Raw genomic sequence first — 57,671 nt, 5'->3', positions numbered from 1 at the left:
AAGGTTCCTGCGCTGCATCACGGCCAGCAGTTCCCGCATGACGGCGTACATGTCCACGTCTCCTTCCAGGTGGTTGGCTTCATAGAAGTTGCCTTCCTCATCGCGCTGGGTGCTGCGCAGGTGCACAAAATTAATGCGGTCGCCAAACATCCTGACCATCTCCGGCAGGTTGTTGTCTTCCCGCACCCCAAAAGAGCCGGTGCAGAAACAAAGGCCGTTGCTTAAAGACGGCACCGCCTGTACCAGCGCCTCTATGTCCTGGGCGGTGCTGACTACCCGGGGCAAACCCAGGATACCGTACGGCGGGTCGTCGGGGTGAATCACCATCTTCATGCCTTCGGCCTCGGCCACCGGAACGATCTCCCGCAGGAAATAAATGAGGTTCTCCCGCAGTTTCTCTGGGGTGATGTCTTGGTAAGCGTCAAGAGCCTGCTGGAACTGGGCCAGCGTAAAACTCTCTTCGCTCCCTGGTAACCCGGCAATGATGTTTTGCTGCAACTGCAGTTTTTCAGCGTCTGACATGGCGGCAAAGCGGGCCTGGGCTTTGGCCAACTGAACGGGGGTGTAGTCCTTTTCTGCCCCCCGGCGTTGAAGCAGGAACACGTCAAAGGCAATGAAGGCGGCCATCTCAAAGCGCAAGGCCTTAGAACCGTCTTCCACTTCATAGGCCAGGTCGGTGCGGGTCCAGTCCAGCACCGGCATGAAGTTGTAGGTGACCAGGTGAATGCCACACTGGGCCAGGTTCCGGAGCGAGGTCTTGTAGTTCTCAATGTATTCCTGGAAACCGGCGGCCTGGGTTTTGATGGATTCATGCACCGGCACGCTTTCCACCACGCTCCAGACCAACCCGGCCTGCTCTATCTCGGCTTTGCGTTGCTGTATCTCGGCCACGGGCCACACCTGCCCGTTGGGGATGTGGTGCAGGGCCGTGACGATTCCTCTGGCCCCGGCTTGTTTTATGTCTTGCAGCGTGACCGGGTCATTGGGCCCGTACCAGCGCCAGCTTTGCAGTAATGGCATCTTGTTTTGAAATAAAGGTTAAACCCCTGAAAACGCATTGAACCCACCGTCTACCACCACGGTCTCGCCGGTGACAAACCGGGAGGCGTCACTGAGCAGGTAGATGAGGGTTCCGGTCAGTTCCTCGGGTTCCCCGAACCGCCCGTACGGGGTGTTGGAGATGAACTTGCCCGCCCTTTCTGACAGGCTTCCGTCTGACTGGAGCATCAAAGGCCGGTTCTGCTAGGTGAGGAAAACGCCAGGTGCCAGCGCATTCACCCGGAGGGCTCCGCCGTAGCGCTGGCCCAGTTCCACCGCCATCCACTGGGTGAAAGACTCTACCGCGGTTTTGGCCATGGCGTACCCCAATACCCGGGTCAGGGGCCGTTGCGCCGCCAGGGAGGAGATGTTCACAATCACGCCCCGGCCTTTCTGGGCCATCACTTTCCCAAACACCTTGGTAGGAATCACGGTCCCGAACAGGTTGAGGTCCACGGCCCGGCGCGTATCTTCCACGCTGAAGTCAAAGACGTCCTGATCCGGGGAAACCGTGGCCCCGGGCATGTTGCCGCCCGCGCCGTTCACCAACCCGTCTACCGTGCCCCAGGCTTTTAGGACTTCCTCTTTGGCTCTTTCCATTTCGGCTTCGTCCAGCACATCGGCTAGAACGGCCAGGGCTTGGCCGCCCTGTTCCTGGATGGCTTTCACGCGCTCCTGGGCCCGCTCCTGGTTTCGGCCCAGAATGGCCACCTTAGCCCCAGCCTGGGCTACTGCCAGACTGAAAGCCTCGCCCAATACCCCGGTAGCGCCTGTAATCACGATTACCCTGTCTTTCAGGGAAAACTGTTCCAATCCTGCCATGCTGCTTTGTCTTTTAGAGAATATTCCATCGGGCCTGAGCCCGGCAATTTCTACAGGCTGCCTTTTATCACCTGTTTTCAAGAAAACAGTGCTTTTCAGTTCCCGCACCCAGGCGAATAAATATAAGTGTAATTCTAACCATATACGTATTCCACCGGACGGAAGGCCGGCCCCAAAATCCTATAAAGTCCACGCAGGCCTGCCAGAACCAGACAGGGGTGAAAACAAATCAGGTCTGCTTATTCCTAAGCAGACCTGATCTTGTACAGAATAACAGAGGAGATTTTCCCTCTGAGGTTTACCGGCTGTTTCTTTGAAATGGCTTGGAAACCAAACGCAAGAAAATCCGGGGGGTTTACTTCTTGGCAAAGCGGAGGCCTTTTAGCGTTGTTCTTCAGAAAACTGGTCTGAAACACGATGCAAGGATTTGCTTTTGGCGGCCTCTTCCAGCAACTGCCAGCAGTACCACTCCTGGCGGGGTAAATGGAAAGGGCCTTTGAACAGGTTTCCTTTGATGGAAGAAGACCGGCTGCCGTCGCGGTGCAGGTACCCAAACCACTCCCCGTGCTCTTTGTCATGGAAATGGGAATAGCCGTAGTCATGCACCTGTTGGTGCCAGGTGGCGTATTTTTCGTTGCCAGTCATGACGTAAGCCAGCAGGGTGGCAATGATAGTCTCATTCTGAGGCCACCAGAACTTCATGTCGTGCCAGTATTCCTGCACAGGTTTGCCGTACACATCGCGGAAATAGATGATGCCGCCGTGCTCTTTGTCCCAGCCTCGCTCCCACATGTAGTCCAGCATGCGGCAGCCCAGGTTGATCAGGTGCGGGTCGTTGTTACGATGCTTGGCCTCCTGCAGGATAAACCAGGCGCCTTCAATGGCGTGGCCCGGGTTAAGGGTACGGCCGTCAATATGGTCAATGATGCTGCCGTCTGGGCTCACCTGCTCCATCACGCACTGGATGTCGTCTTTCACGAAGTCCTGCTCAATTTCCTTGATCCACTTGGAGATCCACTCATCGCACCGGTCATCACCTATGGTGTCACGCAGCTGCTGGGCGGTGTTGATCATGATCATGGGCACGCCAATGCCTTTGGCCGGACGGGTGCCGGTAAATTTGGGCGGCAGCAAACCAGGGGTGGTGGCGTACTCAATGCATTTCCCGAACAGCCGGCGGGCCTCGGCGGCCACTTCCTGGTCACCACTGGCTTTGGCGTAAGCGGCAAAGGCAATCACGGCAAAGGTCTCTGAAAAGAAATAGCGGCGCTTCCGGATAGGCTGGCCGTCACGGGTCACGTGGAAAAACATGCGGCCGTCTGTGTCAAAGCAATGTTGGCGCAGGAAGTCGATTCCTTTCTTGGCACCCGCCAGCCACTCAGGCTTCTGTTCTACGGTGTTATAAAGCGTGGACAAGAGCCAGGCACCCCGGCCCTGAATCCAGACGGCTTTGTCGTCGTCTATCAGGGAGCCATCAGCGTCGCGCATGAACAGATACCCGCCGAATTCCTCGTCAATGGAGCGCGGGAACCAGAAGGGCACGGTGTCTTCTAAGAGCTGTTTTTTGTAAAACGCCCGGTAATGGTCTATGGTAGATGGATCAATGGTGGTCATAGGAAAAAGAGTTTATCCTTTGGGGATGGTATAACTGTTAAAAGTGGAGGCCGGAAAACCTGCTTTGTTCACCAGATTGGCCGTGGTGAAAGGCTGCCAGGCGTAGCGCACATATTTGGGTTCTGGCACCTGGTCTGACGACACCTGTACCTTGCTGCCTTTGATCACAGCAGTAGCTTCCCGAAATACCAGGTCTGGGCCCGCTACTTCAAACCCGCGCACCGGCTGACCGTCAGCGGAACGCAGGCCCTCACTGAACTGGAACGAGCAAAAAGCTTTGCCTCCGGACACCGTTACCTCTTTGAACAAGGGGCCGCTGTAGGGCACGCGCTTTTGGTAGGTTTGGGCCAATGCCCAAGCCGCCAGCCGCTCGCCTATCTGTCTTTTCTGGGTGGGGTGCACATTGGTAGGATGGCCCAGGTCACTGCTCACGGCCATGCCGGTGTTGGCAATCTGAGTCAGCAGGCGGCGCTGGCTGTCCCGGAACTGGGGCCAGCTGGGGCGGTTGATGCCCGAGAGCTGTACGTAGTAAAACGGAAATTCATAGCCCCACTTCTGGCGCCAGCTGCTGACCAAGGTTTGGAACAGCGTTTCGTGGAGCTCTATGTTGTGGGCGTTGCTTTCGCCCTGGTACCAGAGCACGCCCTTGATGGGAAACGAAACCAGGGGCGCAATACCCGCCTCATAATTATAGGCAGGCTGGTACGGATGCCGCCGCTTGCCCACGGCTGCGGTGCCCAGGTTTTTAGCCGCCCGCTCCCGTACCCAGGGCATCAGGAAATCTGAACTGTGCCAGTTGGCCAGCAGGCTCACCAACTGCGGATGGTGCTCCAGGGTGTACCGGTCAATCCAGGACTCAGTACCGGAGCCACCCACGGCCACTTCAATGAGCCCAACGGGCACGCCTAGCTGCTCCTGCAACCGCTTCCCGAAATAGTAGGCCACGGCGGAGAAATCTTTGGCTCCCGCTGAGTCGCCGCGGCGCCAGGTGCCGGAAAAGTATTCCAGTTGGTTTACTTTTTTCTGGGTTAAAGAATCCCAGGTATAGTCACCGGTCTCGGCCAAAGGTTTCATTTTCAATAGGCGAATAGTAGACGCCTGCTGCGCGTCCCGCATCTCTGCGCTGGTGTGCACAACTTCTTTCACCCGCATCGCCATGTTGGATTGGCCCGAGCATAACCACACTTCCCCCACCAGGATATCCCGGATGAGGAGGCTGGTATCTGGCGTGGAAACCTGCAGCTGATAAGGGCCGCCCGCTTTCTGCGGCCCCAGCACCACGCGCCACTTACCATTGGCATCGGCGGTAGCCGTCGCCTTTTCCGGCCCAAACTGCACGGTTACTTTCGCTCCTGCATTGGCCGTACCCTGCACCGGCAAAGGCATTTTCTGCTGCAACACCATGTGGTCAGCAAAAACCGGATCTACTTTCAAACCGCCATACTGACCAGTAATGGCCGCGTGAATGGTGTTGGCCAGAATAGTAGCGCCTTCTTTGATGGGGTGCAGCTCATCTGGGAACAGGTCCGGGCGCGGGTAAAGCGGGCTATGCAAGTCAATCAAGCCGGTCTTCCTGTTCTGGGCAATCACCGGAATCAAGGACTGAATCTGCCAATACCACTCTCTGGTACCGGAAATAAACCTTGGGTGGCCGGAGAAAATGGGCGTCAGGCGGCAGATGTAAATCTTGACCTCCGGGTTACCGGCGCGCAACGCATCTATGATGTTGTAATAATTACCGGCGAACTCATCCTGGTAATTAGGCCAATTGCGGGGGTCGGTGTCGTTGAGACCCAGGTGGATGATAGCGATATCAGCTTTGAAGGCCAGCGCGTCCTGGTACTGCTGGGTCTTGTTGTAAGGCCGGTGCCCTTTCTCCAGCAAGGTGGCGCCGCTCAAGCCAAAATTACCCACCTGGTACCCTGCGCCCAACAATTTCTGCAACTGCGCCGGGTAGGAACTCTGCTCGCGGTCCTGGATGCCATACCCGTAGGTTACGGAATTACCGATACAGGCCACTTTCAGCACCTTTGCCTGCGGCAGCGCTACCCCGGGGAAAGCCACCAGAACGCTCAGAAAAGCAAGGAGAAAAAGAGCTTTTCCCCAAAGCAGGCAAAGTGAAGGAGAAGAAGGATTGGTGATTGACTGGTTCAAGTGGATTTTAGTAAAAAGGGACATTAAACCCAGGCCGTTCTCCTAATAACTCCCTTTAGGCCCAATGCCCCCCTTTTCAGGAGGGCATTGGGCAGAAGCATCAGAATACGGCAGTCTACATTTACTTTCTGCGGCTACTTTTATTTGATGATATCACGCACCGGGATGCGCACAAAGTAGAGGTCTTTCACTCCTTCATACAGAATCCCGATGGTTTCATCATCCACTTTGGTGAGGGCAGAATAGCCAAACCCAGAGCGCTCATCCAGCAAGAGTTGGTTGGCGGGCTGCCAGGTCTCTCCCAGGTCAAGGCTCGCTTTCAGGGTGATGTTGGTGCGGCTGTTGAGGGTGTTAGGATTGCTGAAGAAAAGGACGTCTTTCTTCCCATTCTTCGTTTTCACGTTGGCTTTGATCAGACTGGCCATACACACCGGGTCTTGCAACGCACTGTAGGAAGTGTGGTGCTCTACCCAGGTTTTGCCCATGTCTGTGGTAGTGGCCACAGAGCGGTACTGGCCGCGGTTATCGCGCATGTTCAGCATGAGCGTGCCGGGCGTGGTTTCCACTACTTGGCTCTCAGTCGTGTTTGACTTAGCGCCAATGCCGCTCTTCCAGGTAGTACCGTGGTCATCGCTGTAAATGATGGCGGAGTGCGGCATGCCTTTCTCGTCCCAGTACTGTGACGGGAACACCAGTTTGCCGTTCTGCATGGCAATGCCGTTGCCGGGACCGTTGAAATAGAGGTTCCAGGCGGGGTTCTTCACTTGATCTGTGATGCTCTGCGGGGCTGACCAGGTAAGGCCATCATCATTGCTGCTCACCAACACAAACTGGCCGGTTTCATCAGGAGACAAACCTGGTTTTGAGCCGGCAATTGATTTGTTCCCTTTGCTCCAAAGGGCTGCTACCCAGATCTTGTCGGTTTTGGGGTCATACAGAATGGCGGGGTCCCCAATGCCATTGTTCTTGTGCGGCTCCCCCATGTCCATGATGATCTTCATGGGCTCCCAGGTCTTGCCGCCGTCGGTGCTGCGGTTCAGGCCCACGTCAATGTTCGCCGGCAGGTCACGGGAGTGGTCATACCGGATGTCATACACGGCCAGCAGGGTTCCTTTTTTGGTGGTGACAATACCGGGAATACGGTAGGTATCCACGCCCTGGTCACCGGCCTTGCGCAGGGCCACGCCAATGCGTTTGGCATAGACAGAATTGTCTTCCAGCACCGGCTGCTTCTGGCCCCCGGCTTTGGTAAGGTGGGTGGCGTGGAGCTCTACCAAATGGTCAGGATTGGCTGATTCTTTCAACTTGGCACTGAACCAGAGGTAATTCTTCCCGGGCTTCAGGCGGAGTTGCACCGGCACCTGAAAGGTGGCAGTGGAGGGAGAAAGGGAAGCCACCGGATTTTTAGAAGAAAACAAGGGCTCATTGCCCGTGAAAAACACCTCCAGCTTTTCCAGGTCCTTCAGGGCCGTGGCATTCAGCCGGGCGGTGATTTGCTCATAGGCCACCTCTGGCCCGGCCGGCACATAGACCGTTACGCGCAGCAGCGGGTTGGTCTCCATTCCTTTAAGCACCGGAACGGCGGGCGCTGTACTGGTAATGCCCCCGGTAGAGGCTTGAGGTACTTTCTGGGCGCAACTAACGCTGCCCATCAGAAACAAGAACAAACAGACTAAAAGGTGTTTACTGTGAGGCACTGTGAATTTGGTTTTCATTATACTCCTAAGTTGGTACTCTTTACTTGGTTAGAAATCCGCTTCCCGGCGCTGCACATGGCCGGAAAGCGTTTTTTGAAAAGAGGGTCATTTGCCAGAAACGGCCGTTAAACCCCCACTGCCTTTTCTACCACTTCCCCCTCCTGCACGGTTGGGTTGTTTCTTTCATAGACCGTTAGCCCGGTGATCTCCTTGTCTTGCCCACCAAACAGCAGACTGAACAGGTAGCCAAAGAAGACACAGGTAACTAAGCCCGTGAAAGCGAAAAGCAAAAAGTTGATGTTGGTGTATTGGCTGATATAATACTGCACCAGGCCGCTGAGGAAAAGACCGGTGATGGCTCCTCTGGCGTTTGCTCTCTTGGTGAAAATGCCCAGGACGAACAAACCACCCAAGCCGCCGGTAAACAACCCCAGAATGGTATTGAACTGATCCCAAAGGGAAGAAACGCCCCATTGCGCCATCACCAGCGCCAGGGAGGTACCCACCACGCCAATGGCCAAGGTCATGTATTTGGCCGTGCGCAGGTAGCTTTCCTCGGATTTTGAGGTGAAGGCTTTCCGGTAAAAATCCGTCACTAACGCTGTGGTCACCGAGTTGATGCTGCTGCTGAGGGTAGACATGGCGGCGGCAAAAACGGCGGCAATGAGCAAACCAGTGATCCCAGACGGTAACTCAGACACGATGTACCACGGGAAGATGGCATCCTGGCTCTGGAGTTGGAGGTTTATTTTCTGCGGGTTTTCCTTAAAGAACAGGTAAAGCAGCGTACCAATGGAGAAGAAGATCAAGGCCGAGGGCAAGGCCATCCAAGCCCCCAGGCGCAGGCTTTTTCTAGAACCGGCCTCGTCTTTGGTGGTCAGGTACTTCTGCACCACCGATTGGTCTGCCCCATAGGTGATCACGTTGATGGCCAGACCGCCCAACAGGACCACCCAAAGGGTTGGCTCTGTGAAGCTGAACGTGGTATTCAACAGGTCCAGTTTTCCGTTGTCTTGCAAGGTCTGCCACATGGTGCTGGCGTCTGCCTCCAACTGAAAAGGAATCATGACAAGACACACCAAGGCACCTCCCAAGAGAATCACCACCTGGGCCACATCGGTCCAGACTACTGCCTCAATTCCGCCTTTCATGGTATAGAAGACGGTGATGACGCCCATGAGCAGAATGCACAGGTTCACGTTGATGCCCGTTACCAGCGTAAGCGCCAGACTAGGCAGCAGCAACACAATGGCCAGGCGGCCCAGCTGCAACAAGATGTACAGGGCCGAGGCCAGGGCCCGGGCCGCATAATTGAAACGCTTCTCCAGGTACTCGTATGCCGAGGTGATCTGCAGTTTGCGGTAAAACGGAATGAAATACGTGGTAATGACCGGAATAACCATGATGATGGTCATCTGCAGGATAAAGTAATTCCAGTTGGTGGCGTAGGTCTTGGCCGGTATAGACATGAAGGTGATGGCGCTCAGCTGGGTGCCATAGATACTGAGGCCGGCCGCCCAACCGGGTATGCGTTGCCCGCCCCGGAAATAATCATCAGTCGTATCTTGCTTGCTGGAAGACCAGATGCCTATGCCCACCATCAGACCCAGGTATACGAATACCACCAGGTAATCTAACCAGGAAAAGTAATGCTGCGGGGTAAGGCTGCCTTTCAGTACCTGCACCGTACGTACCCCTGGCTTCACCTCCCCAGAAGGGATGAAGAAGTCGCTCCCCCACCGGACGGCAAAGGTAGTGACCGGAGCATAGGGCAACTCCCCGTTCCTGGTCCAGGAATCAGTGACGGTGTTGTAGAGGTAAATGTCTTTGCTGAAGCCCACGTGGGTGGTCTGCAACTTTTGCTTCTCGGCTAGCAGTTGTTGTTTTTGGATCCCATCTGGGGTTTGGGCAATAGCCGCGTTCAGCTGCTCAATCTTGGTAAAGACATCGCCTTTGTCGCCCCCCAGCACCAGGATATAATTGGCCCCAGAAGCCAGGCCGGCTGCGGCGGAGAGCGGAGTCTGGTTTCCTTTGCCATCTGACACGCCGTTCAACTGTTTCCACGCAGTTCGTTTAGGATCAAACCGGAAAGTGGTGCCATGTAATTGGCTCACGCCCGAAGGCGATTGGGTTCTACCCCCAATTACATACAACGCTGGATATTCTCCGTTAGACTGCGCCACCGCTACCGCGTGCGACAACTTAGCAGGCAACGCTGGTAGGGTTTCCCAGCCAGAGGCCGTAGAAGCAAGATTTAGGCGGAAGAGACCATTGGTACTGCCTCCCGTGGTTTCGCCCCCGGCCACGTACACGTGGTTGCCTAGCAAGGCGGCGGCCGCGTTGGTGAGCGGCAAAGGAAGATCAGGCAAGGCCAAGATCTTTACCTTTTTGGCCGCTGGGTCCCACTGCAACAGTTGCACCCGTTTCTGGATGCCTTTCTCGTTTTCGCCCCCAATACTCACCACACCTTTCTCGGTGGTCACGCTGGCACTGTAAGCCACAGGCTCTGGAAGCTGGAAGGTTTTCTCCAGCCAGGTATAGTCTCCTTTTTCACCTTTAGACAGAACAAAGATGTCTTGCCAGTATTTTTTCTTGCCTCCCTCCCAAGGCATACCCTCCGGGAAATTGGCGCCCCCTGCCACCAGCAGGACATTGTTGTGCACACCTCCCGTTGAGCCGGCCAGGCCGGGCTGTACCTTGCTCCCCGGGGAAGCAGGCACCTCGGCAGCCATAGACCAGGAAATGCTGTTCGCTTTGGGCAACTGCGCATAACTGGCAGTCAGCACCCAAAGAGATAAAAGAATTGTTAATGTAATTCTCATAAAACCATTTTGTGCATGCTCAACTCAGAAGAGCGTGAACAGAATTCTTTAAAGCCCAGGGCCGCTACCTCTTCACTGAAGGCTTCAAACTGGGCAGCGCTCATGTTGCGTACCGGCAGGCGGAATTCACCACAGTCTAAGCCTACCAACTTCATGAAGGCCTTACCGGTGGCAATGCCGCCGTATTTGCCCAGCAACCGGATCATGTCAATGGATAATTGCTGCAGGCGGCGGGCCTTCTCCTGGTCTCCCTGGTTGTAGGCTTCAATAAGTTCCTGGTACAGCGGAGCCGCATAGTTGTAGGTACTTCCTACGCCGCCTTTCGCGCCCAGCACCAGGGCTGAGAGCAAGTTCTCATCGCGTCCCCACAGCATATCGTATTTCCCATCCTCAAACTGGAGGCAAGACAGGAAGTCCATGAAATCTTCATGGGTATACTTGATGCCCGCAAAGTTAGGAATCTGGCCAGACACCTCCTTGAGGAGGTCAATCATCTGGAAATTCACGCCGGTGAGCACGGGAATATGGTAATAATAGAACGGCATGTCTGGCACGGCATTGGCCACCACTTCACAGCATTCGGCCAGCTTTTGCACATTGGCCGGCTTAAAGTAAAAAGGGGCGGTAAACGAGATGCCGTGTAAGTTTACCTGCCGGGCGTGCTGGGCCAGGTCAACGGCGTCTTGCAGACAGGTGCCGCCTACCAGGGTGATCACCTTGAAATCAAGGTCCCCTTCGGTGGCCTCGGCCCACGCCTCCGCCACCTGCTTTTTTTCCGCAACCGTCAGCGAAACCCCTTCGCCGGTTGAACCGCAGATAAAGGCGCCAGTGTTTCCGTTACTTTTCAGGAGTTGATAATACGCAGGGATTAGTGAAAGATTCAGGCTTCCATCTACATGCATGGGAGTGAATGGAGCCGCGATCAGCCCTTGTAAATGTTCTAAATTCATAAATTCTCTTTGTCACTAAACTTCTCTTTCTCAAGAAGTATGTTGAAGGAAATAATTGGGCAAGCGCCCGGTAACACTTTAAAAGAAGCTGTTTTGTTTTTGGGCTATTTCTCTAAAACTAGCCCAAAAACAAAAGTACTTATAATGGCTGTCGCAAGCCATTGTTGCCAAGTGGAAATAAAAAAGCTAGAGCTGGTACTAGGTGGACTTACTTTCACTCTATTTACCTTTAGGTCTTGAGCTTTAATCAGGTAGGCAAGCACTGCTACCAACTCTGCCGTCTACACCCTACCTTCTGCCCATTCCGCTAAACCAAGAAGAAGGTGGTGTGATATGAAAGCGCAGGTCTTTTCATAGTCCCTTACTTTCATATCACACCACTTATCTAAAATTTAGGGTAGCCTGGATTTTGCTCAAGAGCCCTGTTGTTGGTCAAAGTGGTGCGGTCTATTGGCCAGAGAAGCTTGTAAGACTGACCTGGCGTAAGTGTGGTGTACTTATAGACAAAATTATCGCCCATCCTTCTTAAGTCATACCAGCGCTTTCCTTCAAAAACAAATTCCAGGAAACGTTCCCTAAGAATAGCCTCTTTGGGGTTTGTGTCTATAGCTTGGTTAGGATACCCGTGTACCAGCGGGAGGAAGTTTGCCCCGAAGGCGCGTTGCCGCACCCTATTAATCTCGGGAGCAGGGTCTTCCCCTAAGATCACTTTAGCCTCTGCCAACATTAAAAGCAGGTCTGCGTGCCGGTATATAGGAAAATCGTTGGTATACTGGCGGCTGCCGGCATTCTGCTCCCCTTGGTATTTCTTTACAAATGCCCCAGCAATGACGTAATTCGCGCCAACTTTGCTATAGGCGGGCTGTATGGTTGCCCATTTTCTGGAGTCGTTATTATCAAATGCTCTGAATGTAGACACCTTGATTGGCGCCCGTAGAAGGCCACCCCAGTTGTCAGTCCCCACGTCAAACTTCCTGTTCTGCAAGGAGTCATAGAAGTTTATGATTAAGCTGGTTTGCGGCGTGAAGCTGCCAGGCACAAACCCCATAGTGGCCTCATTCAGCAAGTAACGAATGGCAAAAATAATTTCATTATTTCCTTTAGTCGCAAACACATTAGCAAAGTTAGGTTGCAGAGCAAGCGAAGGGATGTTGGTCTGGATATCTGTCAGTGCGGTCTTGGCGATGGTGGCATCTCCGCCTCCGCCGCCTCTGTAGCTGGTCCACAGGTACACTTCCGCCTTCAGCATCAACGTGGCGGCTTTAGACCAGAAGCCTTTGTTGTTTCTGAAGGTATAGTTGGTGCCAAAACTGCTGGCTGAGCTTTCAATATCGGCCTTAATGAGCTTCATCACCTCCTCCTCACTGGAGGCAGGCTTTGCCAGATTAGAAACGTCAATTGAAAAAACAGGCTCTGTTTGGATCACCACTTTGCCCCATGAACGCAACAGGTGGAAGTAGTAGTACGCCCGCATGCCGTGGGCAATGCCCAGATAATATTCCTTATTGGCGGCAGTAACGATATCTGAAGTAGTGAGTTTATTGATTAGCAGGTTTAGCTGGTTGATATTAAAATAAAATCCACCAAAGTTACTCACCCCCGGATCATTGTTATCCAAAGTTTGTAACCACATACGTTCCAAACCTTGCGTAGCCTCTCCAGTAAAGGTTGGCCCCAAAGGCGTCTCCGTGCCAAAAATATCTGAGCGCATTTCACCCAACCGCTGAAAATTAGAGTTATGGCTCCTGAAGGACGAATGGACGCCCGTGACGAAGGCATCAAATTGGTCAGGTGACTTCCAGTAACTGGCATCACTTAAACTACTGACAGGCGCTAAGTCCAGTTCATCTGAACAGGCGCTCGTTAGCGTTACTACACTTATGATGGAGAGAATGAACCTTATATATTTTTTCATGCTTAGAATCGTTTATCGCTTTAGAAAGAAACCTGAACACCCAAAATAGCAGTCCTTGGCGTAGGGTAGGTACCCATATAAATACCGGTTGGGTTGCCGTCGATAAGAGGCGGCTCTGGCGATGGCCCACTGAATTTCGTTACATAGAACAGGTTGCTGAAACTGGTATACACCCTAGCCTGAGATAGCACCTTTATTTTCGACAAGAAATCCTGAGAGAGGTTATAAGAAAGCGTGATCTCGCGGCAGGCAAGGTAATCCCCCTTTTCATAGAACCTTGAGTTATTGCCATTCAGGAACGCGTTCCCATTATTAGCCCTGGTGTAATTTTGCTTGGAGCCAGAAACTTGGTCAGCAAAGTATACTTTAGGGATATCTGTCTCCGTATTGGTAGGTGACCAAGCATCTTTTATCAAGTCTATGTAGTTGAAGGAGCCTTGGTAATTACCTAGAGTTCTTGCTACTAAGTCATTGTAGATGGTATGCCCCAAAGCAAAATCAAAGCGGGTAAACAAAGAGAGGCCTTTGTAAGACAGGTTGGTAGAGAAACCACCGGTCCATTTTGGGTTATAATTCCCCAAACGCACCTGATCTCTTGTATCAATTGTATCATTTTTGTCTACATCCAGCCAGTTCACGTCACCAGGAGTGATGCGCCCACCGCTGCCTGCCGGAAGGTTAGGACCAGATATCCTGGCAATGGCATCATATCGCTTCCCTGCCACGGTCGCCACCTCTTCCGCATTTTTGAAGATAGATACCTGCTTGTAGCCGTAGATATCTCCTAAGGTTCCTCCTTCCTGTAGTCCGCCAACCCAAACAACTTTGCCAGCAGCTGGGTCATAAATTTGGATCCCCCCTTGCCTGTTGTTTTCATTACCGTTGAATGGCAGCTGCAAAATCTTATTTTTCACATAGGCAGCATTGGCGCCTACTGTCAGGTTTATTCCAGCCTTAGACCTTAGAACTTCAGATTCTAAAGCAAACTCATAACCCTTATTTTGATAAGTCCCTAGGTTGGTTCTAAAGGATCCAAAACCAACATAGCTAGGAAGGGTAAGGTTTGTCAGCAGGTCGCTGGTTTTCCTATTATAGTAATCAAACAATAAGCTGACCCTGTTGTCCAGAAGGCCCAAGTCCAGACCAACGTCAGTGGTCTTACTTTTCTCCCATCTTAAGTTAGTGTTAATCACACCGGTATTAAGAAATCCTGCTGATCCGCCATAATTGGTTTGCAGACCATAAACACCCTGCACCTCATATCTACCCAAACCGGCCACGTTCCCGTTTACGCCATAGCTAACCCGGGGCTTCAGGGTAGAGATATAGTTGACCAATCCGCTGTTTTGGAAAAAAGCCTCCCTGTGCACATTCCAACCGGCAGACATACCCGGGAAGAAACCCACCCTGTTCTCTTTAGCTAAGCTGGAAACTGCATCTTGCCGAAAAACCATGGTAAGAAGGTAACGTTCGTCATAGTTGTAATTCAGCCTGCCTAAAGCAGAGATGATTTTGTAATCTGATTTAGAGCTGAAATTGTTTCCTGGGCTGAAGGTAGTGGAAGCGTTCACCGTAGGAATGTCATCAGTGGGGGCATTCTGGCCCAATACCTGCATGGAAAAGGAGTTAACCCCAAAATACTCTGTCCCTAGGGTGGCATCCAGATTGTGGTTTCCGCCAAATGACTTGCTATAATTTAGAATAGCGCTATACTGTTGTTGGAAATCCCTTTGTAAACTAGCGGAAGAGTTACGAGAGGTGTTAAATCGCTGAGGATTGGCGAAGATATCAGTATAGGTTTGGGTAGATTTCTGGAAATACTCATTCTTCCTCTCCGCCATATAAGCACTTCCTGATCCCTTCAAGAACAAGCCCGGCAATATATCCCAGGTGACCGCACCGCTGGCCGTGACCCTGTTCAACTCATCATCCTGGACCACTCTTCCCAGCCAATAAAGCGGGTTCCCGTCGCTTGAACCATTACCGGGGTTTGGCAACGTCTTTGCCTCATCCAGCCACGGGTTAAAGGTAGGCCAGATGGCCAGGCTCCGGTAAAGCGTGTTTACTTCTCCGCCCACCGTCCCAATTTGAGAAGAGGTAGAAAGCGTTACACCGGTACTCACCTCCACATTGGGTTTTACTCTGTAAGAGCCGTTTACATCGGCAGTATAGCGTCTGTATTGAGACCCCACAATGACCCCATCCTCATCATAATACCCAAAGCTGGCAAAGTATTTCCCTTTATCATTCCCGCCCACTACGTTCACGAAATGCTCTTTGGTGTAAGTGTCCCGGAACACAAGATCCTCTATCTTACCGCCATGGTCTTTGAAGAGAATTGAATCTGTGGCAGGATTATAAGGGTCTGGCATTGCTTCCCACCCTTGCGTCAGGAGGCCGCGAGTGGTACCATCCAGTTTACGGATATCAAAACTTGCCAAATTGGCGGCATCATTTAGAAAGCCAAGCCCTCTGGAGGAATTTACCTGCGCCAGTGTTCTGCCTGAGTTCAGGTAGCCTAACCTAGTATAATGGATATAGTCTCTTGCCCCTAGGTAATTGTAGCCCTCTCTTCGCTGGTTGTAACCCCCGGTGAACTTGTACGACACTTGGGCCACCCCATTTTTCCCCTTCTTAGTTGTAACCAGGATCACCCCATTATTGGCTCTTGCCCCATAGATAGCAGTGGCGGCCGCATCTTTCAATACTTCAATAGACTCAACATTATCTGTGGGTATGTCATTCAGAGTCCTTATAATTCCATCTACAATAACTAGTGGGGGCCCCGGGTTATTGATTGAAGCTCCCCCTCTTAGTCTTATAGAAGGCGCTGCACCCGGCTGGCCGGTGGCATTAACCACCTGCACACCGGAAACGGTACCTTGCAGGGCACTAGCCACGTTGGCGCGTGGCACACTTTCCAAGACCTGTTTATCTACTTTTGCAATAGAGCTGGTAATGGTCTCCCTAGATTGAGTACCATATCCCACCACCACTACTTCGTCCAGTTTGGTAGCCGTCCGGGCTAGGGCGATTTCCAGCACCGCATTTTTTGCGGCAATCCTCACCTCCTGCGAAACATAACCCATATATGTAAACTGCACCACATCTCCTACTTGGGCCTTTAAGCTGAATTTACCTTCTACGTTAGTCTGCGTCCCTTGCGCTGTGCCTTTCAGGACCACACTTACCCCAATAAGGGGCTGACCGTCCTCTGAAGAGACAACACGCCCGGTGACATCTATTGCCTGCGCGTACAGTTCTTGGCAAAGAAATAGCCCAATGCCTAAGAATAAGAATTTAAGTAGTTGTTTAGTCATAATAGAATTTGTTGAGAAGGATGAACCATTAAGTTGCATTAAGTATGACATAATAAAATTAGATAGCAATTTCATAATTTCCTAACATCAGTTTCAAAGATTTTAAAGAAAGTTTATCTTCAATTCGGTATTTTTGCGAAAAAGAAAGATTTACCCTCTGCTTACATCATACATATAAGAATGGATAACCTATTTGATAAAATAAACACCATAGACACCAGTTCCCTTGTAGACAGAGTGGAGAAGAACCTCATTGACCTGCTCATCCACAAGAACTTCAAAGTAGGCGACGCCATCCCCAAAGAGATTGAGCTGGCCAGCAGCCTTGGGGTAAGCCGCACGGTGGTAAGGGAAGCGCTCTTACGGTTGCGCATGATTGGGCTCATTGAGTCTAAGCGGCACCGGGGCGCAGTAATCACTAACCCAGACCTGTTGGCGTTGCTGGAGAAGCGGATGATTCCGCAGGTGTTGGACAATGCCACCCTGCGCGAGGCCTTTGAGCTACGCCTGGTCCTGGAGATCGGCATGGCCGATTTTATCATGGAGCGGGTCACGAAGGAAGACGTGGAGGAACTAAGGGAAATCGCCTCTAAAGAGCCGGATTTGTCAGACACCATGCATTTCCAGATCCAGCATGAGATCAATTTCCACGGCAAGCTCTATGAGATCACAGGCAACACCACCCTCAAAAAATTCCAGAAAATGCTGCTCCCGGTTTTTGACTACGCCCACAGCAGCGGCATTTTGACCAAAGACGTGGCCGTACGGAAGTTTGTCTCCCACAAGGGCCTGGTAGACATTATTGAGCATGGATCGGCGGAGATGCTGCGCAACGGCATGCGCAACCACCTGGACAACCACTTTGCCAGAATCTTTATTTAAGGAACGGTTCGGCTGGGATAGGAAGAGCACTGCTGAATATTTCAACGATTTCCTTGAGGAACTAACCAACAAGGCCACCCGCCTCAGGCATCTGCCGGAAAGCCAACGGATCCCTGGGTACTCCTTTATATAGTACCGTAACCCTCTCTGAAAAATTGGCGGCACTTGCTGCCTTCCTCTGGCGTAGGAAAGGCTAATGTCTTACAAAGCTTGATCTTAGGCGCGGGGAGTTGAACATCTCCATGTATTTAGGGCCTGTTCTTAAGAAAAGCATGTAAAATCATGCCCTGCCTTAAGAAAGGCAGATTTCCTGGTCTTTTTTACATCAAAAGACATCTTTCCTCCGGGCCGGTGAACGGTTCTTTTCAGTAAGGCTTTGGTAGAGAATGCCTTTGAAACGTGTTATGGTCTTTGATTCTTCAAGTTCAGACCGGAAAACGAAATATGATCAAGGGCTCAAGGGCTGAGCAAGCAAACCTCCCCGCTTTCCTGGTTCTTTTCAGAAAACAACCAGGAAACCCCTCCTGCACTACTTTAGGTTTCCTTTTTGACAAGAAAGGCTTCTTCCCTGCTTCCATTACAAAACCTGGAGGCTCTGTTGAGTTAAGGAAGCACTGGTGAAGAAAGGGAAATTTTCCTTAAAAGGAGCTCCACTTAAACCGCCTCTTTCCCGCCGGTAGTTTCTCCAGCTTTGGTAGACTCCTCCTCTACTCCGGTAGCCTCTTCTTTCCCTCCGGTCCGAACCTCCACCACTTTGAATTTCTTTTCACACCTAATGTTGACTGATCCATCCCCAAACTTGTTGAGGATCTCAATGATGTCACCAGGGTGCTTGTTACAGCAGTTTCCTGAGCCCCGGTTAAACTCGTAGGTGACACCTATATCAATCCCGATGTTATCATCTCTTTCAATAGCAACAACGGTACCCTTGCACCTTTCCACTAAAGGTGCTGGGTCTGCGGAAATTACAACTCCTCTAGGCATATCTGTATTTTTTAAGTTTTCCAGTAACTACTGCTAGCTACAGATAAAACCTAACAAAGAGAATACCCACCAGTAGGTATTTAATTGGCACACAACAATTTATCAACTAAAACAACCCATCAGTTGATCTGAGACCTAACCTACATAGTAAACCTGGCCCGGCCATGGGCAGGCATGTCTTAGTTTTAGGTGCCTTTTTTAAAAAAAGCCCCAGAAAAGCCTTTCTACCTAGAAAGGTTTTTCTGGGGCTTCTAAGAAGAATGAAAGTTATTGGCTCGCTACCCTCTTATGTGGGATAACCTGATCAACTTATCACCAAGTACACTCTGATTTTAACATCTTTCTAGAAAACACGCCCTAAACTTACCGTACAGCTTTCAGGTTTACCTGTCCAGTCTGCAGGCCTTTCCCTTTCACCGACAACTCCATGTCACCGGCCTGGTCTGTGGCTTGCACCAGCACCACCAGTTTTCCGCTGAACAGCTTCATGGTGGGCAAATGGAACATTTCCAGCGAGGTAGGATCTCCGTTAGAGGCGGCGCGGAACCTGCCTTTCCCCTTCACCTGGAAGCTGAGTTGGTTTGTGGCCGTGGGGCAAAGATTCCCGTCTTTGTCTACCACGGATACGGTCACAAAGGAAATGTCCTTCCCGTCGGCGGTGATCTGCGTCCGGTCTGGTTGCAGCACGATTCTATGCGGCTTGCCGGCGGTCTTTACTTCCCTTTCCGCCACGGGATTGCCGTCTTTCCCGAAGGCGACTACCTTCACCGTGCCCGGCTCGTATTTCACGTCCATCCACATGAGGCGGTACCGGTTCTGGGGCGTGGCGGCGTGTTTCTTTTGGATGCCCTGGCTTTTTCCGTTCACGAACAACTCAGCGCTGTCATAGTTGGTGTACACGAACACCGGAGTGGTCTGACCTTCACGGCCTTCCCAGTTCCAATGCGGCAGAAGGTGCAGCGTCTCGGCGTCCTTGTTCCAGCGGCTGCGGTACAGGTAAAAACGATCCTTGGGCAAGCCCGCCAGGTCATTGATCCCGAAGTATGAGCTGCGAGAAGGCCACTTGTTGTCATACGGTGTGGGTTCGCCCAGATAATCAAAGCCCGTCCACACAAACTCACCAATCACCCAGGGCTTGTCGTCCTGTAGCACGAAGTCATCATCCGGCAGGTTAGACCAGCTGCAGTATTCCAGGTCATAGGAAGAGCTTTGCAGGTCTGGGTATTGTTTCTCAATCGCTTTCTCTACCGGGAATTTGTAGATGCCGCGCGAACTCACGGTAGATGCCGTCTCTGAGCCCAGAATCATCCCTTGCGGGAAGGCTTTGAACGCCTCTTCATACAGGTGCACGCGGTAGTTCAGGCCCGGAATGTCTAAAAGAGCCCCGAAACCGGAGGCCATGGTGGCTTTCACCTGGTCCATGCCCACGGTGACCGGACGGGTAGGATCCTCGCGGTGGAAGATATCCTGCAGCCATTTGGCGCGCTTCACCCCTTCGGCCCCCCACTGGTCTGGCACCTCGTTCCCCGAGCTCCACATAACAATAGACGGGTGGTTGCGGGTAGCGTGCACCAGGCTCACAATGTCTTTTTCGGCGTACTCTTCAAAGAACAGGTTGTAGCCGTTCTTCACCTTTGGTTTGGCCCACTCGTCAAAGCTCTCGGCCAGGAACATGAACCCCATCTCGTCGGCTAGCTCTAACTGCTCCAGGGACGGCATGTTGTGCGAGCTCCGGATGGCATCACAGCCCATGTCTTTCAAAATCTGCAGTTGCCGGCGCAGGGCGGCCTTGTTCACGGCGGCTCCCAACGGCCCCAGGTCATGGTGCAGGCAGACTCCTTTGAACTTGCGCACCTTCCCGTTCAGGCTGAACCCCACAGTGGATTTATAACTGATCTCCCGTATCCCGAAGCGGGTAGAGACTTCGTCTTTGAGTTCTTTGCCTACATACAACCTGGAAACGGCGGTATACAGGTACGGGGTCTCAGGGCTCCAGAGTTGGGGGTTGGGCACGGCCAGATTCTGCTCGAACTCTTTCCCGAAGCGCTTGCCCGTACTATCCGTGGCCACGGTGTTGCCTTTGGCATCCAGCACCTGGGTGAACAGGCGCACGTTGCTGCCAGAAGCCTTGGTTTTAATGTTCACCTTAGCCAGTTCTGCGGAGATAAACGGCGTGGTGACAAACGTGCCCCACTGGTCAATGCTCTCAGGGTTCTTCACCACTACCTGCACCTTGCGGTACAAGCCCGCCCCCGGGTACCAGCGCGAGGACTGCCCCTGGTTGGTCAATTGCACGGCTAGCGTGTTTTTCTTCCCTTCCTGGATCTGATCGGTGACGTCAAAGTAGAAGTAGCTGTACCCGTACCCCCACTCCCCTACCTTCTGCCCGTTCAGGTATACCTTGGGCTCACTCATGGCGCCCTCAAACACGATCAGTACTTTCTGCCCCTTTTTGTAATGAGGCAAGGTAAACTCATTGCGGTACCAGGCTTCGCCGATGTAGGGCAAGGCCCCGGTACGGCCGGTTTTCTCAGAGGGCACTTTCTCGCCGTTCTGTTCAATGGCCACCACCTGCTTGTCTATCTCTTTGTCAAATGGCCCGTAGATGGCCCAATCATGTGGCACCGTGACTTTCTGCCAGTTCTTGTCATTGAACCCCACCTGGTACGCCTGCGCGTGCGGGCCCTTTTTGAACGTCCAGCCGTGCTCTAATTCGGTCACCACCCGCACCTGCGCAAAGGAGAAGGGCGACACCAGGAGCAACAAGGCCATTAACCACCTGTTTATCATCTCTTTTTAAAAAATGAGCCAAAAATCAAAAGTTAAAAATAGCCACTTATCTGTCACTTTTACAATTTTAAATGACCAGGTGGTGTTTCAGGTAACGCTTCTTAGGCCAAAGCAGAAAGGACTTTAAAGAAGGCTCCTCATCTGTTAAAACGGGCATAGTGGTAAAAAGCATGTCCCCAATTCTCCCAATAGTACAGAAGACACGATGCGCAAGGCGCTTCGCCAGCAGAAAAATATCAGATAAGGTTTGCATCACCTGCCTCCTATGCCTGACCTGCCAAGGGCTGCGGGACTGAACGACAAAATCATTTTCAACCAACAGTGGCTCTGGTGGGTAATGGAAGATAAGCCAACCCTGCCCCATGTACAGAAAAGACACAGACTGCGTGTACAACCCACCCAGGCACCAGGGGGTGAACACCCCTATCCATACCTCCACCGCCAACCGGTACCTGGGGCATACTGAAATCCTGTACCCCAGAAGTTACAACACCGAAAACCAGAACGCGATTGTGGAGAAGCTGTGCCGGTTAGAGCACGGGGAGGCGGGCCTGGTCTTCAGCTCCGGGGCCGCCGCTACCTCCACCGTTCTCTTATCCTTTCTCCAGGCCGGCGACCATGTCCTGTTTTCGCAGGAAGTCTACGGGGGTACCACCAAACTTGCCATAGAAGAATTATCTAAATACAATATCTCCTTTGACTTTGTCTCCAGCGCAGACATGGCGCATATTGAATCCAGAATCAAGCCAAACACAAGAATCATTTACTCGGAGACCCCCTCCAACCCCCTGCTCTCCATTGTGGACCTGGAGGCGATCAGTGCGATAGCCAAAAGGCACAGCCTCCTGACAGTGGTAGACAGCACCTTCGCCACCCCCATGAACCAGAATCCGCTGTTGCTGGGTTTTGACGTGGTCCTCCATAGCGGGACCAAGTACCTGGGCGGCCACCATGATCTATGCTTTGGGGCAGTTGTTACGTCTCAGCACCTAAAGGATATCATCTACAGGAGCGCGGTGAACTTGGGCGGCAGTTTGAACGGGTTGGATTGCTACCTGATAGAGAGAAGCCTAAAGACGCTGGCGTTACGGGTGGAAAGGCAAAACGCCAGTGCCCTTCAACTGGCCCAAGCGCTGCAGGACCATCTGGCGGTGGCAAAGGTGTACTACCCTGGTCTGCCAGGCCACCCTCACCACCGCGTTGCGGCCCGGCAGATGCCTGGGGGATTTGGCGGAATGCTCTCGTTTGTATTGAAAGACGCGGCCCAAACAGAGGATTTCCTGAACCGGCTGCAATTAATTGTTCCTGCCTTGAGCCTGGGTGGCGTGGATTCTACCATCTGCCAGCCATCAAAATCATCCCATGCCAGCTTGCCGGAAAGCGAGCGGTTAGAACTGGGGATCACCGACGGACTGCTGAGGTTGTCGGTAGGAATTGAAAACGCCGAGGACCTGCTGCAGGACCTGGAAGCAGCCCTGCGCTAACTTACTCTTTCCGTAGGCTGTCCGCTACTTTGGTGGCGACGGCTAAGCCGCTGTACACAGCGCCATCCAGATAGCCCCCAAAATAAGGCGAGGTCTCACTGCCTGCTACATGTAACTTCCCGTTCATCAGTGGTTGGGCATAAAGCGGGTGCCCGTTATTCTGGTGGGGCATGAGAAACCTCCCGTACTCAGCAAAGGTGTATTCCTCTTTTTGCCAGACCTTCTCAGTATAGGAAAGATAATGGGCGGCTTCTGCCCCCAGTAGTTTAACCAGTTGTTTCCTGACAGCACTCTCCCGCTGTTCCTCCTCCAGCTTAGAAGCGGAAGAGGAAAGAAAGCCTTTCAGGGCAAAGCGGGTTTCTTCCGCATTGCTGTGGTCGTACATTTCCTGGATAATTCCTGCCTGGCTGAAAACCGAGCCGGAATAGCCTTTCTGCTTCCAGAAGGGTTGCTGATACTCCACGGCAAACTTGATGGATTCCCCCATCCAGGTATGCGTCTGCTCCATCACGGAAACCAAGCCCTTGGGCAAAGCAGGCTCAAAGGTCAGATGCTGCGCCAGGCACAGATAAGGCGGTAAAGTCAAGATAAGATGTCGGCAGGTAAACGTTTCCCCTTGCTGGGTCCTCACCTCTAGATGGTCCCTCTGCTCTACCACACCCGCAAGAGCTGAGTTTACCTTAATCTGATCTTGCCCCATCTGCCGTTCCAGGGCTTCAATGATAGCGGAGGTGCCGCCCGCTACCCTATAGGAGGGCACCTCCGTTCCAGGTAGTTGGAAGAATTGCGGTGGCTCTGCAGGATGCGTTTCAAACACCCCGGTTCCTTTCTGGTATTGATAGAAGGTGGGTAGGTTTAGGTCCTGCAACAACTGCCTCAGATAGGTATGTTTGTCGGCGAACCAGGTAGCGCCCATTTCTACGGGGGTATTGTTCCCTGGGGCCCGCACGGTAAGGATTCTACCGCCGCATCTTTCCCGGGCCTCCAGCACCAGCGCCCTGATTCCTTTTTTCTGCAGGTAGTAAGCAGCCGATAAACCGCTTAACCCTGCCCCTACCACCATCACCTCGTGCATACCAAACTCTTTCCTGTTCTACGTGATTGACCGGTAACCTCACCCCAAAAGGTGGGTGAGACTGGCCGCTTTTTCTTCAATATCCAGAAGCAATTCCTGCAACTCACCTTCAGACGTAAGCGGGTTCATCAAAGATACGTGCAGATAGCTCTGCCCATTCAGGATGGTCTGCACCATATAGAAACGGCCTTCTTCCAGCACAAGCCTTCTGATTTCTTTGTTCACTTTGTCTTGGTCACCTTCAGCCTTATGCCTGAAGCATACAATGTTGCATTGCGGCTCATAGGCAAGCTCAAAGTTAGGGTTCGCCTTGATCATGGCCGCAAAGGCGGTGCCCATGCCATACACGCGTTCAATGTTCTCCTGGAACACTTCTTCGCCATATGTTCTGAAAATGGTGTACACGTGGAGCACAGACATCGCTTTGGTACATTCAAAACTCCGCTTGCCGCCGTTGTACCAATCTTCCGTCTCCTGCTCAGACCAAAGGTACTGCGCCCGCTGGGAGAAGGTCTTGTAGGCATCGCTGCCGCGCCTGAAAATCAGGGCAGTGGACAAAGAGGGGGTCATCATCATCTTGTGGTAGTCCACCACCACTGAATCGGCGCGTTCCATGCCCTTGATGAGGTGCTTGTATTTTGGGGAAAAAGCCGCCGGGGCTCCGTGGGCGCCATCTACGTGGAACCACAGGTTATGCCGCTCACTGAACTCGGCGATGGCTTCCAGATCATCGTAAGAGCCGGTGGAGGTGGTGCCGGCACAGCCAATGACACTGATGACTTGTTTGCCTTCGGAGATGGCCTGTTGGTAATACTGCTCCAGCAGGTCGGTGCGCAGTTGGAACTTCTCGTTAACGGGTACCTTGATAATTCCGGTGGTGCCCAGGCCCATGATCCTAGCCGCCCGGTCTATGCAGTAATGGGCCTCTTCAGACACCAGCACTGCTAATTTCTGCCCTTCTTCATAGCCAGTCTCCCAGCTATTGGTAGAAGCGGCCCTGGCTGCCAGTAAGGCCGTCAGGTTTCCCAAAGACCCGCCCGAGGTCACAAACCCGGAGGCCTCCTGGCTATAGCCTAACTTCTGGGCCAGGAATTCAGTCATCACCTTTTCCAAGGTGTTGCCCACCATCCCCATCTCGTACACGCCCATCCCCTGGTTCAGGGTAGCCACCATGGCAGAGGACAAAATGGTCACCGGCAACGAGGGAGTGGTCTGGTGGCCCACATACCGCTTGCGGTGCACCTGGATCGACTTATCCATGACATCCTGAAACAAGTCCAGCGGGTTTGCCAAGGGCTTCCGGAAGTCCTCCTGCCAATACGCCAATTGCTGGTCGGGATGCTGCCAGGGGGTAACTTTTACACTTTCTTTATCGGTAGAAGCCTCTGCCAGGTAATTGGCCAGCATGTCAATCAATTCATGCCCTTGCCGGCGGAAGGTTTCTGCCGAATAGGCTTGTTCCAATCTGTTTTCCATCTGCTCGTTGTCTCCTGTGTTTCTGCAAAGAACGGGGTCATAGGAACACAAATCAACAGAAGTGGAAGAAACAGCTCCCAAAGCCTTCCAATTGTTAGGCTTCTTTTAAACCAGCGCTAAACCCTGGCCGTAAGCAAGATATACCTTCCACAGCTATTCCTCAACTGTAGACAAGCCTACCCTAAGTTTCATTAAACCAAATTCTTATGCAAGAAAAAGACCCTATTCAGAACCCCGCCAAAAGGCTGAAAACCGCCGCCACCGGCATGATGAGCAATATCAAAACCCAGACGTTTGGGGAGGCAGGGGAACAACCCACCCCGTCTTACGCCGACATGGGTACGGTAAACGCCATCACGCAGGATTGGCCCGCCATGTCCAGAAAGTCCGCCGAACAGATGACCCAGAAGTACGGGCCGCCAAACGAGGCGATCCCCAGCCGGCTCATCTGGTACAACAACGGCCCTTGGAAGAGAACCATTGTCTACCGCGACGAGATCCCGCACAACTTTCCCCAACCCCACTCAGACACCCTGGAACAGGTGATCGACTACCAGGTACCGGTGGAGAAGTTCACCGAGTTGGCCAAATTCGACGGCAGTGTGGTGGTGGAACGCACCAAGGGAGAGGTCTCCGCCCGCTGCGACATGGAGGCGGCCAACATCCTGGCGCTGAACCTGATGCACGAAATCGTGACCGGCACCCTGACGGCGGAGCAGGCGCGGGAGAAGTACTCAGAGGAGACTGCCGCCTTCGTGATGAACCGGCCTGCCCCCTTTGCAGAGAAGCTCCAGTTCCAGGTTCCCCATGGCAATACGATGGACACTGACCATGTCACCATCACGGATAACCTGCTTCACCAGGCTAAGGAGAAATTCAAGGACGTAACCGGGTTGAATGGCGAGTAAACCAGATTCAATTCCTGGAGTCTGATCGGCACCACACCCAGGCCTACTAAGGAATGCGCTATTTTATGTTGCCGAGGAATGGGTAAGAGGATGGGGAGTAAACTCAAGGCAGGTGTTTTGTTTGGAATGAACTATCCCTCTGCTCTACCTTACCTACGTGCTCCTTTTCTACCAGGCCCCTGGAATAACGCATACACCACTTAATTTTACTAGCGTATTGGGCGACGGATGGGTAAGCCAACCAATTAGAGTTTATCTGGCAGGAAATACTTAGCCAAAAGGTTTGCAAACCTCTCCCAAGCCCCCTTCATTGTGGTGGGTGGTGAGCTGGCGGTTATAGAAGCGGACGCAGTATCAGCAAGTGTTCTAGGTGAGAGGTGGTCATTCTTTTGCTGTCCTTGTTAACGGCATGTTCCCATGGGTACTTACCTTTCAGAAAACAGCCCAAAAAACTACCTGCCGCTACCACTGGTGGAGTACCATCGCTTTGTCCGATATATGTCCGAACAAAAACAAAAAGCCCTGTAAGAAATATCTTACAGGGCTTTCATCAAGCAGAGAGAGAGGGATTCGAACCCCCGGACCCGCAAAGGTCAACGGTTTTCAAGACCGCCGCAATCGACCACTCTGCCATCTCTCTAAATGTGACACAAAAGTAAGGGTTGAAACGGTATCTGTCAAGTGCTAAGACGATTTTTTACGCAATTTTTCCAAAGTAAGCCTATAACAAAAACGCCCCAAAAGCAGAAACCCATGATTTACAGCGGTTAGCGCCTTGGCACCTGATCTCAAATGCGGCGCTTTTTTTTGGGAGACAGCTTGCCTTTTTCCAGGCGTTTGGTGAGCGAGTCAATGCTGATGTTCACCTCAAATCCCACAATCAGGCTCATACACACAAAATCCAGCCACACCATCAAACCTATCAGGGCCCCAATAGAGCCGTAGAACTTGTTGTAAGAGTCAAACTTGCCTATATAGAGCGAGAACAACCAGGAAACCAGAAAGATCAACACCGTGGCCACCACAGAGCCCGCTGAGACAAACGGCCATTTGTCATGCACCGCCGGCACGTAGTAATAGATCATGGAGGTGGCCAGAAAGAAGAGCAAGACCACCGCCACATACTTGACAGAGACAATAAGCCCGTAGGTGAAGGACTCCGTCACTACCTCATAGAACACCAGGGCATCCAGAATATAGGTTCCGAAGAAGATGGCGCCAATGGCCAGGAACAGGATCAGGGCCAAGGCCACGGTGAGCAGGGTGGCAATAATCCGCTTGCGCAGATAGGTTCTTCGCCGGAAAGTCTTGTATTTCTTGTCAAAGGCGTCCATGAGGCTCATGATGCCGTTGGTGGAAAGCACCAGCGCGAAGAGAAAACCGAAAGACAGCAACCCTCCCCGGGGCTTGTTTACGATATCCTCTATGGTATCGGCGGCCACGTCATAGATCCCAGCGGGCATCATGTCCTCCAGCAAGGTCAGAATGTCGCGGTCCAGGTGCCCCACCGGGATGTAGGGGATCAGGGTGAACAGGAAGATAATGGTAGGGAAAATAGCCAGCGTGAAGTTGAACGCCATGTAAGAAGACCGCTTGGTGAGCGAATCCATCTTGAGTTCGTCCATCATGACCTTGAGCACATGGTACACAGAGACTTGGGCCTCACCAAAGCGCAGCCGCTTCAGGAAGACGATCAGGTGGCGGTACCACCGTTTCTGGGCCAGTTGCTGGTTTATACTCATGCCGTGAAATGCGGATCTACCCTGTCATGAATGTATTTTGGAATGGCCGTGGGCCGACCGCTTTTCATGTCTACGAAAACCATCATGGTTTCACCTATATTCAGAAGCTCCTGCGCCTCATTGTACACCTCGTACTCAAACTTGATGCGGGCACCTTTGGGCTTTTCCTTCAGCAGCAGCTTCACGGTGAGCAGATCATCATAGCGCGCCGGCCTGATGTATTTGCAGCGCAGCTCCAGCACCGGCATCATCACGCCCTGCGCTTCCATCTCTTTGTAGTTGATGCCCAACTGCCGGAACGTCTCGGTACGGGCCACTTCATAGTAAGCCCCGTAGTTTCCGTAGTAAACGTAGCCCATCTGGTCGGTTTCAGCGTACCGCACGCGAATCTGCACTTCTGATGTAAACACTGTTCTCTTCTTTTAAAATCATCTGTCCCGTTCAGGCCTGATTTTCTGAAAAATGCCTGAAAACGGAAACCGGGAAATAAGGAATCGGTTTGGGCCAACAGCCTGCCAGGTCAGGGTCCAGGCCTGGCAGAACATTATCTTCTATTTGGGCAACGCCTGAGTAGGTACAAGGGTGCGGGTAAGTAATTTGGCGTTTTCTTCCACCGTATCTCTGACACCAACTGCTCTGCGGCCCTCCCTCCACTTTAGGGAAAATTCCCCGGCCTGAGGGTCATTGTACCTTTCCCCCTAGCCTTATGCGCAGGGCCCTGTTGATTTGCTTACTGCCCTAGCCAGAAAGGAATAAAAGATGCCGAAGCTTTGTTTCAAGGCTACTTTTCAGAAAACAAGCCTTCAACCAGCTATCTATCGCATGATGTTGCGCTGGTTCATGGCTGCGTGGAACCGCTGGGCGTTTCTTCTGTGCTCGGCTTCCGTCACGGCAAAGGCGTGGTAACCCGAGAAATCCTCTTTCGCGCAGAAATACAGGTACTCATGCTCCTCTGGGTTCAGCACCGCGTTGATAGACGTGCTGGACGGCAGGTTGATAGGCCCGGGCGGCAAGCCTTTGTTCAAGTAAGTATTGTAGGGCGAAGGCGTTTTCAGGTGCACGTTGAGCACGCGCCGGATGGTGAAATCGCCCGTGGCGAAGACCACCGTAGGGTCAGCCTGCAGGGCCATGTTGCGCTTGAGGCGGTTCAGGTACACCCCGGCAATACGGGGGCGCTCATCTGCGTGCACCGACTGTTCTGCCTGCACAATGGAGGCCAGAATGGAGACCTCCTTCTGGGTAAGCCCCAGGTCCGCTGCTTTGGCTTTGCGTTCCTTCGTCCAGAAGTTGTCGTATTCCTTTTTCATGCGCTCCATCATGTCTGGCGCCGAGGTGGTCCAGTACAGTTCATAGGTATTGGGGATGAACATGGTGAGGATGGTGGTGGTGTCAAAGCCCAGCTTCTTGGTAAACGAGGGGCTGTTGAGCAGAGAGTCAATCTCAGCGGGCGACGCATCAATGAACGTGCTCAGTTTCTGGGCCAGGTCTTTTTTGAGGCGCACGTTGGTGTACGTCAGCTTCACGGGGTCCTGGTCCCCGGACCGCAGCTTGGCAATGAGCTTGTAGTTGGTCAGGCCATCTTTCAGTTCATAACGGCCGGGTTTCACCAGCTCAGGGTAGTCCATAAGTTTGGCCATGAACCGCAAAGACAGGCGGTCAATGATCACTTTCTTGGCATCAATGGAATCCATGGCCTGCTCATAGGTGGCCCCTTTGGGGATGAGCACGTACACCGGCTCCCCTTTGTTCTCCACGTTGGGGGTATACACGATCTGGTAGGCATAATACGAGAAGCACACGAAGAGGAACATCAGCACCACCAGGACATAGGTCCATTTGCTCGTCTTCTGGGGTTTCCGCGGCTTTCTGGAACCGCGCGTTACAGGTATGTTTTGTTCTGACATAGACAACAAAGGTACAAATTAATGAGTGAATGAGAGATTGCCTGAATGTGGGAATGTTGGTGCTTTGGATCAGGGATTTCGAAGATTGATTTAGACAAATGCTGCTTTGGGCCTACTTTTGGAAATCAGCCTTGAAAACGCAAATTTTAATTCAAGCGTATGCGTAGGCATGGCACAGAGAAATTTCCGGAAAGAACGCAGGTTTTCCACCCTACAACCAAAAGCATAACCTCTTCTTTCCTATTCATTCAATCTCTCAATCATTCAATCTCTCAGTTAATATGGCACAGGCTACCTTCCTCAAGATACATCCAGACAATCCCCAACCCAAATCCATAGCCCAAGCCGTGGAAGTGCTCAGGAAAGGCGGCCTGGTGATCTACCCCACAGACACCATCTACGGCCTGGGGTGTGACCTGCACAACGCGCGGGCGGTGGAGCGGCTGTGCCAGATACGCGGCATCAACCCGGCCAAAGCCAACCTGTCGTTTATCTGCCATGACCTCACCCACATCTCAGACTACGCCCGCATCTCTACCCAAACCTACAAGGTGATGAAGAAAGCCTTGCCGGGCCCCTTCACCTTCGTGTTGGAGGCCAGCAGCAAAGTGCCCAAGATAGGTGGCAAACGGAAAGAAACCGTGGGCATCCGGATCCCGGATAACAACATTTCCCTGACCCTGGTGCAGGAACTGGGCAATCCCATTGTGTCCACCTCCATCCGGGACGAGGACGAGGTCATAGAATACACCACCGATCCGGAACTCATCTATGAGAAATACCGCCACCTGGTAGACATGGTCATTGACGGTGGCTTCGGGAACAACGTGGCCTCTACCGTGGTCAACTGCGAGAACGAGGAATACGAAGTGCTCAGACAGGGCGCCGGAGACATTGAAGAGTACCTGTAATAAGTCCTGAGTCTTGAGTCTTGAGTCCTGAGTCTTCAGTCCTGAACTCAACCGACCAGATCATTTCAGGCCACTTTTTGAAAAACCAGCGCAAAAGGCTGGTGGATTTTTCCTGCCAGCCTTTTGCGCTTGTGATACTTTGGCACTATGCAGGAAGGTAGCTTCTCTACCAACCTTTGCGGCCCTTTTCACTTAGGAGACTCACTTTTGGCAGGCACTTGGGCCCAGACGGTAAACCGGTCCGAAGGATGACTTGGGGTTGGCTTTACTTCTCCGCCGCAAGTGCCAGAACCGTCTTCAAAACTCCATCCAGCGCCTGGGCCATCCTAGACAGATCCAGGGTTTCCAGGGTGTCGGTTTTCTCATGGTAGTTCTTGTTCCGCAGGAAAGCGGTATCCGTGAGCATGAGGGCTGGTATGTGGTATTTCCAGTAGTTGAGGTGATCAGAAAAGTCAATGCCCGGAATGAAGGCGGGTGCCGCGATAGACTTGGTTCTTACCAGTGCGTTCTTCTTGTAGAGCCGGGTGAACCGGCGGGGAAACCTGCCGTTGCCGGGCTTCCGCACGAGCGTGATGTAGTTTCCCCGGCTTCCATAGAACAGTTTCAAAGGGGCGAAAGGGTAATCCTGCGTATTTTTCTCATCCCTGAAATACCCCAGCATCTCCAGGCTCAACATGCCTACAACCGGGACCTTCTGGTCTGCCAGGGATTTGGCATGCACGTGGCTCCCCATGTTCTCGGTCCGGAAATGCGGCGGCTCTTCCAGGGTGTACGCCACCAGGTCCACCCTGAACGGCAAAGATTTACCTTGGAGCAATCGGGCGAGCTCCAGCAAACCCACGGTACCGCTGGCGTTGTCATCAGCCCCGGCCTGTTCTCCGCAGACATCGTAATGCGCGCCAATGATCAGCCGTGGTGCCTCCTGCGGCCCAAAAGAACTTATGATATTTTGGTACGTCTGCCCGTCTACCTGGAACACCTGCCGCTCTACCCGTTCTGTATGTTTCCGGAAAGTAGCATGTACGTAATCCGCCACCTGGTTCAGGGCCGCGGGGTTAGCGTGGTGCCGGAACCCCGGCGTCTGCAGGATCTGGCGGAAATGCGTACGGATAAGCGTGGTGTCACTTTGCGCCTGCAAAAACTGGAGTGGCCCAAACAACAGCACCAGCAAAGCGCTACAGACAGTTTTACTCATGGATAAGGGGGATTATGATTCTGACCCGATTTATAAAAAAGCGGCATCAAACAAAAGCCCAGCAGGTCATTGCTGGGCTTTTGTTTGATGCCGCTTTTGTGGTCTCCCCTACCTCAACCGGTAATGTAGACTCTCACCTCCAGAGGGCGCTGTTCCTGCTGGGTGTTGTCTACCCGTACCCGGAAGAACAGCCGGATCACGTCTCCCACGGCCACAGTGGGCATCTGCGCATCTGAGAGCACGGCGGGCAGGTTGGCCAAAGACAGAGTATACGTCACCATGTTGCCCGGCGCGCCGGTGAGGGTGGTAGGCAGGTTACCCGCAGTGTTTCGGGTAATAGGGGCGTTTGGGGCCAGGTTAGCCGCCGTTGAAGCCACCGTAGGGCTGTAGTTAGGCGCGGTGGGCGCAGGACTTCTGAAACGCTGCCCGGTCACGCTCGTCAGTTCCTGGATGGTTCTGCCCTCGGGCACCTTGATCTGTACCGAAATCTGCCCCGCCGCAATGGAATTCTGTTTGATGATATAGGCGTTGTCTTCCATGCGGGCCACCCCGTTCGCCTCTACTGACTGCGGAAAAGTGATGGCCGCCGCCGGAATAGGATCAGGATCCGTTAGTCCATCATATTCGTCCTTTTCACAGGCACTGAACGCCCAGAGCGCCACGCTCAAGAGCCCAAGGTATATCTTTCTGATTTTCATATCTTTTTCAGGAATTAGGTCTAAAAACTACTGCATCCACCATACGGGAACCAGGAAACCGGCGGGGTACGTACCCAGCCCTTGCGGGATATTCTCCTTGTTAGACTGCAACTCATTGAGGGCATACGGCCAACGGGTGGGAATCCGGTTCACCCCTGCCAGCGCGTTCTGCGGCAACGCCAACCTTGGGTATCCGGTGCGCCGGTAATCATTGTAAGCCTCATAGGAGTTGCCCGCCGAGGAAACCCATTTGTCCCGGATGAGCACGTTCAGCTTACCCTCTGTGGTGGGCTGGGCGTTGAAGGCCGCCACCCGGGCGTTGGTGTAAGCCTGGCCGTTGGCGGTAAAGTTAGCAGGCGTATAAGTGGCTCCCAGGAACGTGGAGATGTCATTGAAATTGGCCTCCAGCGCTTGGCGGTACAGCGTGGCTGGGTTACCGGTGGTACCCAGGGTGAGCGCCGCCTCTGCCAACCAGTAATACACCATGTAAGAGGTGATCAGGCGCATGGGGGCCTGGTCATTGGCCACCGCCACGTTGATGGTTCCATTGGAGGCCGTCTGCCCTTTGCCCACAATATACAAGCCCCACCGTGACCGGTTGGCATTGGTGAAGTTGAGTAAAGTATGGGCTCCGTTGTCATACCCCACGTAGGCGCCGTTGGTCTGGGTGAGAAGAACAGGCAACCGCGGGTCATTCAACGCATTCAGTGAATCAAGAAACCGCGTACTGGCAATCAAGTCATTAGGCCGGGTTAAATGATTGTACTGGTACAGTGGGTTCTGAGCCCCTGAGGAGGCAAAGAACGGCACGTTGAAATTATCGGCATTAGAGGTGATGAACTTGTTTTGGGTGATCAACTCATTGATGCGGGCGGTGGCATTGGCGGCGTCTTTCTTGCGGCTCTGCACATACAGCTTGAGCTTCAGTGAATTGGCCATCCTGGTCCATTTATCCACGCTCCCCCCATAGATCAGGTCTCCTTCAGAAGATGCAAGCACATTGGTCTTCCCTAAGTCAGCAAGACCTTCGTTCAAGATGGTGATGATGCCCGCATAGATGTTTTGCTGGGGGTCATACGCCGGGGTGGGATCTGCATCAAAATTGAGGGCTTGGGTAAATGGCACATCGCCCCACATATCAGTAGTCACGGTCCACACATAGGCCTGCAGAATGCCCGCCATGCCCGCATGCACGAAGTTACCCTCTGCCCTGCCCTGGGTCTTCACCTGCTGCAGGTCATCCAACAGGTTGGCATAAATGCCTATCCATTCATTGTCCATCTCACTAGGGCCTATGTTGTAGCGGTCATAGGGGTCTGACTGGGTGCCGGTGCCTGCCATGTGCTGCACCCACAAGGAGGTCACCAATTGGATGGTGTTCCCCAACGTAAACCCCACTCCCAACTGTGACCCGGGCAGGATATACTGAATCTCAGCGGCTGGCAGGTTATTGGGGCTGGTGTTCACGTCCAGGAAATCATCACAGGAACTGATGATCACCAGCCCTATCGCCACCGCTATGCTTTTAGAAACTCTTATCACTCTTTTCATAATTCTGTTCTCCCACGTCTTAGAATGAAAACCGAAGATTTATACCATAATTGCGGACTGACGGCGGCGAGTTGAACTCAAAGCCCCGAGTGTTTCCTCCCAGTTGGTTTGACTCCGGATCAGCGTGCGGCAGGTTAGGCGCGTAGAACAGCAGGTTTCGGCCGGTAAGCGAAACATTGAGGCCTTTGAAAGGGGTCTTGGCCAGTAAGGTGGCCGGCAGGGCGTACCCGATGGTTACCTCCCGCAACCTTAACACAGAGGCATCAAACACCGCGAACTCAGAGGCATTGTTGAAGTGCGTCCAGTATTGCTGCGCCGAAATCTGGATGTTATTGGGGGTGGTGGTCGCCTCACCCGCCTCATTGGCCAGTACGCCTTCAAACATGTGGGGCTGTTCGCGGTTTTCAGCGGTTTCCTCTAAAACACCCCTTAAACGGGCTATCTGCGTCTGCCGGGAGTAGAAGTCGCCGCCGTGCACATATTGCAGCATGGCCCCCACGGTAAACCCTTTGAAGGTAAAATTATTAGAAAGACTTGCCCACCAGTCGGCGTTAGGGTCCCCAATGATCTGCGGGTTAGCGTCTACAATGGGTAAGCCATTGGTAGCATCAATGATCAACTGCCCTTCCGGCGTACGCCGGAAAGTGCTGCCCTGCAGGATACCAAAGGGCTGGCCAGGCTGCAACAACGGGCTCAAGCCCGAAAACCCCGCACTGGCGGTACCGGTGGTTGGGTTCACGAACCCGGTGGTCAGGCTGAATTGATCCAGGCCTGGGGCCAGTGACACCACTTCGGTTTCCAGGGCGGTGAAATTGGTTCCTATATCCCACCGGAATCCTTCTTCAATGTTGACCGGGGTGACGTTAGCAGAGATCTCCCATCCTTTGTTGTCAATTTGGCCGGCGTTGGTGGTGAAGGTGGAAAAGCCGGTTGAACCAGGCACCGTCAGGTTCAGGATCTGGTCAGTGGTGCTGTTATTGAAATAGTTCACATCCAGGGTGGCCCGCCCATCATAGAAGGTGAACTCAGCCCCCATCTCAAAAGATTTCTTGGATTCTGGCTTCAGGTTCTGATTGCCCCGCCTGTTGTTCCGGGTAAAGGCCACGGTGGAGCCATTGAAGGGAAAATTGAGCCCGGCCACATTGTTCCCAAACGCCTGCGTCACATAGAACGTATTGGTGAGGTACGGGTTGGTATCATTGCCTACCATGGCGTAACTGGCCCGCAGCTTCCCATAACTCAGGATGTTGTTGCTGATCCCGAAGGCATCTGTGAAGACAAAGCCCACACTCACGGAGGGGTAGAAATAGCTGTTGTTGCTGGTTGGCAACGTAGAAGACCAGTCATTACGGGCGGTAAACTCCGTAAACAACCAGTTCTTATAAGCCAGCCCCAACTGCCCGTACAGCCCTACCAACCTTCTCTCTGATTTGGCATTGGTGGCAAAAGTGGTGGAAGGCAGGTGGTTGGCCAGGTTATAGAAGTCTGGTACCAACAGGTCTTCTGCCCTGATGGAGTTCTGCCGCGTCTGGATCGTGTTCACCTGAGTTCCAATCAAGGCCCTCAGGTTAAAGTCGGGGGTAATGTCCTGTTGATACACCCCAAACAGATCATGGTTCACAGACAGAAACCGGATGTCATCATACAACTGGGAACCCTTACGGTTGGAAGCGGTATTCCCGTTGGCGTTGATAGACCCGTACCCGTAGGCTTCCAGGCGGTCATCAGAATACTGGTCTAGGCCAATGCGGTAGGTGGCCGTGAACGCTTTGAAGAACTGCGGGTTATAGTTGAACGTGCCACTCACAATAGACCGGTTCACCTCACTCTCATAGAAAGACTCATTGATACTCCACATGGGGTTATCACGGTTGAGTAAGGTAAAGAACGTGGGCGCCTGCACCCCGGCCCGCAGTTTATAAGGTACATTCTGGATGTCAAAGCTTCTAGGTATGAACGGCAACGTGAACCAGGGGCTGGAACCAGAGTTTCCCTGCAGTGCGCCTTCCTGGTTGGTCTTGACGTAAAGAATGGAGGCATCCACAGAAAATCCCCTTCCTAAATCACCGTTCCCGGCGGCCCGCAGGGTGTACCGGTCTAAGCCGCTGTTCGGGATGACCCCCTCCTGGTTGGTGGTGTTGGCACTGAAGATGTAGCGCACTTTCTGTGAACCAGCCGATAGAGTGATACCATTGTCCCAGATGCTTCCCTTCTGGAAAAAGTCTTTGACGTTGTCTTCATAGGCCCTATACGCCAGCATAGTCAAGGGATTCCCCGGCGCGTTGGGCACGGAATCTAGACCTGGGGTACCAAAACGAGGCCCCCAACTGTCTGTAGAGGCCACATTGTAGCGGCCGTTGGTTCCTTGCCCGTACTCATTCTGGTATTGGGGCAAGCCGTACACCTCCTGCAGGTTGTAGGAAGAGGTAACGGTGATCTCCACGTCTTCTCCCCGCCCTCTTTTGGTGGTAATGATTACCGCCCCGTTGCTGGCCCTGGCCCCGTACAAGGCGGCCGCGGCCGGACCTTTCAACACCGTCATAGACTCAATGTCATTGGGGTGGATGTCCAAGGCCCGGTTGGAGTAGGAGGCTCCGCCCACGGTAGGGCTGGAGGAATAGACGGTGCTGTTGCTAATAGGCACCCCGTCTACCACAAAAAGCGGTTGGTTATTACCGGTAGCCGAAGAAAGGCCCCTGATAAAGATCTGCGATGAGGCGCCCGGCAAACCGCTGGAAGAGATGATTTCCACCCCCGCCACTTTCCCCTGCAGGGCGTTCACCACGTTGGGCTCTGATTTCTGGGCGATCTGTTCGCCTTTCACGTCTTGCACCGCGTAGTTCACCTCTCTTTTCTGGCGCTCAATCCCTACCGCGGTCACCACTACCTCGCCCAATTGCTCAGAATCTTCCTGCAAGGTGACATTGATGGTGCTTTGGCTGCCTATTTCCACCTCCCGGTTCAGGTACCCAATGTAGGTGAATACCAAGGTTCCACCCTGGGCTGGGACTTGGATAGAATAATTTCCGTTGGCATCTGAAGGAACAGCGGTAGCAGTTCCTTTCACTTGCACCGTTACCCCAGGCATGCCTTCCCCGCCAGGAGAGGACACTTTACCTGTAACGGTTCGGGTCTGTGCCCATACCTGACTCAGCAGGCAGAATACCAACACCCATGTGAGTAGTAAATTCTTCCTCATAATCTTTATAGAATGATCGTTAGTTGATGAAGGTGGTGTTCATGCCTCCTGTAATCCAGAAAGCAGGTACTAACCAATGGGGCGACCCAGCGCCCGCTAGCAAGAAAACAATGCACCTTGGTCACTTAGCCGGCTTTGCGCCTCAACGCCTAATCAACAGCCAATCAAACAACAGCACAGGCAAGCCCAGGTGGAGGAGAGCAGGAAAACAAACCGCTGACAGGGGACTTGCATATTCCAGAACCCAGGCCTGTGGAATACTAGGCCGCAGGCAGCGGTTAGGAATAGCGTATAGGAAAAGTCAGGTAGCCTCTACCTGCGGGATTTATCTGGAGATGGGTGTACCGCTTGTTGTACCGCTCTCTTGCGGGAACAACACTACGCAGGCAGCAGATTTGGCTTTGGTGGCCTTTTGTAAACCAGCGGTTTTCTTTTTTCTTAGATTAATGGTCCTGTTATCTCAGATCCATGAACAGCCATTTTTTGAGCTGTTTCTGCGCAAGTAAGCCTAAACACCAATAGCCAGATAGAGCCAGCTACTGCACTTGCACCCCCTAGTGTCCTGTATTTTAAATTTTGCCTTCTAAAAATCCAAGTACATTAGTACCTATCAATTTAGCAAAATATTAACATTAATTAACAAATGAAGCTAAGTATTTTTTAAGCAGTGATGGGCTACAAAGGCAGGGTTAGGGCCCGATTCCCTATGCCTTTCCTCTAAAGACCCCATAAAAATCATTTAGCTGCATCTCCAGACAAAAAATATTCAACCCGGCACCAGAAAGACCGCAGTGCCTCTTTTTTACTTGAGCAAAGGCATTTTTTATTTGGACAAAGGCAGTATGGAAGGAGACGCAGTAGGCCGCTAGCCGAAGCAGTATTGGCCCTCATTACTTTAGAGAACCTATAGCGGAGAGTACAGGAACAAGAAAAATCCTTTTCAGACTTGGGAATGGCCACCTTCTTCCTTATTGCCAGGAAAAAGATCCATAGAACAAACCAAGCGTTATCCCCAGGAAGGGTGAGGCACCGGTAAACCTCTGTCAAGGAATGGGTAAGGACCAGCTATTCTTCTTAGAACCTGTACCTTGGGTTTTGGACTTGTTTTGCTAAAAGAGGCCTGAAAAAAGGGGTTGCTTAAGCCAACGGGGCAGCCGTGGGACGGCTGTGTTTCCAGCGCTTGTGCGACCACAGGTATTCTGCGGGGTTTTCTTGTACCCAGGCTTCCAGTTTTCGGGAGAACAGCTCCGTCAGCGGATGCCCTTCCTCTGGGGTACCGGGCACGGGAGCAGGTAACAGTTCCTGGAACTCGATTTCATAATAGCCGCGTTTCACGTGCCGCATGCCAATAAAGAAGGCAGGGAATTGAAAGGAGGTCCTCAGTTTCTCTGCCCCCACATAGAAGGCGGTGTCCTGGTGAAGGAAGTTCGTCCAGTATTGGATTTCGCCGTAAGGTGGCACCTGGTCTGACAACAGCGTGAAGATGCGGCTTTCGCTTTTGTGCCGGATCAAGTGCCGCAGCGTGTCTTTCATTTTCACCAGGTTGATCCCAAACCGGCTGCGCATGAACTTCATGAATTCCTCAAAGAAAGGATTGGCCAACGGTTTGTACACCCCGTCAATGGGATAGGGAAAGATAGAATTACCCGCCGCTGACATGTATTCCCAGTTGCCCAAATGCGCCCCCAGGATCAGCACAGAAGCGCCGGTTCCCAATTGGGCTATCACCTTCTCCTCTCCCCGTGAGGCCACCCTTTTCCGCAGTTCCGCCGGGGTCAGCGAAATCAGCTTCAGTGATTCTACCATCAGGTCAGTGAGGTTCAGGAAGAATTGCTTTTCAATCCGGAGGAGTTCTTGCTTGCTTTTTTCTGGGAAAGAGCGCTCCAGATTCTGCCGAACCACTTTTTTGCGGTAGCCTACCACGTAGTACATCACCCAGTACAGAAACGTGGACAACGCATACAACACCGGAAAAGGCAGTAGGGAGATCCCCTTCAACAACCACCAGAGCGGAAGCTGGCCGGGCGTGAGCGTGGGGCAGGAGGAAGGAGCGGTAGAAGGTTTATGGTACATTTCCTAAAAAGCAGGCCGAAAACAGAAAAGGCATTCGCGGCAGCCACAAAGGTAAGAAGCAATTAGACATTTCCCCGGTAAACCGGTCTTGGTGGCAGGCAATGGTTTGCCTACCGGATGCGGGCACAAAAAAAGCCCCGTTTTGCGGGGCAGCTGAGGGGACCGGTTCATCCTTCACCTGCCCCGCAAAACGGGGCTGTCTTACTCAGTAATTTCCCCGTCAATCTTTTGACGGCTGAAAAAACCGGGAGATAATCTCGTAGGAATGCACCCTGCCAGCGTGGTCATAGATGTTGGACCCCACCATGATCTCGTCTACCCCGGTTTCGTCCAGAAAGGCCTGCAGCTCTTCCTGCACGGTCTTGGGACCGCCAATGAAGGAATAGCGCAGCATCTGTTGCACGGCGTAGCGTTCCTGGGCATCCCAAAGGCCGTCCATGCTTTCCACAGGTGGCTGCATGGGCTTGGCCGTGCCGCGCACCACATTCAGGAAAGACTGGTACAGGGAAGTAGACTGATGAATGGCTTCCTCATCTGTGTCGGCGGCGATCACGTTGACGCAGGCCATGGCGTAAGGCTCCTTCAGGTCTCCCACGGGCTGGAAACTTTCCCTATACACTTTCAAGGCCGCCTGCAGCTGCGATGGGGCGAAATGGCTGGCGAAGGCATAAGGCATGCCCAGGATACCCGCCAGCTGCGCGCCAAAAGTACTGGATCCCAGAATCCAGATAGGCACCTGAGAACCTTCGCCGGGAACAGCTCTTACCCGCGCCGTAGGATCCACCGGCCCCAGGTAGTTCTTCACCTCCACCACGTTCTGCGGAAATTCATCCACGGAGCCGCGCAGGTCGCGCCGCAGGGCCATGGCCGTTACCTGGTCGGTACCAGGAGCCCGGCCCAGGCCCAGGTCAATGCGGCCCGGGTAAAGGGTGGCCAGGGTGCCGAATTGCTCAGCTACCACCAGGGGCGCATGGTTGGGGAGCATGATCCCGCCAGAGCCTACCCGTATCCGGGAGGTGGCCCCGGCCACGTGCCCAATCAGCACCACGGTGGCGGAACTGGCAATACCGGCCATGTTGTGGTGCTCGGCCATCCAGTAGCGCTTGAACCCCATTTGGTCTACTCTCTGCGCTAAATCAATGGTATGCTGGAAAGAGGCGGCCGCTGTCTGCCCCTGCAGAATGGGCACCAGATCCAGCACCGAAACAGGTATATCGGAAAGTTTTTTCGTACTCATGGCGTATTTTTATGAAGTCAAACTCTTGGTACAGTTGCTTCCTTACAAGGCAAAAGTACACCTAGAAAGTTCTGACTGGCCTGCTGGCACCCGTTCCCTTTAGGATACCACCCGGTGGTTTCAGGCACCTTTTCAGATAACAACCCGGGAATCAGCAGCCCCGGCTCCGGTAATAGGCTTTTCCGCGGCTACCTTTCCTAAGCCGGCAGCAGCAGCAATACCATAAAGCTGTCTGCTTCTCCCCTCCCGGCTGTTTCTTTGCAGTAAATCCGCTGTCGTCTGGCCTTGCCTGTCCAACGGCGCACAGATAAATGCTACTTTTCAGAGATCAGCCGTTTTTCGCCCTGCGTCTGTCTGGCAATTCAGGCGCCTCCCCAGGCCTTGGTGAGGAGGGTCTGGAAACAAGGGGGTCCGTGCAAGTCTGCAAAAATTGCCTTACTTGCACTTATTCAATTTTTCGTTTGCATGCTTTTCTTAACTGAACTTCACTACAACCCGGGTATCCTGTATTTCCAGAAGGCGTTTGAGGCCCAGGAGATTCTCCTGGAGGCCCACGAACACTACCAAAAACAGAGCTTCCGCAACCGTTGCCATATTCTCACGGCGCAGGGCATCAGGCCGCTGTCTATTCCCGTGGTCAAAGGGAACAGCAAGACCTTGGTGACAGAATTGGAGATTGACTATAGCCAGCGCTGGGTAGACATCCATTGGCGCACCCTGCAGAGCGCCTACGGCAACGCTCCCTTCTTTGAGTACTACGCAGATTACTTAAAGGCCATCTATGACAGCCGGCCGGCCCTTCTCTTCCAGTTGAATATGGATTTGTTCAAAATATTCGGTAAATTCCTGAAGTTGAACAAACCCATACAGCTTACCCAAACGTATGTAACCACATACGAGGCACCGGTGTTAGACTGGCGGGGGGAACTTCATCCCAAGAAGGAGCCTGACAATTTGCGCTTAATGCCCTACCGGCAGGTGTTTGGCAAACAATTTGCATCAAACCTTAGTATACTGGATCTGTTGTTTAACCTTGGCCCAGAGGCATCTACTTATTTACAGAATCGCGCGGCCTTCTGTTGAACATTTGCCCCTTTAAGCTTGTTAATTCATAGCGCAGCCTTGGCAGCACACGGGTGCAGCACACGCACAACAACAAATTACTAGACAAGAACTTACATGGAAGCCAAATTCTCAAATAGAGTGAAAGAGGTGATCTCTCTCAGTCGCGAGGAAGCCATCCGCTTGGGGCATGATTATATAGGCACTGAGCACCTGCTTCTGGGTATGATCCGCGAGGGAGAAGGCACCGCCATTTCTTTACTTAAAAAGTTGGGGGTACCCATGGAGGAGCTCAAGTACGCACTGGAGCAAGCCACCAAGAATACCGCCAGCCCTAATACCAATATTACCGGAAGTATCCCGCTTACCAAACAGACGGAGAAGGTCCTGAAAATAACGTATTTGGAGGCCAAGATCTTCAAATCAGACATCATAGGCACAGAACACCTGTTGTTGTCCATTTTGCGGGATGAGGATAATATTTCATCGCAAACCTTAGCCAAATTCAACGTGAACTACGAAGCAATCCGGGACTCGTTAGACTACCATGCTAACAACCCTCTCGCCTCTTCAGATACCGATGACAACGACGATAACGACAAACTCTTTGGCTCTTCCTCTAAAGGAGGTGCTGGCGCTGCCGCCAAGAAGGGTGCTGAGAAATCCCGCACACCCGTGCTGGACAACTTTGGCCGTGATCTGACCAAATTGGCCGAAGAAGGCAAACTGGACCCTATTGTGGGCCGGGAAAAAGAAATTGAGCGCGTGGCCCAGGTATTGAGCCGCCGTAAGAAAAACAACCCTATCCTCATTGGGGAGCCTGGGGTAGGTAAAACCGCTATTGCGGAAGGCCTGGCCCTGCGCATCATCCAGAAGAAGGTTTCTCGGGTGCTGTTCGGAAAACGCGTGGTTACCTTAGACCTGGCCTCTTTGGTGGCGGGTACTAAATACCGCGGTCAGTTTGAAGAGCGCATGAAAGCCGTGATGAACGAACTGGAGAAATCCCCAGACGTGATTCTCTTCATTGATGAGCTGCACACCATTGTGGGTGCTGGTGGCGCCTCCGGTTCGCTGGATGCCTCCAACATGTTCAAACCTGCCCTGGCCCGCGGCGAGATCCAATGCATTGGCGCTACCACGCTAGATGAGTACCGTCAGTACATTGAGAAAGATGGTGCCCTGGCCCGTCGTTTCCAGATTGTGATGGTAGATCCTACCACACCGGAGGAGACTATTGAGATTCTGCACAACATCAAAGATAAGTACCAGGATCACCACCACGTAAACTACACAGACAAAGCCATTGAGGCGTGTGTGAAGTTGAGCGACCGCTACATGAGCGACCGTTTCCTGCCAGACAAAGCCATTGACATTCTGGACGAGGCTGGTGCCCGCGTACACATCAACAACATCATAGTGCCGGAAGATATCCTCAAACTGGAGCAACAGATTGAGAATATCAAAGACGAGAAAAACCGCGTGGTGAAAAGCCAGAAGTACGAAGAGGCGGCTCAACTGCGCGACAAAGAGAAAAAACTTCTTGACCAACTGGAGACCGCTAAGAAAAGCTGGGAAGAGGAAACCAAGAAGAAGCGTTACGCTGTGAAAGAAGAAAACGTGGCCGAGGTAATCGCCATGATGACGGGTATTCCGGTGAAACGTATTGCGCAGAAAGAAAGCCTCAAGCTTTTGAACATGGGCGAAGAGCTGAAAGGCAAAGTGATTGGCCAGGAGAAAGCGATTACGCAGTTGGTGAAAGCCATCCAGCGGACCCGTGTAGGCTTGAAAGATCCTAAGCGCCCCATCGGTTCGTTTGTATTCCTGGGCCCTACCGGGGTTGGGAAAACAGAATTGGCTAAAGTACTGGCTACCTATCTGTTTGACAAGGAAGACGCGCTGGTGCGTATTGACATGAGTGAGTACATGGAGAAATTCAGCGTATCTCGCTTGGTAGGAGCGCCTCCAGGCTACGTGGGTTACGAAGAAGGTGGTCAGCTGACGGAGAAAATCCGCCGCAAGCCTTATTCAGTCGTGTTGCTGGATGAGATTGAGAAAGCGCACCCAGACGTGTACAACCTGCTCTTGCAAGTACTGGATGACGGTGTATTGACAGACGGTCTTGGCCGTAAGGTAGACTTCCGGAACACCATCATCATCATGACCTCCAACATTGGGGCCCGTGATTTGCAGGACTTCGGGGCTGGGGTTGGTTTTGCTACCAAAACCCGTCAGGAGAACATGGATGACATCATGAAAGGCACCATTGCTTCTGCCTTGAAGAAAACCTTCTCGCCTGAGTTCCTGAACCGTCTGGATGATGTGATCGTGTTCAACTCGCTGCAGAAAGAAGATATCCATAAAATCATTGATATCTCCCTTGCCAAGCTGTTGAACCGCGTGAAAACCCTGGGCTACACCATTGAGATCACTGACAAAGCCAAAGATTTTGTGGCCGAGAAAGGATATGACTCTAAATACGGTGCCCGTCCGTTGAACCGCGCCATCACCAAGTACATGGAAGACCCAATTGCAGAGGAGATCCTGAAAGCCGAGTTAGCCCAGGGGGACACCATTGTGATTGACTACGAGGAAGGAAAAGAGGAGCTGACGTTTGCAAACCGCAAGGGCGAAAACGTTACTCCAGATACTTCTGATGATCTTCCAGAGGCTTCTTCTTCAGAAGAGGAAGAAACCACGCCTTCAGACGGCAAGAAAAAAGACTAAATACCACCTGATTTTTGGAAAGGCTGACAGACAAACTGTCAGCCTTTTTTTGTTTTTACCGGGTTTTAATAAAAACATAACAAAAATTTCGCACTGCCCTATTCTTTCCTAAATTTGATCTCTTGTACAAACATCAAACTGCTTCAATGTCAGACCAAAATAACCTGAATAGCAAATTTGAGATTCTAGACCGCAAAAATGCCGAGGCCCTCTTAGGTGGAGGCCAAGCCCGCATTGATGCCCAACATAAAAAAGGCAAACTCACCGCCCGTGAACGCATTGACTTACTCTTAGATGAAGGGTCTTTTGAGGAGATAGGCAAGTTTGTGATGCACCGCTCCAAAGATTTCGGGCTGGACAAAGAATACTACTTAGGCGATGGCGTGGTCACCGGCTACGGTACCGTGAACGGCCGCCTGGTTTACGTCTTCTCCCAGGACTTTACCGTGTTTGGGGGTTCCCTCTCAGAAACCCACGCCGAAAAGATTGTAAAGATCATGGATTTGGCCATGAAAAACGGTGCGCCGGTCATTGGGCTCAACGACTCGGGCGGGGCCCGTATTCAGGAAGGCGTGGTCTCTCTGGGCGGCTACGCCGATATCTTCTATAAAAACACCCTGGCCTCTGGCGTGGTGCCGCAGCTTTCGGGCATTATGGGGCCCTGCGCCGGGGGTGCCGTTTACTCTCCCGCCATCACCGACTTTATTTTGATGGTGGAAGACACCTCGTACATGTTTGTGACGGGCCCTAACGTGGTGAAAACGGTGACGCATGAAACCGTGACTTCTGAGGAACTGGGCGGTGCCAGCACCCACAGCACCAAAAGCGGGGTCACGCATTTCTCCTGCGCCAATGAGGTGGTCTGCATCCAGAACATCAAGCAACTGCTGAGCTACATGCCCCAGAACTGCGAGGAGCTTCCTCCTTCCCTGCCGTATGAGCCCCAGGCAGATGAAACCCGTGAGGTCCTGAACAGCCTTGTGCCGGAGAATCCCAACCAGCCCTATGACATGCGCGAAGTCATTGAAGGCATCATAGATAGTGGATCATTCTTAGAAGTACACAGGAATTTCGGGGAGAACATTGTGGTGGGGTTTGCCAGATTGGCAGGCCGCAGCATTGGCATTGTGGGCAACCAGCCCGCCGTCTTAGCCGGGGTTCTGGACATTAACGCCTCTACCAAGGCCGCCCGTTTTGTGCGGTTCTGTGACTCTTTCAACATTCCGCTGCTGGTACTGGAAGACGTACCCGGTTTCCTGCCTGGCACTGACCAGGAATGGCGCGGCATCATCACCAACGGGGCTAAATTGCTCTACGCGTTCTGTGAGGCCACCGTGCCGCGCGTGACCGTGATTACCCGCAAAGCCTACGGCGGTGCCTATGACGTGATGAACTCCAAGCACATTGGCGCCGACCTCAACTACGCCTGGCCTACCGCTGAGATTGCGGTGATGGGAGCCAAAGGAGCCGCGGAGATCATCTTCAAACGGGAGATTGCCGCCGCCGAGGACCCAGAGGCCAAACTAGCCGAGAAGGTGGAAGAATACCAGTCTAAGTTCGCTACGCCTTACCGGGCTGCCCACCGTGGTTTTGTAGACGAGGTCATCTACCCGTCAGAAACGCGGGCTAAATTGATCAGAGCCTTCAAGATGCTGGAAAACAAAGTAGACCAACTACCCAAGAAAAAACACGGCAACATTCCGCTCTAATAAAAGGATGCTGGACGCTAGATATCAGACGTTAGACCTGGAAACCCAAAAGAAAGAACCTTTTCATCCAAAATCTAGCGTCTACTAACTAGGATCTTATTTCATATTGTATCAAACATTCAATTAACTATTGCGCCCTTGGTTGGTCATGACAAAGCACCCCAGCCAGTTACTACTTCAACAGACAAACAACTACCGGAGAGTGCTTTGCTCCGCCTAAACAGAAAGCTATGAGAGAAGAAAGCTTTGAATTCCTGCAAACCTACCTCAACAACGCCGCCCCCACCGGCTTTGAGTCTTCGGGCCAGAAGCTGTGGCTGGACTACGTAAAGCCCTATGTAGACGAGTATTTCGTGGACACCTACGGTTCTGTGGTTGGCGTGATCAACCCAGAGGCAGAGTACAAAGTGGTCATTGAGGCCCACGCGGATGAGATTGCCTGGTTTGTGAACTACATTACGCCTGAAGGCTTCATCTACGTGCGTCGCAACGGTGGTTCTGATGCGGTGATCGCCCCTTCCAAACGGGTGAACATCCATACCAGAAAAGGCATGGTGAAAGCCGTGTTCGGGTACCCGGCCATTCATGTGCGCAAGCCAGACCAGGACAAAGCCCCTACCGTGGAAACCATTTTCCTGGACTGCGGGGCGGCCAACAAGCAGGAAGTAGAAGACATGGGCATTCATGTAGGCTGCGTGGTCACCTTTGACGACGAGTTCTGGGTCATGAACGAGAAATTCTACGTTGGCCGCGCGCTGGATAACAGAATCGGGGGATTCATGATCGCGGAAGTAGCCCGCATGTTGAAAGAGAACGGAACGAAGCTTCCCTTTGGATTATACATCGTAAACGCCGTGCAGGAAGAAATTGGCTTGCGGGGCGCCGAGATGATTGCGCATCGCATCAAGCCAGACCTGGCCATCATCACCGATGTGACCCATGACACGCAGTCGCCTATGTACGAGAAAAAGACGAACGGCGACCTGCACTGTGGCAAAGGCCCGGTTTTCACCTACGGCCCGGCAGTACAGAACAACGTCTTGGACATGCTCATTGAGGTAGCCCGCAAAAACGAGATCCCGTTCCAGCGCGCCGCCGCCACCCGCGCCACCGGCACCGACACAGATGCCTTTGCCTACTCTTCTGAGGGCGTGGCTTCGGCCCTGATCTCCCTCCCGCTCAAATACATGCACACCACCGTGGAAACCGTGCACAAAGATGACGTGGAGAACATCATCAAGCTCTACTACCAGTTCCTGATCCAATTACAGACCGGCCATGACTTCCGGTATCTGAAATAAGCTATTTCAGGGCTGTTTTGCAGAAAATAGGCGCTGAACGCAGGTACTACAGGCCTGTGAGGTTTTAGAAACCTCACAGGCCTTTGTGTTTACGCTCTGTTCTTCTGAAAAGAGGCGCAAAACGGAGGTGCTATGTAAGAGCAAGTATACAAGACTTGGCCAGTCCTGGCTTTCTAGGGTTATTCTTACCAGAAGCCTCCCTGGAAATTACATTTATGGCTATCTTCACTTCCAGAATCTAGTTTGTTTGTTGATCCATGGAAATTTCTACCGTCCGCCTGCGCTTACGTGAATTCAAGGAAGATGACTGGCACTTCACCAACCTCTATGAAGCCACCGAGGAGGTGATGCGGTACCAGACCAGTGACATCCGGTCAGGAAAGGAAAGCCGGGAATACATTCTACAATGCCTGGCCGAGGCGAAAGAAGAACCACGCACCCTGTTCGACCTGGCCATTGTTCTGAAGACAACCGACATGCTCATTGGCCGTGTAGGCATGAAAGTGGACTATGACGCTGAGGAAGCAGTTCTGTGGTACATCCTGAACCAGACCTACTGGAACAAAGGGTACACCACAGAGGCCGCTGCTGCCATGCTTCGGTTTGGGTTTGACGAGCTGCACCTGCACCGCATTTGGGCCGACTGTGACCCGCGCAACACAGGGTCTTACCGGGTAATGGAAAAGCTAGGCATGCGCCGTGAGGCCCATTTCAAGGAAAACATCTTCATCAAAGGCCAGTGGTGCGACTCTTACGTCTATGCCCTTTTAGAGCATGAATGGAAGCAGGCCAGCGAACCATCAGCAGACAAAGCCTGAAGTAAATCGCGCTTCAGGCCTACTTGATTAAAAATAGCCCCGGAACGTGAGCGTCCCTGATCTCAAAGGTGCGTTTGGAACATGAGGTAAACATGGGGAGAGTGCTCTCTTTCCAATTATGAAGAGGCAAGGCAGATGCGCCTAAGTGAAACATGAAGCCTTAAGGAATCACTAATAGATCATTCGACTTTTCCATTCAGCCACCGCCTGTCTAGGTTGCCTACAAGATCCTTCCAGGATGACAAAGAGGGAGATGAAGGACAAAGTAAGGATTGATTACAAAGAGTGAAAGATGACAAAGAGAAGGAGGAAAAAGAGTGAGATAGATGGCCACAAGAGAAAGAGCTAGGCGTCTAAGGGAAACCTAATTCCTAATTCCTAATTCCTAATTCCTAATTCCTAATTCCTAATTCCTAATTCCTAATTCCTAATTCCTAATTCCTAATTCCTAATTCCTAATTCCTAAAAAGTGCATGTTATTGACCAAATGAACCGGCAGGTCTATTTGCCGAACCTTCCCCAGCGCATTGTCTCCCTGGTGCCTTCCCAGACGGAACTCCTGTTCTACTTAGGCCTGGGCGACCGGGTGGTTGGGGTGACGAAGTTCTGCGTGCACCCAGAGAGCGATGTAAAACCGAAAAAGAAGGTGGGCGGCACTAAGAACTTCCACTTTGAGGCCATAGAGGCTCTTGCCCCTGACCTGATCATCGGCAACAAAGAAGAGAATTACCAGGAGGGAATTGAACACCTGGCAGAGAGATACCCCGTCTGGATGAGCGACATCTATACTCTGGAGGACTCCTTTCAGATGATGGCGGAGGTGGGCCGGATCACGGGCACTGAGCCAAAGGCGCAAGCGTTGGTACGGGAGTTACAGGAACAATTCACCTCGCTGCAACCGGCAATTACCCAATTAAAGACGGCCTACTTTATCTGGCGGAACCCCTACATGGGCGTGGGCGGCCAGAATTTCATAGATCACCTGCTCACCCGGTGCGGCTTTGTGAATGTGTTGGGCCACCTGCCGCGCTACCCTGAGGTCACGGCCGCGCAACTGGCAGAAGCCAAGCCAGACCTGATCCTGCTATCGTCAGAGCCTTACCCGTTCCAGGAAAAGCACCTGGCTGAGTTCCAGGCAATCTGTCCGGGGGCTTTGGTGAAAATGGTGGACGGGGAAATGTTCAGTTGGTACGGCAGCCGGTTGTTGAAAGCAGCTGACTACCTGCAGGGGCTGGTGCAGGACATTGGGGAAGAGCTGGGAAGCAGGTAAAAGAAAAGCCCTTCCGCTTGGTAAGCGGAAGGGCTTTTACATTCAACATAACGTTATTGATGATTATGGTCTACCTTGCTCAGAGGGCTTCGCCAATTCTGACTGCAACGCTACCGCTTCAGATAAATGCTCTTTTAAAACCGGTAAAATCTGGTCAATAAAGGCCTGCACATCTTTGTCAACCACCTCTTTGTCGGCTTTCTCATAGACGGCAACGGCTTCTTCATAGGCCTTTACCTCTACCTCAGCAAAGGTTTTGTCAAAATCAGCGCCTTTCTTCACTTCCAGGCTGTCCACAATGGCTTTCTTTTCAGAACCCATGCCGGCCGGAAGTTTAACAGACTTTTTCTTGGCTATTTCCTCCAACACAGGGTTGGTTCTGGAATGCACATGGTAGATTTTCTCGCCTAACGCCCCTACATTCCCAGACTTGCTCTGGTCATTGGCCATCATTCCCGCCATCAGCTGGAAATTATCATTAGTGGCCGCCTGCTGCAGGAACTTCTCTACTTTCACCTGGTCTGCCGCATAAGCTTCTTTGTCTACTGAATTACAGGACACCATACCTAAGCCGCCAAGCACAAAAGAAGAAGCGATTGCTAATATATTGTACTTTTTCATAGTCGTATTTTTTAGTAACTGCTAGTAGTAAGAGTAATTATAACGGTAAAACTCAAGTTTTGTTGAAATGGTTCTCATGTTTTAACATTCTTGCATAACAATCAAAGCCTTACAAATAAAAGAATCCTATTCTCAACTTTAAATAACTCGTTTTTCTGACCTATCCCAGCTAGACCGATTTATGATTTTCCCTACAATCACCCTCCTCACCAAATAAGATAAAAGAAGGTACCCAGAGCGAAAGGGGCAAAATAGCTTCCGGAGCAAATACCTTGCCCTGCCCTGGTTCTGGGATTATTGGCGCTAGGTGAAAACTTGATTCCTACTCTAGAAGAAACCAAGCCTTAGAGAAAACAGGTTATGCAGAGACAAAAGAAAGGCAGAACAGCCAGCCAGAAGTTGCCCGCAGCACCTATATCTTTTTAACGCACCATACTTGAAGGAAATCAAGGAGCTCAAAGGAAGTTATGGGAGTTCTTTTTAGGCAAGTACCTCTACAACCACTCTATACCTTTTTTCGCAGGGTATAGGTTCTCAGAGGAAGAGCCAAGGAAAGGCTGTGCAGGCGAAGGAGACCATTCAGTTCTCTTAAGATAAACCATTTGGTAAAACCATCGTTTCTGCTGTTGTATTCTACTTATAAAAGAAGGCCTTCTGGCAAATCATACCTGCCGCCATGCCCCCGCACCCTCTTTTTCTCCATCCTTGAAGATCATGCATGTGTCCAGTTAAAAGTACATCCACCCAGCTTTCCCTGAAGTTCCTTCTAGTGACGGCTCTATTTTTTATACATCAAATTTCCTGGGCCCAGCCCGAAGTCCTTTCAACTGATTCTACCCGGACTGCTCCTACCGGTGAAATCGCTTCGTTTAAACCCCAACCCCCTCTTCCTGACTCCCTGGCCTTTTCTAGCCCCCGGTGGAAACCCTCTCCCGTGGCCAAGGCCGCAGGAATTTTGGTCCTTGGTTCTGGCGTGTTAGCAGCTACGTATATATGGGTAGATGAGCCGCTGCAAAAATTTTCCCAGCGGTATCAGAATAAAGTAAGTGACGGCATCTCAGGCACCATGGACCCCATGGGGCGCCAGAAGTATTGGGGACCTATTTCCGGGGGGATGATGGTGACGGGCTTTATCATGAAGAACCCTGACCTTCAGAAATTAGGCGCCGTGTCTTTGGGAAGCCTGTTTTTGAGTGGTGGGTTTACTACGTATCTAAAGAACGCTACCCACCGGCACCGGCCAGACAGATCCCACTTGAACAATAAATTTGACGGCTCTGATCCCACCTCTATCCATAGATCCTTTCCTTCTGCCCATACCACCGTAGCTTTTGTCATGTCCACCTCAATATCAGAAGTCTACGGCCATAAAAATAGGTTCGTGTCTCCGGCAGCCCATACCGTAGCTACCCTGGTGGGCTTGTCAAGGATCAATGACAACGCCCATTGGGCCACTGATGTCATGGCCGGTGCCGCCTTAGGGTATTTGTCGGTTAAAGGGACCGCTACTGTCTATGATTTTTTAGGCCGCAAACTGGGCGAGGGAAAGCAGCGGTTTCTGATTATGCCATCGGGTACTTTGAGCAGGGGAACGGTCAACAGCTCCCTTATTTTCTAAGGAGCTTTAACTCTCCAGCATATGTTTTCCACCCCCCAATGGCCACCCAAAAAGCCTAAATCTTCCTGACGGAAAATCCAATCCAGGTCTTTAGTTTAAGAACCTTAACCCCATTAAAACCTCTCGGGCCAGAGAAGCACCAAATTGGCGTTTCCCTGGCCCGAAAAGTTTGGTTTTCTGGCTCCTTTCCAACAAAGAACTGAAAACCGGCGAGACGAACAGAAGGCTACATCCATTCAAACCGATCTCGTATATATCAGGAAATAATTTTTTGCTGCCCGAAGAATTGATTTAACCCATTTTCTCTATTTCAAAACCAGCCTTCTCCAGTTCTTCCCAATACCGCGGGTAAGACTTGCGCACCACCTTGGGTTCTTCCACCACCAGCGGCTGCTTCAGGGCCAGCGGCGCGAAGGCCATGGCCATGCGGTGGTCTTCATAGGTATGCACGGTAGCCAGGTTTTCAGGCTGTTTTCTCAGAAATACCTTGAAAACGTCTGGCGCGATCTCGCGGAGCTCTGCCCCAAATTTGACCAGCTCAAACTGCAAGGCGGCAATACGGTCGGTTTCTTTGATGCGAAGGCTCTCCAAGCCGGTCATTTCCACCTCTACCTCCAAACCGGCGGCCAAAGCGGCTACCGTTTGGGCCAGGTCTGGGCAGGCATAGAAATTGATCCGCTCCAGAGGCTCTTGAACCGGCTGCTTCGTGAGCCGAACACCCTCTGGTGTAAACTCTGTCTCCACGCCAAACGGGGCCATAAGCGTGGGCAGCACACTATCGCCCTGCAACGAATCATGCCGCAAAGCAGGCAAAAACAGGTCGGCCTCTTTGGCCAGGGCCGTGATGCTGAACCAGTAACTGGCCGCCGACCAGTCAGACTCTACCGTGTATTCCCTGGCTTGGTATTCTTGTTTGTCCACCGTGATTTTCTGACCTTCAAACGTAGCCTCCACTCCAAAATAGGCCATCTGGGCCAAGGTCATCCGGATGTACGGCTCAGAGCTGATCTTGCCTTCCAAGGTGAGTTCCAGTCCCTGCGGCAACAAAGGCCCTATCATGAGTAGGGCAGAGATATACTGGCTGCTGATGTCTGAACGCACGGTCAATTGGTTGGAGCCGCTGGGCGTAAAGCCCTTCATCCGCAACGGCGGGAAGCCCTCCTGCCCCAGGTAATCTATCTGCGCCCCTAACTGCCGAAGCGCGTCTACCAGCACCCCAATGGGCCGCTGGCACATGCGGGCGGTGCCGGTTAAGGTAAGTTCCTGGCCGGTGGCGGCGTAATAGGCAGTCAGGAAACGCATGACAGTCCCGGCATCCTCGGCACTCACTTCTTCCCCCACGGGGGCAGAAAGCAGGCGGTTGAGCAGTTGGGTGTCATTGGCGTCTGAAAGGTTATGGATAGGGAAATCTTTCCCGGATAATGCCCTGATGATGAGCGCCCGGTTGGCTTCGCTTTTAGAGGCAGGCAAGGTTACGCGTCCGCGCAACACGCCCGTGGGGTGCGATACGCGCACGGCAGCAGCTAAGATCATAGTAATTGGTAATAACGCAAGGCACTCTGTACCTCGGGTAAAGTGATAGGTTGGTCATACACGGCTTCGCCGATTTTCTGCAGCAGGGTGCAGTTGATGGTGGCGCCGTCGTTCTTTTTGTCGTGCAGGCACAGATGGCTGATGGCCTGGACATCGGCCTCCGGAACGGGCACCTTTTCATAAATAGACAGCATAAACGTTTCTATCTGGTCCAATTCCGCCTGCGGCAGCAAGCCTTTCTGCACCGAAAGCCAGGCCTCGCAGAGCATGCCCACGGCAATGGCCTCGCCGTGCAGCAAGGTTTGCCCCGGTTTCTCCAGGTAGAAGCTTTCCACGGCGTGCCCGATGGTGTGCCCAAAGTTGAGGATCTTGCGCAGCCCGTTTTCCAGTGGGTCAGCAGTGACCACGCGGGATTTAATGGCAATGGAATGCCGGATCAGGTCGGTCCAATCCTCGGTGAACAGGCCAATGTAGCGTTGCTCGAAGAATTTCTCAGCATCCATGATAAGCCAGTGCTTGATGATCTCGGCGTAGCCGGATTTCATCTGGCGCATGTCCAGGGTCTGCAGAAAGGCAGGGTTCACCAACACAGCCAATGGTTCCTGGAACACCCCTATGTGGTTTTTAAAGCCCATGAAGTCGATGCCGGTCTTACCGCCCACGCTGGCGTCTACCTGAGATAACAAGGTGGTAGGCACATTCACGAACCGGATGCCCCGTTTGTACAGGCTGGCGCAGAAACCGCCTAAATCGGTGAGCACGCCGCCACCCAGGTTCACCAGCAGGCTCCAGCGGTCCAGCCCTTGCTCGGTGAGTTCGCGCCACACGTGTTCGCAGGTAGCCAGGTTCTTGTTCTCCTCCCCGCTTTTGATCTGCACCACGTGGTGGTCTGGGGGCAGATACGGTTTAAGCAGGGCATAGCAGTGCCGGTGCGTGTTCTCGTCTACCAGCACCACCGTTTTCTTGAAAGCCCTGTTCTGCAGCAGTTGCTGCCACTGCCCCAAGGCTTCCTGGCCTATGAATATTTCTTCGGTCAAGGTACGTTCAGTTTAAAGGTGTCTTGCGGCTCTATTGTTGAAAACAGCCCCAAAACAAGATGATGCTCTAAAGAAGGGAATGTCTGGGGCAGTTCAAAATTAATTCAGTAGAAATATTGAACGCGGCCTTACATTCTTCAAAAGAACACCGCAAGATACTGCCGGGTTGGCAAAAGCGCAGCACTAGTTGTTTAAGCTTTTACCCCAGAACCCGTTTTCAGGCAGATTCCTGAAAAAGACCCCTGATATGGTTTCGCCACTCACTCACTCACTCACTCACTCACTCACTCACTCACTCACTCACTCACTCACAGATCCTCCTATGATCTCCGTCTGAATCCGGATAGATTCCAGGTGGATCAGCTCATACAGCTCAGCGGCAAACTCTGGGTTCACCTGCACCTCGCGGGCCCATGCTTTGCGGGTCTCAAAGATCACTTTCCAGCGGTCTGGTTGCAGGATGGCGATGTTGTTCTCTTTCTTGTCCTGGCCAATCTTCTGGATGAGCCGCATGCGCCGGGCCAGGGCTTCCAGGATTTCCCGATCGGCGAGGTCAATCTTCTGGCGAAGTTCTTCGGTTCGGGTCAGGAAAGCCGCATCTGGAACACTACGCACCTGGAGGTGCGCCAGAATCTCCCCCAAGGCCGCAGGCGTAATTTGTTGGGCTGCATCTGAGAGGGCTTCGGCTGGGTTTGGATGGGTTTCTATCATAACGCCCTCAAAATCTAGGTCCAGCCCTTTCTGGGAGAGGGGCAGCACCAGGTCTGGTTTTCCGCCAATGTGGCTGGGATCTACCAGAACAGGCAATGAAGGGTAAAGCCCCCTTAACTGAATGGGGATCTGCCACAACGGCAGGTTGCGGTAGACGGCCGGCTCATAGGTAGAGAAACCACGGTGAATGGCTGCCACGTCTTGTACCCCTACCGCCCACAGCCGTTCAATAGCCCCGGCCCAGAGTTGGAGGTCTGGGTTGACCGGGTTCTTGACCATGACCGGAACCTGGGTACCGCGCAGGGCTTCGGCCAGTTCCTGCACGTCAAAGGGGTTCACGGTGGTGCGGGCGCCAATCCAGAGCACATCTATGTTGTGTTTCAGGGCTATTTCCACGTGGTGGGGCCGGGCTACTTCTGTGGCGACGGGCAACCCATACTGCTGCCGTACTTCCTGCAACCATTTCATACCCTCAGTGCCAACGCCCTCAAAGGAACCCGGTTTGGAACGGGGCTTCCAGACGCCGGCCCTGAAGATGTCCACCTGCATTTCCTTTAACTGGCGCGCGGTTTCCAGCACCTGTTCCCTGGTTTCAGCGCTGCAAGGCCCGGCAATGACTAGGGGTTTGCGGCGCAGTTTGCTTAGCTGGTGAAAGTAGTTGTGTTCTTTTTTCAGTTCCATGGCAGGTGTCTGGTAAAGGCCCAGCGTTTAAGAAATGATTTCAGCAAATCGCCTCATAAACAACTAACAACCGTTTTTACGTTATCTTTGCGCAGCTTAAATGTAGCACATAATCTATGACTCCTGCACCCAAAGTTTCATTTGAAGATACCGCCATCGCCTTCGCTGACAAATCAGACGCGGAACTCTATAAAACCTATCTCCTCTTTGCGGCCATGAACAACAACTCCATGGTGAAAATGGGGGGAGGCCTGATGAAAAAAGCCCTGAACTGGAACCTGCCGGTCAAGTTCCTGATCAAGAAAAGCATCTTTGAGCAATTCTGCGGCGGCGAGACCATCCAGGAATGCCGGCCCACCATAGACCGCCTGGGCCGCTCTGGCATTGGCACCATCCTGGATTACTCGGTGGAGGGTGAGAGCAATGAGGCCAGCTTTGACCATACGGTGCAGGAAATCATCGCTACCATTGAGATGGCGGCAACCTCCAGCCATATCCCCTTCAGCGTGTTCAAGGTGACCGGGGTGGCAGACCCGGCTCTGTTGGCCAAAGCCCAGACCACGCAGGAACTTACCCAAGCCGAGAAAGCGGCCTTTTCCCGGGCGCGGGCGCGGGTAAAAGCCATTTGCCAGCGGGCCTTTGAGAGGGGCGTGCGTGTGTTCATTGACGCGGAGGAAAGCTGGATGCAGGAAACCATTGACCAACTCACCATTGAAATGATGGAGCTTTACAACCAGGAGCGGCCCATTGTCTACAACACCTACCAGCTGTACCGCCATGACCGCCTGGACGTGATCAAACGTGATTACGAGCGGGCCCTACAGAACGGGTATTATCTGGGTGGCAAGTTGGTGCGCGGTGCTTACATGGAGAAAGAAGGCCGCGTAGCCCAGCGAAAGGGACTTAACAACCCCATCAACCCTACCAAACAAGCCACTGATGCGTTATATGACGAATCTTTGAGGTTCTGCCTGGAGCACATTGACCGCATTGCCATCTGCGCCGGCACGCACAACGAGCAAAGCTGTTATTACCTCATGGACCTCATGGCGCAGTTCAACGTGGCCCCCAACGACGAACGCATCTATTTTGCGCAGCTTCTGGGCATGAGCGACAACCTATCTTACAACCTGGCGCATGCCGGCTACAACGTGGCCAAGTACGTGCCGTACGGCCCGGTAGAAGCCGTGATGCCCTATCTGCTGCGCCGCGCAGATGAGAACACCGCCATTGCCGGCCAGAGCAGCCGTGAATTCTCTTTGGTGAAGAAAGAACTCGCCCGCCGCAAACGCTAACAACTGAAAGCCCCGCCTCTTTCGGGCCTGTTTTTATGAAACAGGCCCGAAAGAGGCGGGGCTTTTTACGTTAAAAAGAAAAGCGTCTCCAACGCAAACCGTTAGAGACGCTTTATCTTGTCCTAATTAAAAGGTGTGCAAAGGCACACCATTAATTACTGAGCAGTAGTAGCTCCAGTAGTAGTGGTAGTGGTAGTAGTGTCAGTACCAGTAGTAGTGGTAGCAGTTGTGTCAGCATCAGTTGCAGCAGCATCAGTTGCAGTTGCATCAGTACCTTCAGTTGTAGTCTCAGTAGTTGTTTCAGTAGTTTCAGCAGTTTTAGACTCGCAAGAAGCGAAAACGAACATACCAGCAACTAGGGCAAGAGATAATACCTTTTTCATGGTGATTTTTTTTAAAGGGTTTTAGCGTTAATTTCAACCTTTATACCACTACCCCCCCAGAGGTAACCCACTCTTTTCAGAAATTTTTTATTTTTTTTCTTTGGGTTACTAATTGACTGAAACTGTATTAATTGACAAGCATGATTCATAAGGCGCTGGTGACCGATGCGGCCATTATAGAAGGGATTCTCCAGGACGATGACACGGCTCTGAGCAGGCTATACAAACTCCACTTCCCTATGGTGTTGTTCTTTGTACAGAGCAACAGCGGGACGGAGGATGATGCCAAGGATATTTTTCAGGAGGCCGTCATTGTCTTTTATGAGAAGATCAAGGCCGGGCAGCTGGAACTCAACTGCCAGGTCAAGACCTTCCTGTACTCTATCTGCCGGCGCCTGTGGCTCAAGCGGCTCTCGCGCAGCAGCCGGTTCAGCCACGGCATGGTGGAAGACACAGAGTCTGAGCTG

Annotated in this window: 39 protein-coding genes, 1 tRNA gene and 1 pseudogene (2 of these 41 cut by a window edge); 13 read left to right on the top strand and 28 right to left on the bottom strand. The window is 52.4% G+C overall.

The features are described from left to right. The 9 genes and pseudogenes from uxuA to FOE74_RS07665 all read right to left on the bottom strand — a co-directional run. Positions 1–1,020, bottom strand: the 5' portion of a protein-coding gene (gene uxuA, locus FOE74_RS07705) for a mannonate dehydratase (protein ID WP_149098000.1). It extends 153 nt beyond the left edge of the window; 1,020 of the gene's 1,173 nt are visible here — the first part of the coding sequence; the start codon lies at positions 1,018–1,020; its stop codon lies beyond the left edge, outside the window. 18 nt (positions 1,021–1,038) lie between these two features. Next, positions 1,039–1,860, bottom strand: a pseudogene (locus tag FOE74_RS07700) (SDR family oxidoreductase). Between the two features lie 381 nt (positions 1,861–2,241). Continuing rightward, positions 2,242–3,474, bottom strand: a complete 1,233-nt coding sequence (locus FOE74_RS07695; protein ID WP_149097999.1) for an AGE family epimerase/isomerase — start codon at positions 3,472–3,474, stop codon at positions 2,242–2,244. 12 nt (positions 3,475–3,486) lie between these two features. After that, positions 3,487–5,628: a GDSL-type esterase/lipase family protein gene (locus FOE74_RS07690; protein WP_225840726.1), complete on the bottom strand. Its 2,142-nt coding sequence runs from the start codon at positions 5,626–5,628 to the stop codon at positions 3,487–3,489. Between the two features lie 140 nt (positions 5,629–5,768). Continuing rightward, positions 5,769–7,295, bottom strand: a complete 1,527-nt coding sequence (locus FOE74_RS07685; protein ID WP_225840725.1) for a sialidase family protein — start codon at positions 7,293–7,295, stop codon at positions 5,769–5,771. Between the two features lie 155 nt (positions 7,296–7,450). After that, on the bottom strand, positions 7,451–10,147 hold the full coding sequence (locus FOE74_RS07680; RefSeq protein WP_225840724.1) for a sodium:solute symporter family transporter: 2,697 nt from the start codon (positions 10,145–10,147) through the stop codon (positions 7,451–7,453). Then, on the bottom strand, positions 10,144–11,097 hold the full coding sequence (locus tag FOE74_RS07675; protein ID WP_149097997.1) for a dihydrodipicolinate synthase family protein: 954 nt from the start codon (positions 11,095–11,097) through the stop codon (positions 10,144–10,146). Before FOE74_RS07675 ends, FOE74_RS07680 begins: the two co-directional genes overlap by 4 nt. Before the next feature lie 385 nt (positions 11,098–11,482). Continuing rightward, entirely contained in the window at positions 11,483–13,012 is a 1,530-nt protein-coding gene (nanU, locus tag FOE74_RS07670) for a SusD family outer membrane lipoprotein NanU (protein ID WP_149097996.1), read from the bottom strand. Positions 13,013–13,032: 20 nt separating this feature from the next. After that, positions 13,033–16,407: a SusC/RagA family TonB-linked outer membrane protein gene (locus FOE74_RS07665; RefSeq protein WP_225840723.1), complete on the bottom strand. Its 3,375-nt coding sequence runs from the start codon at positions 16,405–16,407 to the stop codon at positions 13,033–13,035. 105 nt (positions 16,408–16,512) lie between these two features. Between FOE74_RS07665 and FOE74_RS07660 the strand changes: the two genes are divergently transcribed. Further along, a complete protein-coding gene (locus tag FOE74_RS07660) occupies positions 16,513–17,214 on the top strand; it encodes a FadR/GntR family transcriptional regulator (RefSeq protein ID WP_149097995.1) in 702 nt (233 codons plus the stop codon). Positions 17,215–17,868: 654 nt separating this feature from the next. Here FOE74_RS07660 and FOE74_RS07655 read toward each other — a convergent pair. Then, positions 17,869–18,198, bottom strand: coding sequence for a hypothetical protein (locus tag FOE74_RS07655; RefSeq protein WP_149097994.1), 330 nt, complete (start codon positions 18,196–18,198; stop codon positions 17,869–17,871). Between the two features lie 363 nt (positions 18,199–18,561). Then, positions 18,562–20,970, bottom strand: a complete 2,409-nt coding sequence (locus FOE74_RS07650) for a DUF4982 domain-containing protein (protein WP_225840722.1) — start codon at positions 20,968–20,970, stop codon at positions 18,562–18,564. A 380-nt stretch (positions 20,971–21,350) separates the two neighbouring features. Between FOE74_RS07650 and FOE74_RS07645 the strand changes: the two genes are divergently transcribed. Continuing rightward, positions 21,351–22,472, top strand: coding sequence for a trans-sulfuration enzyme family protein (locus FOE74_RS07645; RefSeq protein WP_149097992.1), 1,122 nt, complete (start codon positions 21,351–21,353; stop codon positions 22,470–22,472). Between the two features lies 1 nt (position 22,473). Here FOE74_RS07645 and FOE74_RS07640 read toward each other — a convergent pair whose 3' ends face one another. Beyond that, the gene (locus FOE74_RS07640) at positions 22,474–23,547 is read right to left on the bottom strand and encodes a flavin monoamine oxidase family protein (protein ID WP_149097991.1); all 1,074 of its coding nucleotides are present in this window, start codon (positions 23,545–23,547) and stop codon (positions 22,474–22,476) included. A 39-nt stretch (positions 23,548–23,586) separates the two neighbouring features. Next, positions 23,587–25,023, bottom strand: a complete 1,437-nt coding sequence (locus FOE74_RS07635; protein WP_149097990.1) for a pyridoxal phosphate-dependent decarboxylase family protein — start codon at positions 25,021–25,023, stop codon at positions 23,587–23,589. A gap of 206 nt (positions 25,024–25,229) precedes the next feature. Between FOE74_RS07635 and FOE74_RS07630 the strand changes: the two genes are divergently transcribed. Continuing rightward, a complete protein-coding gene (locus FOE74_RS07630) occupies positions 25,230–25,931 on the top strand; it encodes a hypothetical protein (protein ID WP_225840721.1) in 702 nt (233 codons plus the stop codon). 555 nt (positions 25,932–26,486) lie between these two features. On the opposite strand, the gene FOE74_RS07625 is transcribed toward FOE74_RS07630, so the two are convergent. The 4 genes from FOE74_RS07625 to mltG form a co-directional block, all read right to left on the bottom strand. Continuing rightward, a tRNA-Ser gene (locus FOE74_RS07625) sits at positions 26,487–26,571 on the bottom strand. Positions 26,572–26,719: 148 nt separating this feature from the next. Further along, a complete protein-coding gene (locus FOE74_RS07620) occupies positions 26,720–27,673 on the bottom strand; it encodes a YihY/virulence factor BrkB family protein (RefSeq protein WP_149097989.1) in 954 nt (317 codons plus the stop codon). Next, entirely contained in the window at positions 27,670–28,083 is a 414-nt protein-coding gene (locus FOE74_RS07615) for an acyl-CoA thioesterase (protein ID WP_149097988.1), read from the bottom strand. The genes FOE74_RS07620 and FOE74_RS07615 overlap by 4 nt, the downstream gene beginning before the upstream one ends. Positions 28,084–28,488: 405 nt before the next feature. Next, positions 28,489–29,577, bottom strand: a complete 1,089-nt coding sequence (mltG, locus tag FOE74_RS07610; RefSeq protein ID WP_149097987.1) for an endolytic transglycosylase MltG — start codon at positions 29,575–29,577, stop codon at positions 28,489–28,491. 281 nt (positions 29,578–29,858) lie between these two features. On the opposite strand from mltG, the gene FOE74_RS07605 reads away from it, so the two are divergent. Next, positions 29,859–30,488: an L-threonylcarbamoyladenylate synthase gene (locus tag FOE74_RS07605; RefSeq protein WP_149097986.1), complete on the top strand. Its 630-nt coding sequence runs from the start codon at positions 29,859–29,861 to the stop codon at positions 30,486–30,488. Between the two features lie 265 nt (positions 30,489–30,753). On the opposite strand, the gene FOE74_RS07600 is transcribed toward FOE74_RS07605, so the two are convergent. The 6 genes from FOE74_RS07600 to FOE74_RS07575 all read right to left on the bottom strand — a co-directional run bounded on the left by FOE74_RS07600 (position 30,754) and on the right by FOE74_RS07575 (position 40,441). Then, positions 30,754–31,683: a M28 family peptidase gene (locus FOE74_RS07600; protein WP_149097985.1), complete on the bottom strand. Its 930-nt coding sequence runs from the start codon at positions 31,681–31,683 to the stop codon at positions 30,754–30,756. A gap of 113 nt (positions 31,684–31,796) precedes the next feature. Beyond that, positions 31,797–32,381 carry a hypothetical protein gene (locus FOE74_RS07595; RefSeq protein WP_149097984.1) on the bottom strand — a complete coding sequence of 195 codons (585 nt, stop codon included), beginning with the start codon at positions 32,379–32,381 and terminating at the stop codon, positions 31,797–31,799. Between the two features lie 27 nt (positions 32,382–32,408). After that, on the bottom strand, positions 32,409–33,932 hold the full coding sequence (locus FOE74_RS07590) for a SusD/RagB family nutrient-binding outer membrane lipoprotein (RefSeq protein ID WP_149097983.1): 1,524 nt from the start codon (positions 33,930–33,932) through the stop codon (positions 32,409–32,411). Between the two features lie 19 nt (positions 33,933–33,951). After that, on the bottom strand, positions 33,952–37,131 hold the full coding sequence (locus FOE74_RS07585; protein ID WP_149097982.1) for a SusC/RagA family TonB-linked outer membrane protein: 3,180 nt from the start codon (positions 37,129–37,131) through the stop codon (positions 33,952–33,954). Between the two features lie 1,137 nt (positions 37,132–38,268). Next, positions 38,269–39,204, bottom strand: a complete 936-nt coding sequence (locus tag FOE74_RS07580; RefSeq protein ID WP_225840720.1) for a lysophospholipid acyltransferase family protein — start codon at positions 39,202–39,204, stop codon at positions 38,269–38,271. A gap of 220 nt (positions 39,205–39,424) precedes the next feature. Further along, on the bottom strand, positions 39,425–40,441 hold the full coding sequence (locus FOE74_RS07575) for an LLM class flavin-dependent oxidoreductase (RefSeq protein WP_149097981.1): 1,017 nt from the start codon (positions 40,439–40,441) through the stop codon (positions 39,425–39,427). A gap of 465 nt (positions 40,442–40,906) precedes the next feature. Here FOE74_RS07575 and FOE74_RS07570 point away from each other — a divergent pair, with 465 nt between their 5' ends. The 6 genes from FOE74_RS07570 (at position 40,907) to FOE74_RS07545 (ending at position 49,325) form a co-directional block, all read left to right on the top strand. Next, positions 40,907–41,524: a WbqC family protein gene (locus tag FOE74_RS07570; RefSeq protein WP_149097980.1), complete on the top strand. Its 618-nt coding sequence runs from the start codon at positions 40,907–40,909 to the stop codon at positions 41,522–41,524. A gap of 96 nt (positions 41,525–41,620) precedes the next feature. Further along, entirely contained in the window at positions 41,621–44,227 is a 2,607-nt protein-coding gene (locus tag FOE74_RS07565) for an ATP-dependent Clp protease ATP-binding subunit (RefSeq protein WP_149097979.1), read from the top strand. Positions 44,228–44,373: 146 nt separating this feature from the next. Beyond that, on the top strand, positions 44,374–45,936 hold the full coding sequence (locus FOE74_RS07560) for an acyl-CoA carboxylase subunit beta (RefSeq protein WP_149097978.1): 1,563 nt from the start codon (positions 44,374–44,376) through the stop codon (positions 45,934–45,936). 230 nt (positions 45,937–46,166) lie between these two features. Further along, positions 46,167–47,237: a M42 family metallopeptidase gene (locus FOE74_RS07555; protein ID WP_149097977.1), complete on the top strand. Its 1,071-nt coding sequence runs from the start codon at positions 46,167–46,169 to the stop codon at positions 47,235–47,237. 257 nt (positions 47,238–47,494) lie between these two features. After that, positions 47,495–48,055: a GNAT family N-acetyltransferase gene (locus tag FOE74_RS07550; RefSeq protein WP_149097976.1), complete on the top strand. Its 561-nt coding sequence runs from the start codon at positions 47,495–47,497 to the stop codon at positions 48,053–48,055. Positions 48,056–48,524: 469 nt separating this feature from the next. After that, positions 48,525–49,325 (top strand): helical backbone metal receptor, encoded by an 801-nt coding sequence (locus FOE74_RS07545; protein ID WP_308422684.1) that lies wholly within the window; start codon positions 48,525–48,527, stop codon positions 49,323–49,325. A 63-nt stretch (positions 49,326–49,388) separates the two neighbouring features. Here FOE74_RS07545 and FOE74_RS07540 read toward each other — a convergent pair whose 3' ends face one another. Continuing rightward, positions 49,389–49,946, bottom strand: coding sequence for a DUF4142 domain-containing protein (locus tag FOE74_RS07540; RefSeq protein WP_149097975.1), 558 nt, complete (start codon positions 49,944–49,946; stop codon positions 49,389–49,391). A gap of 955 nt (positions 49,947–50,901) precedes the next feature. On the opposite strand from FOE74_RS07540, the gene FOE74_RS07535 reads away from it, so the two are divergent. Next, positions 50,902–51,564: a phosphatase PAP2 family protein gene (locus FOE74_RS07535; RefSeq protein ID WP_188686495.1), complete on the top strand. Its 663-nt coding sequence runs from the start codon at positions 50,902–50,904 to the stop codon at positions 51,562–51,564. A 291-nt stretch (positions 51,565–51,855) separates the two neighbouring features. On the opposite strand, the gene FOE74_RS07530 is transcribed toward FOE74_RS07535, so the two are convergent. The 3 genes from FOE74_RS07530 to FOE74_RS07520 form a co-directional block, all read right to left on the bottom strand. Continuing rightward, positions 51,856–53,097 (bottom strand): 3-phosphoshikimate 1-carboxyvinyltransferase, encoded by a 1,242-nt coding sequence (locus tag FOE74_RS07530; protein WP_149097973.1) that lies wholly within the window; start codon positions 53,095–53,097, stop codon positions 51,856–51,858. Then, positions 53,094–54,134 carry a 3-dehydroquinate synthase gene (aroB, locus tag FOE74_RS07525; RefSeq protein ID WP_149097972.1) on the bottom strand — a complete coding sequence of 347 codons (1,041 nt, stop codon included), beginning with the start codon at positions 54,132–54,134 and terminating at the stop codon, positions 53,094–53,096. The genes FOE74_RS07530 and aroB overlap by 4 nt, the downstream gene beginning before the upstream one ends. Before the next feature lie 300 nt (positions 54,135–54,434). Next, positions 54,435–55,526 carry a bifunctional 3-deoxy-7-phosphoheptulonate synthase/chorismate mutase type II gene (locus tag FOE74_RS07520; protein WP_149097971.1) on the bottom strand — a complete coding sequence of 364 codons (1,092 nt, stop codon included), beginning with the start codon at positions 55,524–55,526 and terminating at the stop codon, positions 54,435–54,437. A gap of 116 nt (positions 55,527–55,642) precedes the next feature. On the opposite strand from FOE74_RS07520, the gene FOE74_RS07515 reads away from it, so the two are divergent. Beyond that, the gene (locus FOE74_RS07515; protein ID WP_149097970.1) at positions 55,643–56,821 is read left to right on the top strand and encodes a proline dehydrogenase family protein; all 1,179 of its coding nucleotides are present in this window, start codon (positions 55,643–55,645) and stop codon (positions 56,819–56,821) included. A gap of 155 nt (positions 56,822–56,976) precedes the next feature. On the opposite strand, the gene FOE74_RS21185 is transcribed toward FOE74_RS07515, so the two are convergent. Beyond that, on the bottom strand, positions 56,977–57,204 hold the full coding sequence (locus FOE74_RS21185) for a hypothetical protein (protein ID WP_188686493.1): 228 nt from the start codon (positions 57,202–57,204) through the stop codon (positions 56,977–56,979). Between the two features lie 140 nt (positions 57,205–57,344). On the opposite strand from FOE74_RS21185, the gene FOE74_RS07505 reads away from it, so the two are divergent. Beyond that, positions 57,345–57,671 carry the 5' portion of an RNA polymerase sigma factor gene (locus FOE74_RS07505; protein ID WP_149097969.1) on the top strand. It continues 255 nt past the right edge of the window, so the window shows 327 of its 582 coding nt (coding positions 1–327); it begins with the start codon at positions 57,345–57,347; its stop codon lies off the right edge, out of view.

The sequence above is a fragment of the Rufibacter glacialis genome, assembly GCF_008271745.1.
GTDB lineage: Bacteria > Bacteroidota > Bacteroidia > Cytophagales > Hymenobacteraceae > Nibribacter > Nibribacter glacialis.
Note: the sequence above shows the minus strand (reverse complement) of the source record. Positions and strands in the feature narration are given on the sequence as shown.

Bases quoted from the DNA above. Each gene is read 5' to 3' on its own strand.
- FOE74_RS07695 (WP_149097999.1), bottom strand. From the start codon at position 3,474: ATGACCACCATTGATCCATCTACCATAGACCATTACCGGGCGTTTTAC.
- FOE74_RS07680 (WP_225840724.1), bottom strand. From the start codon at position 10,147: ATGAGAATTACATTAACAATTCTTTTATCTCTTTGGGTGCTGACTGCC.
- FOE74_RS07675 (WP_149097997.1), bottom strand. From the start codon at position 11,097: ATGAATTTAGAACATTTACAAGGGCTGATCGCGGCTCCATTCACTCCC.
- nanU (WP_149097996.1), bottom strand. From the start codon at position 13,012: ATGAAAAAATATATAAGGTTCATTCTCTCCATCATAAGTGTAGTAACG.
- FOE74_RS07665 (WP_225840723.1), bottom strand. From the start codon at position 16,407: ATGAAATTGCTATCTAATTTTATTATGTCATACTTAATGCAACTTAAT.
- FOE74_RS07660 (WP_149097995.1), top strand. From the start codon at position 16,513: ATGGATAACCTATTTGATAAAATAAACACCATAGACACCAGTTCCCTT.
- FOE74_RS07655 (WP_149097994.1), bottom strand. From the start codon at position 18,198: ATGCCTAGAGGAGTTGTAATTTCCGCAGACCCAGCACCTTTAGTGGAA.
- FOE74_RS07650 (WP_225840722.1), bottom strand. From the start codon at position 20,970: ATGGCCTTGTTGCTCCTGGTGTCGCCCTTCTCCTTTGCGCAGGTGCGG.
- FOE74_RS07645 (WP_149097992.1), top strand. From the start codon at position 21,351: ATGTACAGAAAAGACACAGACTGCGTGTACAACCCACCCAGGCACCAG.
- FOE74_RS07640 (WP_149097991.1), bottom strand. From the start codon at position 23,547: ATGCACGAGGTGATGGTGGTAGGGGCAGGGTTAAGCGGTTTATCGGCT.
- FOE74_RS07635 (WP_149097990.1), bottom strand. From the start codon at position 25,023: ATGGAAAACAGATTGGAACAAGCCTATTCGGCAGAAACCTTCCGCCGG.
- FOE74_RS07630 (WP_225840721.1), top strand. From the start codon at position 25,230: ATGCAAGAAAAAGACCCTATTCAGAACCCCGCCAAAAGGCTGAAAACC.
- FOE74_RS07620 (WP_149097989.1), bottom strand. From the start codon at position 27,673: ATGAGTATAAACCAGCAACTGGCCCAGAAACGGTGGTACCGCCACCTG.
- mltG (WP_149097987.1), bottom strand. From the start codon at position 29,577: ATGTCAGAACAAAACATACCTGTAACGCGCGGTTCCAGAAAGCCGCGG.
- FOE74_RS07605 (WP_149097986.1), top strand. From the start codon at position 29,859: ATGGCACAGGCTACCTTCCTCAAGATACATCCAGACAATCCCCAACCC.
- FOE74_RS07600 (WP_149097985.1), bottom strand. From the start codon at position 31,683: ATGAGTAAAACTGTCTGTAGCGCTTTGCTGGTGCTGTTGTTTGGGCCA.
- FOE74_RS07595 (WP_149097984.1), bottom strand. From the start codon at position 32,381: ATGAAAATCAGAAAGATATACCTTGGGCTCTTGAGCGTGGCGCTCTGG.
- FOE74_RS07590 (WP_149097983.1), bottom strand. From the start codon at position 33,932: ATGAAAAGAGTGATAAGAGTTTCTAAAAGCATAGCGGTGGCGATAGGG.
- FOE74_RS07585 (WP_149097982.1), bottom strand. From the start codon at position 37,131: ATGAGGAAGAATTTACTACTCACATGGGTGTTGGTATTCTGCCTGCTG.
- FOE74_RS07580 (WP_225840720.1), bottom strand. From the start codon at position 39,204: ATGTACCATAAACCTTCTACCGCTCCTTCCTCCTGCCCCACGCTCACG.
- FOE74_RS07575 (WP_149097981.1), bottom strand. From the start codon at position 40,441: ATGAGTACGAAAAAACTTTCCGATATACCTGTTTCGGTGCTGGATCTG.
- FOE74_RS07570 (WP_149097980.1), top strand. From the start codon at position 40,907: ATGCTTTTCTTAACTGAACTTCACTACAACCCGGGTATCCTGTATTTC.
- FOE74_RS07565 (WP_149097979.1), top strand. From the start codon at position 41,621: ATGGAAGCCAAATTCTCAAATAGAGTGAAAGAGGTGATCTCTCTCAGT.
- FOE74_RS07560 (WP_149097978.1), top strand. From the start codon at position 44,374: ATGTCAGACCAAAATAACCTGAATAGCAAATTTGAGATTCTAGACCGC.
- FOE74_RS07555 (WP_149097977.1), top strand. From the start codon at position 46,167: ATGAGAGAAGAAAGCTTTGAATTCCTGCAAACCTACCTCAACAACGCC.
- FOE74_RS07550 (WP_149097976.1), top strand. From the start codon at position 47,495: ATGGAAATTTCTACCGTCCGCCTGCGCTTACGTGAATTCAAGGAAGAT.
- FOE74_RS07540 (WP_149097975.1), bottom strand. From the start codon at position 49,946: ATGAAAAAGTACAATATATTAGCAATCGCTTCTTCTTTTGTGCTTGGC.
- FOE74_RS07530 (WP_149097973.1), bottom strand. From the start codon at position 53,097: ATGATCTTAGCTGCTGCCGTGCGCGTATCGCACCCCACGGGCGTGTTG.
- FOE74_RS07520 (WP_149097971.1), bottom strand. From the start codon at position 55,526: ATGGAACTGAAAAAAGAACACAACTACTTTCACCAGCTAAGCAAACTG.
- FOE74_RS07515 (WP_149097970.1), top strand. From the start codon at position 55,643: ATGACTCCTGCACCCAAAGTTTCATTTGAAGATACCGCCATCGCCTTC.
- FOE74_RS21185 (WP_188686493.1), bottom strand. From the start codon at position 57,204: ATGAAAAAGGTATTATCTCTTGCCCTAGTTGCTGGTATGTTCGTTTTC.